The 56,331-nt window shown below is 57.3% G+C and carries 58 protein-coding genes (1 of these 58 only partly in view); 29 read left to right on the forward strand and 29 right to left on the reverse strand.

All coding sequences use genetic code 11. The annotated features are described in order from the left end of the window. Positions 1-417: 417 nt before the first annotated feature. A complete protein-coding gene (locus AC2FI9_RS12810; RefSeq protein ID WP_496768115.1) occupies positions 418-1,002 on the forward strand; it encodes a LytTR family DNA-binding domain-containing protein in 585 nt (194 codons plus the stop codon). 2 nt (positions 1,003-1,004) lie between these two features. Here AC2FI9_RS12810 and pdeM read toward each other — a convergent pair whose 3' ends face one another. From pdeM to AC2FI9_RS12885, 15 genes are all read right to left on the reverse strand, one after another. Next, complete coding sequence (pdeM, locus tag AC2FI9_RS12815; RefSeq protein ID WP_496768116.1) at positions 1,005-1,667, reverse strand: ligase-associated DNA damage response endonuclease PdeM; 663 nt, start codon at positions 1,665-1,667, stop codon at positions 1,005-1,007. A 41-nt stretch (positions 1,668-1,708) separates the two neighbouring features. Further along, positions 1,709-4,120 (reverse strand): ligase-associated DNA damage response DEXH box helicase, encoded by a 2,412-nt coding sequence (locus AC2FI9_RS12820; RefSeq protein WP_496768118.1) that lies wholly within the window; start codon positions 4,118-4,120, stop codon positions 1,709-1,711. A 40-nt stretch (positions 4,121-4,160) separates the two neighbouring features. Continuing rightward, positions 4,161-5,468 carry a DUF8689 domain-containing protein gene (locus AC2FI9_RS12825; RefSeq protein ID WP_496725974.1) on the reverse strand — a complete coding sequence of 436 codons (1,308 nt, stop codon included), beginning with the start codon at positions 5,466-5,468 and terminating at the stop codon, positions 4,161-4,163. A gap of 116 nt (positions 5,469-5,584) precedes the next feature. Continuing rightward, positions 5,585-6,130 (reverse strand): prepilin peptidase, encoded by a 546-nt coding sequence (locus AC2FI9_RS12830; protein ID WP_496740614.1) that lies wholly within the window; start codon positions 6,128-6,130, stop codon positions 5,585-5,587. Between the two features lie 3 nt (positions 6,131-6,133). Next, the gene (locus AC2FI9_RS12835; protein WP_496725976.1) at positions 6,134-6,985 is read right to left on the reverse strand and encodes a tetratricopeptide repeat protein; all 852 of its coding nucleotides are present in this window, start codon (positions 6,983-6,985) and stop codon (positions 6,134-6,136) included. Between the two features lie 30 nt (positions 6,986-7,015). Next, positions 7,016-7,597, reverse strand: a complete 582-nt coding sequence (locus tag AC2FI9_RS12840) for a tetratricopeptide repeat protein (RefSeq protein ID WP_496740612.1) — start codon at positions 7,595-7,597, stop codon at positions 7,016-7,018. Between the two features lie 7 nt (positions 7,598-7,604). Continuing rightward, on the reverse strand, positions 7,605-8,594 hold the full coding sequence (locus AC2FI9_RS12845) for a type II secretion system F family protein (RefSeq protein ID WP_496725978.1): 990 nt from the start codon (positions 8,592-8,594) through the stop codon (positions 7,605-7,607). A gap of 10 nt (positions 8,595-8,604) precedes the next feature. Continuing rightward, complete coding sequence (locus tag AC2FI9_RS12850; RefSeq protein WP_496725979.1) at positions 8,605-9,573, reverse strand: type II secretion system F family protein; 969 nt, start codon at positions 9,571-9,573, stop codon at positions 8,605-8,607. Positions 9,574-9,585: 12 nt separating this feature from the next. Further along, positions 9,586-11,031: a TadA family conjugal transfer-associated ATPase gene (locus tag AC2FI9_RS12855; protein WP_496725980.1), complete on the reverse strand. Its 1,446-nt coding sequence runs from the start codon at positions 11,029-11,031 to the stop codon at positions 9,586-9,588. A 24-nt stretch (positions 11,032-11,055) separates the two neighbouring features. After that, the gene (locus AC2FI9_RS12860; protein WP_496725981.1) at positions 11,056-12,291 is read right to left on the reverse strand and encodes a CpaE/TadZ family protein; all 1,236 of its coding nucleotides are present in this window, start codon (positions 12,289-12,291) and stop codon (positions 11,056-11,058) included. Positions 12,292-12,490: 199 nt separating this feature from the next. Then, positions 12,491-13,114 carry an OmpA family protein gene (locus tag AC2FI9_RS12865; protein WP_496725982.1) on the reverse strand — a complete coding sequence of 208 codons (624 nt, stop codon included), beginning with the start codon at positions 13,112-13,114 and terminating at the stop codon, positions 12,491-12,493. A gap of 17 nt (positions 13,115-13,131) precedes the next feature. Further along, positions 13,132-14,538, reverse strand: a complete 1,407-nt coding sequence (locus AC2FI9_RS12870; protein WP_496725983.1) for a type II and III secretion system protein family protein — start codon at positions 14,536-14,538, stop codon at positions 13,132-13,134. Between the two features lie 191 nt (positions 14,539-14,729). After that, positions 14,730-15,605: a Flp pilus assembly protein CpaB gene (gene cpaB / locus AC2FI9_RS12875; RefSeq protein WP_496725984.1), complete on the reverse strand. Its 876-nt coding sequence runs from the start codon at positions 15,603-15,605 to the stop codon at positions 14,730-14,732. A gap of 155 nt (positions 15,606-15,760) precedes the next feature. Further along, positions 15,761-15,976 (reverse strand): hypothetical protein, encoded by a 216-nt coding sequence (locus tag AC2FI9_RS12880; protein ID WP_496725985.1) that lies wholly within the window; start codon positions 15,974-15,976, stop codon positions 15,761-15,763. Between the two features lie 91 nt (positions 15,977-16,067). Beyond that, on the reverse strand, positions 16,068-16,286 hold the full coding sequence (locus tag AC2FI9_RS12885; RefSeq protein WP_496725986.1) for a Flp family type IVb pilin: 219 nt from the start codon (positions 16,284-16,286) through the stop codon (positions 16,068-16,070). A 353-nt stretch (positions 16,287-16,639) separates the two neighbouring features. Here AC2FI9_RS12885 and AC2FI9_RS12890 point away from each other — a divergent pair, with 353 nt between their 5' ends. Then, positions 16,640-17,500 (forward strand): lytic transglycosylase domain-containing protein, encoded by an 861-nt coding sequence (locus AC2FI9_RS12890; protein WP_496736731.1) that lies wholly within the window; start codon positions 16,640-16,642, stop codon positions 17,498-17,500. A gap of 43 nt (positions 17,501-17,543) precedes the next feature. Here the strand turns inward: AC2FI9_RS12890 and AC2FI9_RS12895 are convergent, their stop codons facing one another. The 5 genes from AC2FI9_RS12895 to tldD form a co-directional block, all read right to left on the reverse strand. After that, positions 17,544-18,170, reverse strand: coding sequence for a CoA transferase subunit B (locus AC2FI9_RS12895; protein ID WP_058276937.1), 627 nt, complete (start codon positions 18,168-18,170; stop codon positions 17,544-17,546). After that, a complete protein-coding gene (locus AC2FI9_RS12900; RefSeq protein WP_496768122.1) occupies positions 18,170-18,874 on the reverse strand; it encodes a CoA transferase subunit A in 705 nt (234 codons plus the stop codon). Before AC2FI9_RS12900 ends, AC2FI9_RS12895 begins: the two co-directional genes overlap by 1 nt. Positions 18,875-18,977: 103 nt before the next feature. Then, complete coding sequence (topA, locus tag AC2FI9_RS12905) at positions 18,978-21,617, reverse strand: type I DNA topoisomerase (RefSeq protein WP_496768124.1); 2,640 nt, start codon at positions 21,615-21,617, stop codon at positions 18,978-18,980. A gap of 174 nt (positions 21,618-21,791) precedes the next feature. Beyond that, positions 21,792-22,925: a DNA-processing protein DprA gene (gene dprA, locus AC2FI9_RS12910; RefSeq protein WP_496768125.1), complete on the reverse strand. Its 1,134-nt coding sequence runs from the start codon at positions 22,923-22,925 to the stop codon at positions 21,792-21,794. Between the two features lie 240 nt (positions 22,926-23,165). Beyond that, a complete protein-coding gene (gene tldD, locus AC2FI9_RS12915) occupies positions 23,166-24,587 on the reverse strand; it encodes a metalloprotease TldD (protein ID WP_496768127.1) in 1,422 nt (473 codons plus the stop codon). Positions 24,588-24,763: 176 nt separating this feature from the next. Between tldD and coxB the strand changes: the two genes are divergently transcribed. The 13 genes from coxB (at position 24,764) to AC2FI9_RS12980 (ending at position 35,332) form a co-directional block, all read left to right on the forward strand. After that, on the forward strand, positions 24,764-25,675 hold the full coding sequence (coxB, locus tag AC2FI9_RS12920; RefSeq protein ID WP_496768129.1) for a cytochrome c oxidase subunit II: 912 nt from the start codon (positions 24,764-24,766) through the stop codon (positions 25,673-25,675). Between the two features lie 84 nt (positions 25,676-25,759). After that, a complete protein-coding gene (gene cyoE / locus AC2FI9_RS12925) occupies positions 25,760-26,716 on the forward strand; it encodes a heme o synthase (RefSeq protein ID WP_058272269.1) in 957 nt (318 codons plus the stop codon). Further along, the gene (locus AC2FI9_RS12930; protein ID WP_239336011.1) at positions 26,713-26,874 is read left to right on the forward strand and encodes a cytochrome c oxidase system small membrane protein; all 162 of its coding nucleotides are present in this window, start codon (positions 26,713-26,715) and stop codon (positions 26,872-26,874) included. Before cyoE ends, AC2FI9_RS12930 begins: the two co-directional genes overlap by 4 nt. After that, positions 26,874-27,449, forward strand: coding sequence for a cytochrome c oxidase assembly protein (locus tag AC2FI9_RS12935; protein ID WP_496707186.1), 576 nt, complete (start codon positions 26,874-26,876; stop codon positions 27,447-27,449). Before AC2FI9_RS12930 ends, AC2FI9_RS12935 begins: the two co-directional genes overlap by 1 nt. Before the next feature lie 22 nt (positions 27,450-27,471). Continuing rightward, entirely contained in the window at positions 27,472-28,287 is an 816-nt protein-coding gene (locus AC2FI9_RS12940) for a cytochrome c oxidase subunit 3 (RefSeq protein ID WP_058272267.1), read from the forward strand. 158 nt (positions 28,288-28,445) lie between these two features. Continuing rightward, positions 28,446-29,123 carry an SURF1 family protein gene (locus AC2FI9_RS12945; RefSeq protein ID WP_496725992.1) on the forward strand — a complete coding sequence of 226 codons (678 nt, stop codon included), beginning with the start codon at positions 28,446-28,448 and terminating at the stop codon, positions 29,121-29,123. Beyond that, positions 29,120-30,508: a threonine synthase gene (gene thrC / locus AC2FI9_RS12950; protein ID WP_496699808.1), complete on the forward strand. Its 1,389-nt coding sequence runs from the start codon at positions 29,120-29,122 to the stop codon at positions 30,506-30,508. Before AC2FI9_RS12945 ends, thrC begins: the two co-directional genes overlap by 4 nt. Further along, positions 30,505-31,767 carry a M16 family metallopeptidase gene (locus AC2FI9_RS12955; protein WP_113790541.1) on the forward strand — a complete coding sequence of 421 codons (1,263 nt, stop codon included), beginning with the start codon at positions 30,505-30,507 and terminating at the stop codon, positions 31,765-31,767. Before thrC ends, AC2FI9_RS12955 begins: the two co-directional genes overlap by 4 nt. Beyond that, entirely contained in the window at positions 31,767-32,351 is a 585-nt protein-coding gene (locus tag AC2FI9_RS12960; RefSeq protein ID WP_496768133.1) for a GNAT family N-acetyltransferase, read from the forward strand. The genes AC2FI9_RS12955 and AC2FI9_RS12960 overlap by 1 nt, the downstream gene beginning before the upstream one ends. A 4-nt stretch (positions 32,352-32,355) precedes the next feature. Beyond that, on the forward strand, positions 32,356-32,625 hold the full coding sequence (locus AC2FI9_RS12965) for a hypothetical protein (RefSeq protein WP_496768134.1): 270 nt from the start codon (positions 32,356-32,358) through the stop codon (positions 32,623-32,625). Then, positions 32,612-32,971, forward strand: a complete 360-nt coding sequence (locus AC2FI9_RS12970) for a hypothetical protein (RefSeq protein WP_496768138.1) — start codon at positions 32,612-32,614, stop codon at positions 32,969-32,971. Before AC2FI9_RS12965 ends, AC2FI9_RS12970 begins: the two co-directional genes overlap by 14 nt. Positions 32,972-33,059: 88 nt before the next feature. Continuing rightward, on the forward strand, positions 33,060-33,878 hold the full coding sequence (locus tag AC2FI9_RS12975) for an MBL fold metallo-hydrolase (protein WP_496768140.1): 819 nt from the start codon (positions 33,060-33,062) through the stop codon (positions 33,876-33,878). A 38-nt stretch (positions 33,879-33,916) separates the two neighbouring features. Continuing rightward, positions 33,917-35,332, forward strand: coding sequence for an FAD-binding oxidoreductase (locus tag AC2FI9_RS12980; RefSeq protein WP_496768142.1), 1,416 nt, complete (start codon positions 33,917-33,919; stop codon positions 35,330-35,332). 34 nt (positions 35,333-35,366) lie between these two features. On the opposite strand, the gene AC2FI9_RS12985 is transcribed toward AC2FI9_RS12980, so the two are convergent. After that, a complete protein-coding gene (locus AC2FI9_RS12985; protein ID WP_496768144.1) occupies positions 35,367-35,849 on the reverse strand; it encodes a fasciclin domain-containing protein in 483 nt (160 codons plus the stop codon). 170 nt (positions 35,850-36,019) lie between these two features. Beyond that, on the reverse strand, positions 36,020-36,559 hold the full coding sequence (locus tag AC2FI9_RS12990; RefSeq protein ID WP_109313474.1) for an adenine phosphoribosyltransferase: 540 nt from the start codon (positions 36,557-36,559) through the stop codon (positions 36,020-36,022). A gap of 276 nt (positions 36,560-36,835) precedes the next feature. On the opposite strand from AC2FI9_RS12990, the gene AC2FI9_RS12995 reads away from it, so the two are divergent. After that, positions 36,836-37,039 carry a hypothetical protein gene (locus AC2FI9_RS12995; RefSeq protein WP_496726000.1) on the forward strand — a complete coding sequence of 68 codons (204 nt, stop codon included), beginning with the start codon at positions 36,836-36,838 and terminating at the stop codon, positions 37,037-37,039. Positions 37,040-37,043: 4 nt separating this feature from the next. On the opposite strand, the gene AC2FI9_RS13000 is transcribed toward AC2FI9_RS12995, so the two are convergent. Both AC2FI9_RS13000 and AC2FI9_RS13005 read right to left on the reverse strand, forming a co-directional pair. Continuing rightward, positions 37,044-37,673 carry a LysE family translocator gene (locus AC2FI9_RS13000; protein WP_496768147.1) on the reverse strand — a complete coding sequence of 210 codons (630 nt, stop codon included), beginning with the start codon at positions 37,671-37,673 and terminating at the stop codon, positions 37,044-37,046. A gap of 52 nt (positions 37,674-37,725) precedes the next feature. Further along, positions 37,726-38,742, reverse strand: coding sequence for a DUF418 domain-containing protein (locus AC2FI9_RS13005; RefSeq protein ID WP_496768150.1), 1,017 nt, complete (start codon positions 38,740-38,742; stop codon positions 37,726-37,728). Positions 38,743-38,954: 212 nt separating this feature from the next. On the opposite strand from AC2FI9_RS13005, the gene AC2FI9_RS13010 reads away from it, so the two are divergent. Beyond that, complete coding sequence (locus AC2FI9_RS13010; protein ID WP_496768153.1) at positions 38,955-39,821, forward strand: alpha/beta hydrolase; 867 nt, start codon at positions 38,955-38,957, stop codon at positions 39,819-39,821. 9 nt (positions 39,822-39,830) lie between these two features. On the opposite strand, the gene AC2FI9_RS13015 is transcribed toward AC2FI9_RS13010, so the two are convergent. Beyond that, positions 39,831-40,703 carry an S-methyl-5'-thioadenosine phosphorylase gene (locus tag AC2FI9_RS13015; RefSeq protein ID WP_496768155.1) on the reverse strand — a complete coding sequence of 291 codons (873 nt, stop codon included), beginning with the start codon at positions 40,701-40,703 and terminating at the stop codon, positions 39,831-39,833. A 200-nt stretch (positions 40,704-40,903) separates the two neighbouring features. On the opposite strand from AC2FI9_RS13015, the gene AC2FI9_RS13020 reads away from it, so the two are divergent. Next, entirely contained in the window at positions 40,904-42,538 is a 1,635-nt protein-coding gene (locus AC2FI9_RS13020; protein WP_496768158.1) for a SulP family inorganic anion transporter, read from the forward strand. 29 nt (positions 42,539-42,567) lie between these two features. Here AC2FI9_RS13020 and AC2FI9_RS13025 read toward each other — a convergent pair whose 3' ends face one another. Together AC2FI9_RS13025 and AC2FI9_RS13030 are read right to left on the reverse strand one after the other, a co-directional pair. After that, positions 42,568-43,209: a CatB-related O-acetyltransferase gene (locus AC2FI9_RS13025; protein ID WP_496768160.1), complete on the reverse strand. Its 642-nt coding sequence runs from the start codon at positions 43,207-43,209 to the stop codon at positions 42,568-42,570. Then, positions 43,209-43,814, reverse strand: coding sequence for a flavin reductase family protein (locus tag AC2FI9_RS13030; protein ID WP_058272253.1), 606 nt, complete (start codon positions 43,812-43,814; stop codon positions 43,209-43,211). Before AC2FI9_RS13030 ends, AC2FI9_RS13025 begins: the two co-directional genes overlap by 1 nt. Positions 43,815-43,885: 71 nt before the next feature. Here AC2FI9_RS13030 and AC2FI9_RS13035 point away from each other — a divergent pair, with 71 nt between their 5' ends. The 5 genes from AC2FI9_RS13035 (at position 43,886) to AC2FI9_RS13055 (ending at position 46,922) form a co-directional block, all read left to right on the forward strand. Continuing rightward, a complete protein-coding gene (locus AC2FI9_RS13035; RefSeq protein WP_109313430.1) occupies positions 43,886-44,380 on the forward strand; it encodes a GNAT family N-acetyltransferase in 495 nt (164 codons plus the stop codon). 52 nt (positions 44,381-44,432) lie between these two features. Next, a complete protein-coding gene (locus AC2FI9_RS13040; RefSeq protein WP_496768163.1) occupies positions 44,433-45,176 on the forward strand; it encodes an EcsC family protein in 744 nt (247 codons plus the stop codon). A 124-nt stretch (positions 45,177-45,300) separates the two neighbouring features. Further along, positions 45,301-45,765 (forward strand): NUDIX hydrolase, encoded by a 465-nt coding sequence (locus AC2FI9_RS13045; protein ID WP_496768165.1) that lies wholly within the window; start codon positions 45,301-45,303, stop codon positions 45,763-45,765. A 71-nt stretch (positions 45,766-45,836) separates the two neighbouring features. After that, positions 45,837-46,280, forward strand: a complete 444-nt coding sequence (locus AC2FI9_RS13050; RefSeq protein ID WP_496768167.1) for a DUF1178 family protein — start codon at positions 45,837-45,839, stop codon at positions 46,278-46,280. 3 nt (positions 46,281-46,283) lie between these two features. Next, a complete protein-coding gene (locus tag AC2FI9_RS13055) occupies positions 46,284-46,922 on the forward strand; it encodes an SDR family NAD(P)-dependent oxidoreductase (protein ID WP_496768169.1) in 639 nt (212 codons plus the stop codon). On the opposite strand, the gene AC2FI9_RS13060 is transcribed toward AC2FI9_RS13055, so the two are convergent. Further along, on the reverse strand, positions 46,916-47,269 hold the full coding sequence (locus tag AC2FI9_RS13060) for a hypothetical protein (protein ID WP_496768171.1): 354 nt from the start codon (positions 47,267-47,269) through the stop codon (positions 46,916-46,918). The two genes, AC2FI9_RS13055 and AC2FI9_RS13060, sit on opposite strands and share 7 nt — an antisense overlap. A 165-nt stretch (positions 47,270-47,434) precedes the next feature. On the opposite strand from AC2FI9_RS13060, the gene AC2FI9_RS13065 reads away from it, so the two are divergent. From AC2FI9_RS13065 to AC2FI9_RS13090, 6 genes are all read left to right on the forward strand, one after another. After that, a complete protein-coding gene (locus AC2FI9_RS13065) occupies positions 47,435-48,673 on the forward strand; it encodes an aspartate kinase (RefSeq protein ID WP_058272246.1) in 1,239 nt (412 codons plus the stop codon). Between the two features lie 46 nt (positions 48,674-48,719). Continuing rightward, positions 48,720-50,963, forward strand: coding sequence for a phosphoenolpyruvate--protein phosphotransferase (ptsP, locus tag AC2FI9_RS13070; RefSeq protein WP_109313424.1), 2,244 nt, complete (start codon positions 48,720-48,722; stop codon positions 50,961-50,963). A 117-nt stretch (positions 50,964-51,080) separates the two neighbouring features. Further along, positions 51,081-52,526, forward strand: a complete 1,446-nt coding sequence (gene zwf / locus AC2FI9_RS13075) for a glucose-6-phosphate dehydrogenase (protein ID WP_496726016.1) — start codon at positions 51,081-51,083, stop codon at positions 52,524-52,526. Positions 52,527-52,528: 2 nt separating this feature from the next. Further along, a complete protein-coding gene (gene edd, locus AC2FI9_RS13080) occupies positions 52,529-54,334 on the forward strand; it encodes a phosphogluconate dehydratase (RefSeq protein WP_496768173.1) in 1,806 nt (601 codons plus the stop codon). Positions 54,335-54,337: 3 nt separating this feature from the next. After that, positions 54,338-54,970 carry a bifunctional 4-hydroxy-2-oxoglutarate aldolase/2-dehydro-3-deoxy-phosphogluconate aldolase gene (locus AC2FI9_RS13085; RefSeq protein WP_113790523.1) on the forward strand — a complete coding sequence of 211 codons (633 nt, stop codon included), beginning with the start codon at positions 54,338-54,340 and terminating at the stop codon, positions 54,968-54,970. A 51-nt stretch (positions 54,971-55,021) separates the two neighbouring features. Then, positions 55,022-56,218 (forward strand): pyridoxal-phosphate-dependent aminotransferase family protein, encoded by a 1,197-nt coding sequence (locus AC2FI9_RS13090; RefSeq protein WP_496768175.1) that lies wholly within the window; start codon positions 55,022-55,024, stop codon positions 56,216-56,218. Here AC2FI9_RS13090 and AC2FI9_RS13095 read toward each other — a convergent pair. After that, positions 56,215-56,331, reverse strand: the 3' end of a protein-coding gene (locus AC2FI9_RS13095) for a pyridoxal phosphate-dependent aminotransferase (RefSeq protein ID WP_496768410.1). It continues 984 nt past the right edge of the window; the window shows 117 of its 1,101 coding nt (coding positions 985-1,101); its start codon lies beyond the right edge, outside the window; the stop codon is at positions 56,215-56,217. The two genes, AC2FI9_RS13090 and AC2FI9_RS13095, sit on opposite strands and share 4 nt — an antisense overlap.

Here is a 56,331-nt window from a genome sequence, read left to right on the forward strand (position 1 = left end):
CCTGCCGCGCAAACAAACTGCCAGAACCAGAAGGCCTCACAGCCTGACCTGTTTCGTTAGGGCGCAAAAAATGCGCCTTAACGCACCGGTAAATTGTCCAAGCGCCAAATTTTACCATGATGTCAACGGGCTAAATTTCCCCCCTTTAAGGTTTGAATGTCTGAATGGCGCGTGGTAGCCGGGATATCCCAGCCGTTTACAGTGTGTGAATGTTAGCTTTCCGGGGCTTTTGGCTGGGCCCCTGAAAGTGGTTTTTGATATGGTATGACTTCAAAGCTAAGACCCATCTTAAGCCTGTGCAGCCCACAACGTGTGGTGGCCGGAGCGTTCTTCCTTCCTATGCTGGCTTACGCTTTTCCGCCATTCCAGATGTCTGATTTGCCATTTGTCATATGCTTCTTATTTTGGTTCGGGGTGATGGGCATCGCTGTGACGTCGACCTGGATGGCCCGAAAACTGATCCGCGAAACCGGGACTGTTCTGAACCTGCCGGTGCGTGACCTGGCAATCGCCCTGTTTGTTCTGCTGTTGTTTATCCCGTCCCTTTGGTTGCTGGGCGTGGTTCTGTTTTCCATTGGGGGCCACTCTGCACCCGGCATCCCGCAGGTTATAGGATACAGCGCCTTGTTTACTGCTGGCCTAATACTGACCAGCCGAGCGGAACCCAAAAGCGCACCACTATCATCCCCGGCACCGCGGCTTGCGCGACGGTTGCCTGCGTCTTTTCAGGGGCAGATTTATCGCCTGAGCTCGCGCAATCACTATGTGGATGTGGTCACATCTGAGGGCATCTTTGCGATCCGGTTACGGCTCTCTGATGCGGTTGGGGAAATGGAGCCCTTGCGCGGGCACTGTGCGCACCGCTCTCACTGGGTCGTGGATGAAGCAGTTGCAGCCACTGAGAAAGTAGCCGACAGAATTTACTTGAAGCTGGTGAATGGTGACCTGATACCAGTCAGCCGGAAGTACAAGCCGAAGCTCGAGGATGATGGGCTGATATGATCTTAGCGCGGCATTGGGATGATTTGCGGATGAGGGCCGGTCAGGATGGCCATTGCCCGGTCGCTCATCAAGTCACTTAGAACCTTCTCGGAACTTCGCAGCCCGCCTGTATAGGTGCCATAGGCCGGTAGGATAAGCCGTGCATTGTCCAGCAAAAACGCCGGGCGTGTGATCGTCCGACCGCGTGCCCTGATGCGGGTTTTGGGATGGTAGTGACCCGAGACTTCACCTTGCGCACCAAGTAGGGCGATATGTCGGAAAACCAGCGGACCCACCGTGTATTCAGCCAGATGTGTTCCGCACAGATCTATTGGGCCCGGGTCGTGGTTTCCTTCGATCCAAATCCATTGTCGGCCTGCCTGAAGGGCCGTCAACGAAAGCTTCTCGGTGGTGCCCAATGCAGTCAACGCATCCAGATCGTCAAAGCTATCGCCCAGACAGATGACAGTTTGCGCGCCGGTTCTGTCGATGTCTACGGCCAGCCTGGTCAGGGTGTCCTGACTGTCATAAGGCGGAAGTGAGGGACCACCGCGTCGCGCCATACGTTCGGATTTGCCAAGATGCAGATCGCTGACGCATAGCAGGTTCCGGCTTGGCCACCACAACGCACCAGTTCCCAGAGCGCGCAGGTCTTGATCAACAAAGGAAAACGCCAAATCGTTCATGGTACGTTCTTTGCCTGTTTTGACCTCTGGCGCAACCTGATTTACTTCGTGTCCAGTCCCGCAGCCTGTAGCAACCGGGCGCTTTCCTCGGCCAACAGGCGTTCTTCGGCGGCACCTTTGACTGGTACCTTGCCAACCTCCAGAAACAACGGAGCAGCAAGCGGAGAGACCCGATCAAGCCGAACCAGATCGATCCGGTCGCCAATGCGTTCGATCATCGCCTCGATACGCCCAAAATCGACCAGGCCGCGCATTGCTTCCTCGCGGGTGATCTGCATCAGCAGGTGGTCGGGGTCATATTTAAGCAACGTGTCGTAAAGGATGTCCGACGAAAACGTAGCCTGACGCCCGCTCTTGCGTTGCCCGCCTGTATTGCGTTCGATCAGGCCTGCGATTGTGGCAGAGGCGCGAAAAGTGCGTTTCATGACAGCGTTGCCCGCCAGCCATGTCTCAAGCCCGTCACGCAATTCGTCCAGTTGGAACAGAGGGCGCGGGTCGGTCACTGCGTCCAAGCCCCAAATCAGCGTCGCATAGTCGGTGGAAACGAAACCAAGCGGGGCAAGCCCGGTTTCCTCCATCCGTTTGGTCAACAAAAGGCCAAGGGTTTGCTGGGCATTGCGACCGGCAAAGCCGTAAACACAAAGATGTTCACGGCCATCATTGGGGAAACTCTCGATCAGCAAGCGATCACGCTGCGGCAATCGGGACATATCTCGCTGCAGGGCAAGCCACTCGGCTGTGTGTGCAGGCAATTGCGGCCAGTCGGTTTGAGCGAACATGCGCAGGATACGATCGCTGAGTTGGGTCGAGGTCGCGAACTTTGTACCCGAGAACGTGGCGATCTTGGGTTTCTTGTCGGCCCGACGGCTGACCTCGACCACCATTTCTCGCAGCCCCTCATAGCGGACGATCTGCCCGCCTATCAGGAAGGTATCTCCGGGCGTCAGAGAGGCTGCAAATGCCTCCTCGACCTCACCCAGCGGTTTGCCCCCACGATTGCGCTTTAGGCGGACTTTCAGCGTGTCAGTGTCCTGTATCGTGCCCAGATTCATGCGAATACGCTGTGCAGCCCGCGGGTCTCTTAGCTGCCATTGGCCGTCGGGGCGCTGCAACAGCCGCTGCCAGCGATCATAGGCGCGCAGCGCATAGCCACCGGTTGCACAGAAATCCAAACAGGCGTCGAACTCAGCGCGGCTGAGGTCAGAAAATGGCCCTGCTGTTGTCATTTCGGTGAACAGGGCGTCTGCATCGAACGGGCCCGCCGCAGCGGCGATGAGCATATGCTGGCACAACACGTCCCTTGGGCCCCGTCCGCGCGGTTCGCCATCCAGATCATGCGCCTTTGCAGCCTCCAATGCGGCGACGCACTCGACCACTTCGAACCGGTTCGCTGGCACCAAAAGGGCTTTGGACGGGGCGTTGTAGCGGTGGTTGGCACGACCAATCCGCTGCACCAGACGCTTGACGTTCTTGGGCGCGCCAATCTGGATCACCAGATCCACATCGCCCCAGTCGATGCCCAGATCCAGACTGCCGGTGCAAACAATGGCGCGTAGGTCACCGCGGACCATCGCAGCCTCGACCCGTTCGCGCTGTTGCCGATCTAGGCTGCCGTGGTGAATGCCAATGGGCAGCCCGTCATCATTGGCAAGCCAAATGTTGTGAAAGAATATTTCGGCCTGCGCGCGGGTGTTGTGAAAGATAAGCGTGGTTTTGTGTTGTTTGATCTGATCCAGCACCGCAGGGATCGAATAGGCCGCCCCTCCACCGGACCAGGGCGGCATCTCTTGCGTCTCAAGCATTCGGATGTCGGGATCGGGGCCGGGGTCTGCCTGAATGATCTGACATGGATCAGGGTTACGGGCCAGAAACTGTGCGATGGCTTTTGGGTCTTCGACTGTGGCCGACAGGCCGACGCGTCGCAGGTCAAGGCACAAGCTTTGCAAACGGGCCAGCGCCAACATCAACTGATCGCCACGTTTGCTTTCTGCCAGGGCGTGAATCTCGTCCACGATCACGCGCTGTACCCCTGCAAACATCCTTGGCGCATCCTCGTAAGAGGTCAGCAAAGCCAGGCTTTCAGGCGTGGTCAGCAGGATATGTGGAGGGTCCACGCGCTGCCGTTTCTTTTGCGTGGCCGTGGTATCGCCTGTTCGGTCTTCAATGCGAATGGGCAGACCGATTTCATCCGCCGGGCCGCGCAGGTTGCGGCGAATGTCGGCGGCCAACGCTTTGAGCGGCGAAACATAGAGCGTATGCAGGCCGGGGTGATCATTTTCCGCCAGTTCGGCCAGCGTCGGCAGGAAACCGGCCATCGTCTTGCCACCGCCGGTTGGCGCAATGAGCAAAGTGGCCGGGTCCGCAGCCCGGTCAAACATCTCTTGCTGATGTGGGTGGATGGACCAGCCTTTGGTGTCAAACCAAGCCGTGATCCGGGCGGGAATCTGCGTCATGAACGCAGACTACCCGGCCTGTCCCGGAAATGGCACGGCGTTATTTTACGATAGTCTCGTCTTTAACGAACATGTTGGCCCAGGCCCTGTCAATCAGGTCGGGGCTCATCTGATAGGGGATGCCCTCGAACTCGCAGATCGAGATCATCTGGTCGATCAGGAAGATCGGCTGATAGTTGGCGTAGACGTTGTTGATGGTCGGGTATTTGACCTTCAGCAAATGCACCAGAGCGGATTCATCCAGCGGCATGCCGCGTTTTCGCGCCACCATTGCGAAAATTTTCAGGAAGTCTTCTTGAACCGGACCACCGATCTTGATCTTGAAGAAGATCCGGCGCAGGGCCGCTTGGTCGAAGATCTCGTTCGGGTGGAAGTTGGTCGAGAAGATGACCAATGTGTCAAAGGGAACCTCGAATTTTTCGCCTGATTGGAGGCCAAGAATATCCTTGTTCTCTTCCAGAGGAACAATCCAACGGTTGACCAGCGCTTGTGGCGGTTCCTGCTGACGACCAAGGTCGTCCACGATAAAGATGCCGCCGGTTGATTTCAGTTGAAGCGGCGCCTGATAGGTGCGTGCAGTCGGGTTGTAGACCAAATCCAGCATGGAAAGCGACAGTTCACCGCCCGTTACAACGGTCGGGCGTTCGCATTGAACATAGCGTGTGTCGAACCGTTTGCGGCGGCGGAGACTGTTGGGGTCATCTGCTTCCTGCTCGATCGCAGTGTGGACGATCGGGTCATAAACGGTGATGACCTGACCGGCATACTCGATGGCACGAGGTACATAGACGTTGTCCCCTAACGCGTCGCGAATACCGTTCGAGATTGAGGACTTACCGTTTCCCGGAGGGCCATACATCAGAATGGATCTGCCAGCGCTGACCGCGGGGCCCAGATGGTCCAGCAGGCTGTTGGGCAGAACCAGATGCCCCATGGCGCCCGTTAGCTGATCGCGGGTCACTTGAATATTTCGGATAGACTGACGCTTGACCTGTTCCCGGTAGACGTCCAGCGGAACCGGCATGGCGCCGAAGTACTCAGATTGGCTCAGCGCGTCCAGAGCGCGGGCTTTGCCGGCATCGGTAAGCTGATAGCCCATCTCGTTGCCACTGTTGGCGTTCAGTGTGCCGGTCGCTTCGAGCAGCTTTTGTTCGCGGGCAATGTCCACAAGTTCTTGCGTGACCGCACCTGGCAAACAGACCGCTTCCGCGATTTCCGTGACCGTATCCACGTTCTTTCGGAATATCGTCTTAAGCAGAATGTCCCGCATCATCACGATGGGCAGTTTCATTTCGGCCATACCCTTAGGGGCAGGGGGGGCCATAACCGAGGTCGTCTGCATATTCATGAGCGTTGCCCGTCTATCCACTAATCACGCCAAAAGCCCCACACGGGCCACTTGCCTAAAATCTTAACCTGGTTTGTGTCAGCACCAAGGCACTGAAAAGGCGGACTGATGATAGTTTATGAGCCGGAAACAGTACCGAGAATCAGATAGATCGCCAGGCTGGCCCCCAACGGAAAACCCATCGGGAATTTCTTGCCCCGATCCCAGCTTTCCCAGTCCGGGGCAATTGCCCTAAGGCGCGTGTGTTTGGCCAGCCGATGTGTCACATATGCACCAAGCATGGCACAAGTGGCGATCAGCGTCATAAGCAGATAGTCACCGGCCCAGACAAAGGCCGAGGCGGCCGCTAGAAACTTGGCATCACCTGCGCCCATAACCCCAGCCGCGTTGAGGAGGATGCCAAAAAACAGAACGACAAAGATGTGCAGCAATTGCCATAGATAGGGCGGCAGCGTCAGGGCAATCGGACCAACGCCGCCGGTCGTCCACTCGGTGGACCAAGGTGGCAGCACAATCAATCCGACAACAGCAAAAATCGCGACCAAAGCGATCACGGCGTGATTTTTGATCAACATGCTACGCAGATCAGTGAAGGCTACGTACAAGCAGATCGGCAACACAAATGGCAAAAACCATGCGGCTGCCGTCGCAGGGATATTCATGAATCAGGCCTCTTCAAGCGCGCGAAGCGATCGAACGGCTTCCTCATAGTGCTGCGGGTGGGTTGCAATGGCTTCGCGGAACAGGTTCTTGGCCGTTGTGATGTCGCCTTGCTTGATTGCAGAAATGCCCATTGTATTCAGTAACATGGCCCGCTCAACCTGTGTCAGAGGAACAACCGGCATGTTATAGTTGCCCTGCGCGGCCCGGGCCAGCACAAGGTTGTTCTTGGCTGTGAACAGCGATTTGTCCTGACGGATAGCTTCAGAAAACAGCCTTTCCGCATCCGCGTAGTCACCGCGTGACAGCTTGGAGTAGCCCCAGTTGTTCATAACGCTGCCAGGGCGCGTGGTCAGACCGACGGCTGTTTCGTAAAAGTGATCTGCGCGTTTCCAGTCTTTGCGAGAGTCTGCAACGACCGCCTCAAGGCGGTAACGTTGGAATGTCTCATAGGTTGGAGGAACAGAATCCAGCGTCGACTTGGCGGTCGACCAGTCACCTGCGCGGACCGATGCCGCGGCGTATTCGACCCGGTCGACGTTGCTCGCGCCCTTCATGGTTGTCACTTTTTTCCACGCCGAAGCGGCCTCGGTCGTGCGTTTGGCGCGCGTAAGAGAAATCGCGAGGCCCCGTTGCAGGTCGATCCGGCCGGGGTTTTTTGCAGCAGCACCTTTGAAATAGGTCACAGCCTCGTTCGGGTCAGCCGCGGTCAGAAGAACCTCGCTCAGGTTGGTTTCGTCAATGACGTCCACCTCCTGATAGGTGCGTTCGACCTTTTCTTCCTCGGTTTCTTTTTCGCAGGCGGACAGGACCATCCCGCAGATTACCATCGTTGGAATCAAGAATTGCTGGCGCATTTTTTGCGTCCCTTACTGCTCTTGCCAATGTTACGGGAGCTTGCGCAGCTTGAATTGCCCGTCGCCTTGCTGCTCCAGTGTATATTCTTGTTTTTCCGGGGTAGTATTAACAGGATTTTCCATTTTTGCGAGTGCTAAGCGTAGATTGTCCAAGATTGCGTCACTTTCGCCATTGTCCAAAGCAAAGGCGCGCCGGAACATCTGTTCTGCCTCGGGGTATTCGGCCTTTTCCATCAGCACAACACCAAGATTGTTCCACGCGATAGGCCAGTCAGGCTCATCCTCAATTGCGCGGCGCAGCAGTTCCTCTGCCTGCCCTAAACGCCTGAGACCCAGGTTCGCAGTCCCCATTGAGGTCAGGAGTTCCGTTGTCATCCCCTGATCCAGCGCGGCACGAGAAAAGGATGTCAGCGCCAGCTCATATTCGCCCGATGCCATCAGCCGGTTTCCGACTGTAACCGGATCAACAGCTTCGGCCTTAGGGTCGATGCCAGGAGCATCCAGATCGTTCGAAAGGCCTGTTTCTGTACAAGAGGCCACCATGGCAAGAACCAAGGTGGCCTGAAACGTGCGGCGTAGCCTAAACCGGATACACCTGAAATTTGAATTCATCGGGACGTTATCCACCGGATCCACTGTTTGCAAAGTCCGCGATGCCTTTTGCCGAGGGGCCGACCAGAATGACCAGCAACGGCGGCACCGTCAGTATCATTGTGGCAAGTGTCATTTTGGTTGGCAACTTATTCGCTGCCTCTTCGGCGCGCATCACTCGTTTGTCACGCATTTCACCGGCATAAACCCGCAGGGCTTCGGCTATTGATGTACCAAATGTGGCCGACTGGATCATAACAGTCACGAACGAGCTGACGTCCTGAACACCGCAACGTGTGCCAAAGTCTCTGAGAACGCTGTCCCTGTCCTTACCTGCCTTCAGTTCGTGCGCGACGACTTCGAACTCTAGGGCGATATCCGGGTAAGAGACTTTCATCTCAGCCGCGACCCGAACGATTGCCTGATCCAGCGACTGACCGGCTTCCACGCAGACCAGCATCAGGTCCAGAGTATCGGGAAACCCTGCGACGATGGCTTCTTCTCGCTCGGCAACGCGTCGCGTGATCCAATAGCGGGGGAGGAAGTAGAACGCACATGCCGGGATCAAGACGCGGGTGGCCGTTTGAGTCGGTGTGAATTCTTGGCCACCGGAGAAAACCGTGACCAACAGAACACCAATCGCGACCCCGACCAAACCAAGGGCAAATTGGGCAAAGTGGAAAAAGCGCACCGCGTCCTTGGATTGATACCCCGCCTGGCGCAGCTTGAGTTCCATCGCGGACAGCTCTTCCTGATTCTGTGGTTCCAGGAAGTTCGCAAATTTCTGAAGCTGCTCGTTGCGACTGGCTTGTCGCAGTTTGTCCTTGTTGCCTTTCTTGCCTTCCTTGGGCGCTGCATTTGAACGTTGCAGTTTCTTGAGAGGGTCCTCTGGTTGGTTCAACATCAGTGGCACGGCCACCAGAATCATAAACAACCCCAGAACACCAACCACAATAAGTGGTCCGAACGGCCCCAAATGCTCGGTCAGGACTTCATTGATTTGGGTCAGAAATTCCATACTCAAGCCCTCAGACTTTGATGTTCGTAAGAATGCGCATTACGATCAGGTTCAGTGTCAGCATGATGCCTACAAAGAAGCACATCGGAATGAACCACTCGTGGTCAACAACCTCGTCATAGTAGCCCGGATCTTTCACCAGAATGAACAACAGGCAGAAAAGGGGGAAGCCAGACAGAAACTTGCCGGACCATTTAGCTTCGGCAGTGATCGCCTTAACGCGCCGGAACAGGCGAAATCGAGCACGGATAACTTGGGCCAAGCCCGCCAAAATTTCCGCCAGGTTACCGCCTGCCTGTTGTTGGATTCCGACAGCAACAGACAAAAAGCGCAAATCTTGCATCCCCAGACGTTCTGCCATGTCCTTTAGGGCTTCACCCACGTCACGGCCATAGGCGCATTCGTCAGCGATGATACCAAATTCCGTTCCAAGCGGATCCTGTACTTCGCTCGCAACAATCTGAATTGTTGAGACAAATGGGTTACCAACGCGAAGAGAACGAACCATCAGTTCAACGGCGTCGGGTAGTTGTTCCTCCATCAGGCCCATACGTTTCGAGGCTTTGTGGTTCACCCAAGCATAGACACCCCCGACACCGATCCCAATCGAAAGCGCAATCCGCAATACGGTATCCGTGGCCGTCCCGATACTTAACCCAACATAAGCAAAGCCTGAAACCAGCACCATGATCATAACCAACTGGCGTGGCGAAAAGGCGATTGCGGCCTTTTGCGCCTTGTCGGCCAACAGCGAATAGAGCGGGATGCTCTGGGTTTTCATATGCTGCTGCATTTCCTTGCGCAGCTGTTCCAGGACCTGCTCGCGTCCGACGCCTTTCTCAAGCATATCCAGACGCCGGTTCACGCGGCTGTTCAGGCTGATGGACTTGCCAAATGCCACAAGATAGATGCCCTCGACCAGGAGAAGAACTCCGACGAAGATCACAACATAGATAAGAGCCTCTACGGGCAGTTGCATATCCGGATCTCCTTAGACGGTCGTAGGTTCGTAGATGGATGGAGGCAGATCAAAGCCCCACAAGCGGAAGCGTTCGGAATAGTGGCTGCGCACACCGGTCGCGGTGAAATGGCCAATGATTTTGTTGTCCGGCGTTAGACCAACGCGTTGAAACTTGAAAATTTCCTGCATCGAAATCACGTCACCTTCCATCCCTGTAATCTCGGTGATCGAGGTCATCCGACGCGAGCCGTCCTGCAAGCGGCTGGCCTGAACGATCAGGTTCACAGCTGATGAGATTTGGCTGCGGACCGCTTTGAGAGGCATCTCGATTCCGGCCATTGCGATCATGTTTTCGAGACGCGAAATCCCGTCACGGGCCGAGTTGGCGTGGATCGTGGTCATCGAACCGTCGTGGCCGGTGTTCATAGCCTGCAGCATGTCGATCACCTCGGCGCCACGCGTCTCGCCAACGATGATGCGGTCAGGACGCATACGAAGAGCGTTTTTAAGACAGTCGCGCGGGCTGACTTCGCCTTTGCCTTCGACGTTAGGGGGGCGGCTTTCCATCCGTCCCACATGGGTCTGTTGCAGCTGAAGTTCCGCCGTATCCTCGATGGTCAGGATGCGTTCGGCGTCATCAATAAAGCTGGACAAGGCATTCAGCGTCGTCGTTTTGCCCGAGCCTGTACCGCCCGAGACGATGATATTCAGACGCGTTGAAACAGCTGCCTGCAAATAGGCGGCCATTTCTTCGGTAAATGCGCCGAAATTGACCAGATCGTCGATGGCCAGCTTGTCTTTTTTGAACTTACGAATGGAAACAAGCGACCCGTCAACGGCGATAGGTGGCACCATTGCGTTGAAACGCGACCCGTCAGCTAGGCGGGCGTCGACATAAGGGTTGGATTCATCGACCCGACGACCCACGGCGGATACGATCTTGTCGATGATCCGCATCAGGTGCTTTTCGTCCTTGAACGTGACGTCGCTGATTTCTAGCTTGCCGTGCCGCTCGACAAAAATCTGCTGAGGGCCGTTTACCAAGATGTCGTTGACGCTGTCGTCTTGAAGCAGCGTCTCAAGGGGCCCCAGACCAGTGACTTCGTCATACAGTTCCTTGTTTAACTGCGACCGGTCTTCGCGGTTCAGAACGATATCACGAGATTCAAGGATTTCGCTCGAGATTGCGCTGATTTCTGCACGAAGTTCAGATTCTCCGGCCTTTTCAAGTGCCGCAAGATTCAGGTTTTCCAGCAGTTCCCGGTGCATCTCGATCTTGATTTCACCCAGGCGCTCTTTGCGCTTGCGATCCCGGTCCGAAGCGACCGGTTCAGCGGCCTTTTTTTGGATTGGGCGACGGGCGACGGCGTTTTCAGTGGATGCTTTTTTCGGAGCAGGCGTTTGTGCCGCAGCCTCAGGCGTAGGAGCAGCCTCGACCGGCTGCGCTGCTGGCTGCTTCTTGTATCTTGAAAACACGGCGACTACCCCTCTGAAATACGGTTACGCGGCCTCGGCGCTGCTGCTGCCCAAACTGTGAAGCGATTTTGCAAGTTTTGCGATTTCCCGACGCAGCGGGTTTTTGGCGGCGGATTTGGCCAGCGGCAATCCGTGATCACCGCTTTGCATGACGGGTTTGCCACCATCTGGCAATTGCAGGTCAATTGAAATGCCCAGGCTTTCGCCCATTCGCTTGACCCGGCCTTTGCCATTCAAGTCAGTGAATTTCGGGGCTCGGTTCAGAGCGAACCGGAGCTTGTTGAACGGCAGTTCCTCGGCCTGAAGGGCGCGTTTCAACCGCAGCGCGTTCTGAGCGGATCGCATATCCAGCTCGATCATGGCAAAGTACACATGTGCAGCCTGAAGAACCGTTTCCGACCAATGAACAAGGGTTGTCGGCATATCGACAACCACGTAGTCGAATTTCCTGCGGGCTATTTCGATGACGCGCTCGATGTCTTCGGGTGTGATCAGGTCCAACGGAACCATATCGGACGGTGCAGTCAGGACCTCAAGCTTTTCCTCATAGGTTTGTAGGGCCTGCGAGAAGACATCGTCGTCCATCGAGTTTGTGTCCGACAGCATCTCAAATATGGTTTCGCGTCGGGGAAGGTCCAGATAGGTCGACACGCTGCCGTATTGCAGATCCAGATCGATGACGCACACAGAAGGTGCCTCTTTGTCTGACGCAGTTGCCAGCTCCCAGGCGAGATTGACCGCCATAGTCGTTGATCCCACACCGCCTGCCAGCCCATGGACCACAAACAGCGCGCCTTCCTTCGAATCACCGTGAGCGGCAGGAGCTGTCGCAACCGCAGTCGCTGCTACCGGCTCAGGTTTGTTCATGCGCTCGATGGCTTCCTGCAGCTCTCCCTCGGGAAGAGGGTAGGGGACAAACTCGTCCGCGCCCTTGCGAAGTAGTTGGTGCAGAGATGCAGGTGTGACGTCTTCGGCGATCAGTACGATCTTGATCTTTTTCTCTTTGGCCTGCGAGATGATCTCGCCCATCAGAGAAAGGTTGTCCTCATCTTCTCCGTCAATGGCAAGCGCAACGAATTCAAGGCTTTCCGCCTCAGGTTGGCTGAAAAAAGCCAGGGCTTCGGCGAAGCCAAGGTCGCCCCAGCGTTCGCCCAAAATGGTTTCCATGTCCTCGATCAGAAGATCAAAATTTTGGACGTCACGGCTGATCGTGCAGGCCAGAATGGCAGTTCCGTCATCATGCGTTTTGGCGCTTGTCATTCACACAATCCTCGTCGTCTGGGCCTGCTCACTGCCCGAACATGTCTGGTTCGGTTCAGTTCGCTGTTGCCCGGTCGCGGCCAATTCGGGCCGCACTTCACCTAATTGTTGAAAAGATGGCTTGGAACTTAGGCAAGATTTTGGCGCAAAAGAACCAATTGTAGGGAAATGGGCGACGATGCCGCCCATTTCTTATGGATTATTCATCACTGCCGCCAGCATCGTCGCGCTGGATGTAGCTTTCCCTCGTGGCGCTTTCGACGTATTCGCGGTACACGATTTCGGCGTATTTGCCATCCAGAACCAGCGGATTGCGATCCAAAAAGCCCGACACTTCGGTGACCGTGCGCCTGTTGCGGCGATCTCGGTTCGGAGTGTCGATCAGAGGCCGCGTTTTCCCGAAGGAAACTACAGCTTCCAAACGCGACCGCGAGATCCCTTGCTGCGTCAGGAATGCAACGGCTGCGTTTGCACGACGTTGCCCAAGCGACTGGTTATACCCGGTTGAGCCAACGGCATCGGTATGGCCGTAAACGCGGAACCGTGCTTCGGGGAACTGCTTGATCCATGCCGCTTGCCGCAACAAGACCCGCTGCGCCTGAGCGTCCAGCTGAGAACTGTTAAACGCAAAATTGATCTGCGTTGGCACTTCTGCGGCAAACCGCTGGCCCAGGATTTGTGCGTATGTCAGCTCACCGTTCATGACCTGAACGTTGTTTAGAGTTGCGTTGCCAAAGGCGCCTTGGTCAGCTTCGTACCCCGCTTCACGTGTACACGCGGCAACGGCGACCGACAGACCCAGTGTTATGATCCACTTTTGCATTGGTCCTATCCTCTCAATCATTCCAGGATGTAGCCGTATGAGCTGCCAAAGTCCTGTTTGGCGACTTCAGACGCAGCACCCGAACCAACGCGTGTGGTTCGCGCCGTTCTTCCGTTCAAGAACAGGTCAAACTCGCTAGGCGGTTTGACGCGGTCTGTCGGCAGGGCCAGGGCTTCACCACGGGTGGGTGATACCAGATGGGCTGTGACGATGATAACCAGTTCAGATTGCTGACGCTGGTATTCCGCGCTGCGGAACAAAGAACCCAGTACAGGAATGTCGCCGACCCATGGGATTTGGCTGTTCAGGTCTGCGAAGTTGTCCTGAATCAACCCTGCAATCGCAAAGCTCTCTCCGTCTCGCAATTCAACTGTCGTCTTTGTTTGACGTGAGATAAAGGTAGGCACGTTGTTGCCTGCAATTGAGAAGTTGGAGTTCGGGTCAATAGTTGAGACCGATGTTCCTAACTCAAGGTTAATCAGATCACCATCCACCACGCGAGGGGTAAAGAGAACCTGCACACCGAAGTTCCGATATTCGATTGCAATGTTGCCGTCATCCGCAGGAACAGGAATCGGGACTTGGCCACCCGCCAGGAATTCAGCTTCCTGACCTGACAGGGCTGACAGGTTGGGCTCTGCAAGAGTACGGGCGAGCCCTTTGGTTTCGAGCGCCTCCAACAACAAGCGTACCTGCGTTGAACCGGCACCAAAGCCAAACAGGATGGCACCTGTATTTGTCTGCTGGAAGGGAATTCTGTCGGCGAGGGCGTTCGCCAAAGCGCCTGCACTGTTCAGGGTGTTGAAGCCGCCCGTAGCGTCACCGCCGCCAAAGCCCAACGATGCAGTCAGACTTTTCGCAACCGACCGATTCATTTCGGCAAAGCGAACTTTCAGCATAACCTGTTGAACGCCGCCAACGGACATCAGGTTCGAAACCCGCTCGGGCGCGTAACGTTCTGCAAGCTCCAGAGCACGGGCCAATTTGGCCGAGCTGGAAATCGTGCCAGAAAGAACGATGCCGTCGTTGGCAGTGCGCACTTCGATTGGCTCACCCGGTAGAATCTGCCGCAATCTCTCTTTGAATTCAGACACATCCGGCGAAACACGGACCCGAACATTGGCCAGCAGGTTGCCAGCCCCATCGAACAAAGTCAGCGTGGTCAGGCCAGGTGCCTTACCCAAAACATAGATGGTACGATCAGAAAGCGACGAAATGTCAGCGATGCCTGCGTTGGCAATGCTGAGTTCCGCAAAAGGTGTTTCGCTTTCAACGACGATTGCGCGGTTCATCGGAACGTCCAGCGTTTCCGCCGTACCGTTCTTAACCACGCGAAGTGTTTCAGCCTGGACAGCAGTGCTGGCCGAACTGATAACTAACGCCAACCCCAGAAGGGTTGCGTTGAACCAAGATTTTATTTTCATGTGACCTGCCTCTCCGATCACGCCTCGTTTTAGGTCTAATGCCTTATGTGCGGTAACACTGCGCGAATTACGATTTTATTGCAATAATCAATGGTTTCTGGAATTTTCCTTATGTGGGTAATGCGCAACATTCGAAACGAAACAAGCCGCGCTGATGGCGCGGCTTGTGGCTTTAACGTTTTGATTTCGCGCTAGTTTGTGCAGGGCGTTATTATTCCGGTATCGACGATTTCGCCGCCACGACGCGCCTTAACCGTGCAAATCTGTTTCTCGACTTTGACGGGTGCGGGCGCTGCTTCTTCGATTCCCAGGAGTTTTCTTTGGTCCACTTCAATCGCAGTCGCAATAGTCTCATCTTGTGCACCGACCAGCGCCAGTGACAACCGCCCGGTGTTCTGTGCCTGGGCGAGAGCGGCGACCTGTTCCGGGGTAATAGCGACAGTAACCGTCCTGGCAATAGTTGTGCCGGTCACGTCCGATCCTGCGGTCTGATCAATTGCGATAAGTTCGATGTTGGTCTGGATTAGACGTGTGATCTCTCCCTCGCCGCCAGTACCTCTTAGGGATCCGGTCCAGTAAACGTCGACGTTATCGCCTGGGCGCAAAAAGCCAGATACACCAGATGCAACATCTACACTGATTGCGAAGGCGCGCATGCCTTTCTCAAGACGAGACGTAAGGCCGGCCGACTCACCGGGTTGGGTAACTTTGACTTCCAAAAGGGCTTCGTCTTTTTCGATTGTACGAAGGATAAACCGCTCGCCCCTCCCATCCGTGGGAAACAAAACGGCCATATCCGAAAAAGTCCCTTCGGGAATCGCGTCCTCAGGCCACTGCACGATGCGTACATCTTCCGGCGCAAGACGCTCCCCATACTTCATGGCCCGGTTAACGACCGTGACAGGGACTGTTGGAATGGTCTTAACATTTGCGAGCGCGTTTTGAGTCGCCAATCTTTCCCGTTCAAGTTCCGCTTGGGTTTGACTGATGTAGTCCCTTGCCAAGTAGACGGCCCCACCGGCCAAAGCGACCCCAACAATCAGGACAAGTCCAAATACTAGCCGCATTCGCGTCCCCTCTTAGTTATTCGATTTGGTTAGTTCGTCAAAGATTTACGACGAAGATCAACACTGATCTAAAGGGAGATTGTGTCGAAAAGGGGGACAATATTTGAAAATTTTCGCGTCCAATAATTTTTTTGGACATTTAAGCAATTGCGAGTTCACGAATCCGGTGCGTCGAAACGCACGGAAATTTCGTCAGCGACATCGATCCCACTCAGGGCTGCACCTGATCTGGCATCCAGGTCTCGGACTGGTTGATGAAAAACAACGAAAACACCGGCGGCAATTCCCACGATTGCGGCTGTCAAAACCACCCAGTCAACCGTCACGGCCCCGTCTTCACGTTTGCAGAATAGGATCGTTCTTTTGAACATATCGTTTCCAATGCTGGGCCATGAAAAATTACGGGGCCGAGTCAAACAACCCAGCCCCGAGAAAAATAGTCACAAAGACTAAGCGCTTAGATTAAGGCGTGGTCGGCGGAGTGACAGGGATCGATGAAGCGGTTTTGGTCGCCGCGTCGGACAGAGTCGCACCTACTTTGTTCGAAACAGCCTGAGTGCCGGTACCGATTTGGGTATAGGCGACCGATGCCAGGCCAACGATTGCTGCGGTCAGAACGACCCAGTCTACTGTTACGGCGCCGTCTTCGTCTTTGCGGAAGTTCTTGATGAACTTGATCATGTTACGTCCCTCCTAAAGGATCTAAAAAAGTCTATTAAACCTCGGCGTCTATCAGAGCTTCCTCTCTCAGTCCGCTCCCGATCGTCTCGGTATGGCACTATGATTGACCGCTATGCGTGGCAGGAATTGGGCCAAACACCATTTTTTTTTGATGAAGTTTAACTTTTTGGTAGTTATTTTGGTAAGTAATTGAAAAAAAACAAAAAAAAACTTCACTACGCAAAGGTTGTCTAGACGGCCAGATGCAAATTTGCGGCAAATGAGGCGAATTTGCCCCATTTCACGTTGTTTTTCTGGCTTTACGGGCAGATTCGAGGTTCAAATCAACCAAAAGAAAAACATGAGGCAGGCAAATGAATCTCCGGCTCGCAATGACTTGCGCCGGTTTGGCGGCGTTGATGCTGTCTGGCCCAGTGCCAGTCGTGGCGAACGAGGTTGAGCCAAGAGGCGTTTACAAACGGGTCAAGGCCCCAAAGCCCGGCACACGACCGCGCGTCACGGTCCAGATCACGCCCGATGAGCATGCGAAGACCCCGTCTGCCCCTAGTACGGGCGTAGAATTGGTCGAACCTGAAATCATCGCGCGCACGCGTGTCGTACCGCCAACTCTTCCCGGTGCGGGCAAAAAACCGGTTGGTTCGTACAAGGCTTTCTGGGAAAGGGTGTCGCCGTCCTTGGCCGAGGCCGGGTCCGGACGATTGCACGATGCCATGAATGCGCTGGCTGCGATCAATGTCGCGGCACCCCGTTTACAGACCCTGCAAAACATCGCCCAACAGCGCCGCGTGGATATTCTGCGCTCGACCGTTGGAACAAATGTCTCACCGGCATTGGTTCTGGCGGTCATTTCCGTTGAGTCCGCTGGGCGCACTGACGCTGTAAGCTCGGCCGGGGCACAAGGATTGATGCAGCTGATGCCCGCAACCGCCAAACGGTTTGGGGTTCAGGACAGTACCCAGCCATCGCAAAACATTGCGGGCGGTGTGAAGTACCTGAACTGGCTGATGGAAGAATTCGGTAACGACCCGATCCTCGTCCTTGCGGGGTATAACGCAGGGGAAGGGGCCGTACGTAAGCACGAGGGCGTCCCGCCTTACGCAGAGACCCGTGATTACGTACCCAAGGTTCTTGCAGCGTTTCAGGTGGCGCGGGCGTTGTGTTCGACACCGCCCCAGCTGATTACGGATGGGTGTGTATTCCAATCGCTGAACTGAAAACGGCCCACCTGAATTTGGTGGGCCTTTTCATTGGTGTGAATCAGTTGACGATGTTGGCCTCGGTCGCGGCGCGGATTTCATCTTCGGTCACGCCTTCGGCGATCTCGATGATCTTCAAGCCGCCATCAACCACGTCCAGAACGCCAAGGTTGGTGATAATGCGGTTTACCACCTTCTTGCCGGTCAATGGCAGGGTGCACTTCTTCAGCAGCTTGGACTTGCCGTGCTTGTTGGTGTGATCCATCACGACGATCACGCGACGAACACCTGCAACCAGGTCCATCGCGCCGCCCATGCCTTTAACCAGCACGCCCGGAATCATCCAGTTGGCCAGATCGCCTTCTTCATCGACCTCCATCGCGCCCAGAACGGCGGCCGCAATCTTACCGCCGCGGATCATAGCAAACGATGTGGCACTGTCGAAATAGGCGGTGCGGGACAGTTCCGTGATCGTCTGCTTGCCAGCGTTGATCAGATCCGGGTCTTCTTCGCCTTCAAAGGGGAAGGGGCCCATACCCAGCATTCCGTTCTCGGATTGGAGGGTGATGTCCTTGTCACCAACATAGTTTGCCACCAGCGTCGGAATACCGATGCCAAGGTTTACATACATGCCGTCTTCCAGCTCTTGCGCCGCACGTGCGGCCATCTGATTGCGATCCCAGGGCATTATGCTTCCTCCTTCTTACGGGTGGTGCGTTGTTCGATGCGCTTTTCGTGCTGACCCTGAATGATGCGATGCACGTAGATGCCGGGCAGGTGGATCATATCGGGGTCCAGCGAACCACGCGGCACGACTTCCTCGACCTCGGCGATGCAGATCTTACCACAGGTCGCAGCAGGTACGTTAAAGTTGCGCGCGGTCTTGCGGAAGATCAGGTTGCCGGTGTCATCGGCCTTCCAGGCTTTGACAATGGCCAGATCGGCAAAGATGCCTTCTTCCAAGATGTAAGTCTCGCCATTGAAGTCTTTGTGCTCTTTACCATCGGCAATCACGGTGCCCACACCGGTCTTGGTATAGAACCCCGGGATGCCTGCGCCACCGGCGCGCATGCGCTCGGCCAGGGTTCCTTGCGGGTTGAATTCCAGCTCCAGCTCTCCGGCCAGGTATTGGCGCATGAACTCGGCGTTTTCACCGACGTAAGAGCTGATCATCTTTTTGACCTGCTTGGTCTGCAACAGGATGCCGATGCCGAAATCGTCAACGCCGGCGTTGTTCGAAGCAAACGTCAGATCTTGAGCGCCCGAGTTCTTGATCGCCTCAAGCAGCAATTCGGGAATACCGCACAGGCCGAAACCGCCCGCCGCGATCATCATGCCGTCCGAAATCACTCCATCGAGTGCTTCGGTGGCATTGGCATAGACTTTCTTCATGGAAAACTCCCCCAATGACATGGTGATGGCGCAGGTTGTGCCGCCACGTCACGGGGAAGTCAATGAAACCAAGGGGTGGGTGGTATTTCTACCTAACCCCCTGTCAGGTGGCGGCCTTTTTGGTTGTTTTTTTGGCCGCAGCTTTCTTCTTGGGGGCCGCTTTTTTCTTGGTGCCCTTTTTGGCTGCGCGTTCGTTGACCAGTTCGATGGCCATTTCCTGTGTCACGTCCTCGGGCTTGATGTCTTTGGGAATGGTCGCGTTGACCTTTTCCCATTTCACGTATGGCCCATAGCGCCCATCCAGCACCTGCATCGCGCCGCCATCGGGATGCTCGCCTAATTCCTTCAACGCTTTTGCCGCTGCGCGACGGCCCCGCCCGGGGTTGGCGCGCTTTTCAGCCAGCAACTCGACAGCGCGGTTCATGCCGATTTCAAACACGTCGTTGGGGTCTTTGAGGTTTGCGTAGACCGGCTTGGCCTCATCCGCCAACTGATGCATCAGATAGGGACCAAACCGCCCAAAGTTCGAGCTGATCATGCCACCCTCTGGGTGTTCGCCAATCTGGCGGGGCAGGGACAACAGCGTCAGCGCCTTGTCCAGATCCATGTCATCCTTGCTCCAGCCACGCGGCAGTGAGGCGCGCGGTGGTTTCTTGTTCTCGGGCGTCGGTTCGCCGCGCTGAACATAGGGGCCAAAGCGGCCGGATTTCAGCCAGATTTCATCCCCTGCATCTTCGCCCAGAAGACGTTCCTCGCCTTCAGCGCCTTCGCCGGCGATGGGGCGGGTATAGGTGCATTCAGGATAGTTTCCACACCCAACGAACCCGCCGGTGCGCGACGTCTTCAGGTGCAACTGACCCATTCCACATTTCGGACAGACACGAGGGTCCGAGCCGTCTTCACGCGGCGGATAAAGCTGCGGCGCCAGGGCTTCGTCGAGTTTGTCCAGAACCTCGGAGATCCGCAATTCGGACGTCTCGCCGATAGCAGCCGAGAAATCGCGCCAGAACTTGCTCAGCAACTCCTTGTAGTCACGCCCACCGGCGCTGACGTCGTCCAATTGTTCTTCCAGATTGGCGGTGAACTCATACCCCACGTACTGCCGGAAGAAGTTCAGCAGGAAGATCGTAACGATCCGGCCTTTTTCCTCGGGGATCAGCCGGTTCTTGTCCTTGCGCACATATTCCCGGTCCTGAATCGTAGTCACGATCGAGGCATAGGTCGACGGTCGCCCGATCCCAAGCTCTTCCATCCGCTTGACCAGCGTAGCTTCGGTGTAGCGCGGCGGCGGTTGAGTGTGGTGCTGCAGGGCCAGTACAGATTCGTTCTCGGATAGAATGGCCTCTTTCGCGGCCTTTTCAGTGCCCTCGCTGGTTGCTTTGGTGAACTGATCGCGCAGGGATGTTTTGGCAAACCGAGCTGGATCGCCCTGCATGATTTGCGGCAGGCGCTTTTCATCATCATCGGCCACGTCGTCGCGGCCTTCTTCATAAACGCGCATGAACCCGTCGAACAGAACAACCTGACCGGTGGCGCGCAGGCCGATCTGGCCGTCATCGCTGCCAATCTCGACCGTAGTGCGCTCCAGTCGCGCAGCAGCCATCTGGCAGGCAATGGTACGCTTCCAGATCAGGTCATACAGCTTGCGCTGATCTTCATCTGTGACCTTCAGGGCCTTGGTATCGCGGGACATATCCGTCGGGCGGATACATTCGTGCGCTTCCTGGGCGTTTTTGGCCTTGTTTTTATAGATACGCGGGCTGTCCGGCACGTATTCTGCACCGTAACGGTCTGCGATGGTATCGCGGGTGGCCGCCACGGCCTCGGGGGCCATGTCGATGCCGTCGGTCCGCATATATGTGATGTAGCCCGCCTCGTAGAGGCGCTGCGCCACTTGCATCGCGTGGCGGGCACCCATTCCGAACTTGCGGCTGGCCTCTTGTTGCAGGGTCGAGGTCATGAAGGGCGCGCTAGGGTTGCGCGCCGCAGGCTTGGCCTCGACCGAAGTAACGCTCAGCGCGCGGCTTGTGATGGCTTGCACCGCCAGTTCAGCCTGTGTGGCGTTGGCCAGATCATGTTTGTCCAGTTTCTTACCAGCCAGCGTGACCAGGCGTGCCTCGTAAGTCTGGCCGCGCGGTGTTTCGAACACTGCCTTCACAGACCAATATTCGACTGGCTTGAACGCCTCGATCTCCATCTCGCGTTCAACGATCAGGCGTAGACAAACTGACTGAACGCGACCGGCAGACTTGGCGCCGGGCAGTTTGCGCCATAGGACCGGCGACAAGTTGAAACCCACCAGATAATCCAGCGCGCGGCGGGCCAGATAGGCCTCGACCAACGGCATGTCGACCTGGCGCGGGTTCTGCATCGCCTCTGTCACGGCATCCTTGGTGATCGCGTTGAAGGTCACGCGGCTGACGGGCGTGTCTTTCTTGATCGAGCGGCGCTTGGTCAGGGCTTCTTGCAGGTGCCAGCTGATGGCCTCACCCTCACGATCAGGGTCAGTTGCGAGAATCAGAGCGTTGTCTTCTTTCAGCGCATCGGCGATGGCTTTGACATGTTTGCGGCTGTCGTTGCCGACCTCCCATTTCATCTCAAATTCATGCTCGGTATCGACGGATCCGTCCTTGGGCGGCAGGTCCCGGACATGGCCATATGAGGCCAGCACCGTGTAGTCGGGGCCAAGATATTTGTTGATTGTTTTGGCCTTGGCAGGGGATTCTACAACAACTACAGGCATTTAAGGGAAAACCTCGCTCGACGGAATTGGCGCCTTCTATGATCGTGCAAGATGTGGAGGGCAAGGGCGAATTGTCAATGCGTTCCTTTGAACACAGAAGTTATGTTGTTATTTCAATCACGTAGCCTGTGCACAAAAAGGGCTTGGGCAGGAACCGCTCGTCAGAGTTGGTATTTATGCAGACAATGACAGAAGTCCGCCGGGCTGCCGCTGGATCTGTCCTTCGAGTTCCAGATCAATCAGAGCCGGTCCTATTTCTCCGGCTGTTGCAGCAATGTCGCGGATCAACTGATCTTCGGCAATCGGGGAGGGGCCTAACAGTGACAAGATCGCACTATGCAACGCGGCACCTGTGATTGCTGGTTCATCAACTGCGATGGGTGGGGCGGGGGCCTCAACCTGAGGCGCTGTTACCTGTTTCGGAAGCGCTTCAATGATGTCTTCCGCGGTTCGCACCAATATCGCGCCGTCCCGGATCAACATGTTGCACCCCGCGGCCCGCGCATCGAAGGGGTGGCCGGGCACGGCCAGAACCTCGCGCCCTTGGTCCAAGGCATCCCGCGCCGTAATCAGGCTGCCGGACTTTGCTGCCGCTTCAACGACGACAACCGCTTGTGCCAGACCTGAGATAATTCTGTTTCTGCGCGGGAAGTGTCGGGCCTGCGGTGTGACGCCCATGGGCTGTTCGGAGACACGCAATCCGGTTTGGCCAATCTTTTCCGCCAAAACAGTGTTTTCGGTGGGATAGACGACATCCACGCCGCCTGCCATCACAGCGACAGTGCCCGTTTCAAGCGCGGCCATATGGGCCGCTGTATCAATACCGCGTGCCAGGCCGGACACAACGACATAGCCTTGCTTGCCGAGATCCGTGGCAAGCGCCCGCGCCATCCGCGCACCTAAGGACGAACAATTCCGCGCGCCGACCATCCCAATCGACCAACGCTGAAGCAGGGAGGTATCTCCAATCGCCCAAAGCAATGGCGGGGCGTCGGATAAATCATTCAACGCATCAGGAAAATCGGCGGAGCCAAGGCACAAAAGGCGCGCGTTCGCAGCTTTTGCGGCCTTGAGTTCCGCCTCAATCACGCCGGGCGGGCAGGTTTCATACCCTTCAATTCCGGCAGCGCGTGCCATTTCCGGCAGCGCGGCCAGCGCGTTCTGCGCCGAGCCATGTTCCCGCAACAGCCGACGAAACGTCGCCGGACCAACCTTGCGAGAGCGCAACAGGCGAAGCCAGGAAAACTGATCCTCTTCCGTGGTGGGTGGGAGTGTGGGGTGATAGGAAGAATGCTGCTCTTCGGTCATCCGATGCTCCGCCTGATTGCAGAACTGGTTTACGATTGCCGGGGTTAACAGCTTGTGAATCTCTTCAAATTATCCGGATAATTTTCGGCTTTTATTATTGAGAGCTTTCTAGCGCGTTGAAATATAATAAATAAAAATCACTTTCCTCGACGCGGTCGCCTGACAGGATGTTAATGCGCAGACGGACAGAAAGCACAGTGTTAACTCTGCGCTCTCGATTGCCCGCCAAGCGATTCCCGGTTACGCAGCCGATCCGCCGACCGTCAGGCCATCCATCAGAACGGTTGGCTGGCCCACGCCGACCGGCACCCACTGGCCGTCTTTGCCACAGGTCCCCATGCCCGGATCCAACGCCATGTCGTTGCCCAGTCCCCGAATGCGTTTAAGGGCCGATGGGCCGTCGCCGATCAGGGTCGCGCCTTTGACCGGTGCCCCGATCCTGCCGTTTTCAACGCGGTACGCCTCGGTGCAGGAGAACACGAATTTGCCGTTGGTGATATCCACCTGACCGCCGCCGAAACCAACCGCCCAGATTCCGTCTTTGATATCTGCCACCAAAGAGGCCGGATCAGCGTCGCCACCCAGCATCACCGTGTTCGTCATCCGCGGCATGGGTTTGTGTGCATAGCTTTGCCGCCGCCCGTTTCCGGTGGGGGCCACGCCCATCAGGCGCGCGTTCTGGCGATCCTGCATATAGCCGGTCAGGACGCCATCTTCGATCAGAACCGTGCGCGAACTGGGTGTGCCTTCGTCATCCAAGGAGATCGACCCGCGACGATCCGGGATCGTGCCATCATCGACGACGGTCACGCCTTTGGATGCGATCTGCTGTCCCATCAAACCGGCAAAGGCCGAGCTTCCCTTGCGGTTAAAGTCCCCCTCCAAACCGTGTCCGATTGCCTCGTGCAAGAGGATGCCCGGCCAACCGGGGCCAAGCGCGACCTCCATCACGCCGGCAGGGGCCGGGATCGCGTCGAGATTGACCAAGGCGATCCTCAATGCCTCGCGTGCTTTGTCCTGCCAGTCTGCCGGGTCGATCAAACCGTCAAGCCCGACGCGCCCGCCACCCCCGGCCGAGCCGCTTTCGCGACGGCCGTTCTGTTCGACGATGACAGAGATATTGAGGCGGGTCATTGGCCGCACGTCTCGCATCAGTACGCCGTCCGGGCGCAAAATCTCGACCTCTTGCACGGCTGCGGCGATTGTCGCACTGACCTGCACGACGCGGGGATCCATGTCACGGGCATAGGCGTCGATCTCGCGCAGCGTTTCGATCTTGACCGGGAAATCAGCGGATTCAATCGGGTCTTCGTCCGTATAAAGGCGGGTATTGGTGGGACGGGGACCGTCGGCGAGCGTGCCGCCGCCGTCGCCAACCGCCAGGCGCGCGGTCTCGGCTGCCCGCTTCAGCGCCGGAATTGAGACGTCGGTGGAATGCGCATACCCGGCAACCTCGCCCTGTACGGCCCGCAGGCCAAACCCCTCGGATGCGTCATAAGATGCTGTCTTCAAGCGCCCGTCATCAAAGACCAAAGCCTCGGATTTCCGCCGCTCGACAAACAGCTCTCCGTCTTCCGCCCCAGCGGTGGCAGATTGCAAAACCGCAAGCGCCTCGTCCTGCGGAACAGCGCTGTCAAATGGGCGAAACGGGTCGTTGGACATCTGTTGGGACCTTCCGAGTTTGATCCAGATCAAAAATAGCGTCTGTTTGACGCAAGCATTTTGCTTTATCTACCCGACGGAATATGGTTTTTAACGCGGCCAAAGACAACGGGAGAGGTGCGACTGATTCACACCTTTTCGCCAGAGAAGCAAAGATCAGACGATCAGGACAGAAAATGAAGAATGCTTTGATGCTTTCGGGGTTGATGACAGCCCTCTCCAGCCTTCCCGCAATGGCTCAGGAGCTTGAGATTATTGGTAAGCCGGTTGATGGCGGCCTTGGGTTCCAGCCCGCGGCGACCAGCCTGGCCTCGGGGATTCAGCGGCTGGATGATATGATTCTGGTGATCATCACCGCGATCTGCCTGTTTGTTGCGGGTCTGCTGATCTACTGCATCATTCGCTACAATTCGCGCAACAACCCTGAACCGGCGCGATTCTCGCACTACACCCCGGTTGAGATTGCCTGGACCCTTGGCCCGATCCTGATTCTGGTCTTCATCGGTGCCTTCTCGCTGCCAGTTCTGTTCAATCAGCAGGAAATCCCCGAAGGCGACATCACCATCAAAGTCGTTGGGAACCAGTGGTACTGGACCTACGAATACGTTGATCACGATTTCGCCTTTGACAGCTATCTGCTGGGCCACCCGGCCACATTGGACGAAGGCGCACGCCCGGCCGATGCGGACGTGACCCCGTTTGTTCTGAACGACGCGATGCGTGCCAAGCTGGCGGATGCGGGCTACAGCGATGACGAATGGCTGCTGGCTACCGATACCGCCGTTGTGGTCCCGGTTGGCAAGATCATTGTGATGCAGGTTACCGCATCAGACGTGATCCATTCGTGGACCATCCCGTCCTTCGGCGTAAAACAGGACGGTGTTCCTGGACGTCTGGCCGAATTGTGGTTTGAGGCCGAAAAGGAAGGCATCTATTTCGGTCAGTGTTCCGAACTGTGCGGCAAGGACCACGCTTACATGCCGATCACCGTCAAAGTGGTCAGCGAAGAGGCGTATGAGCAGTGGCTGCAAGGCGCACTGGAAGAGTATGCAGGTCAGCCCGCAGCCTATCAGGTTGCATTCAAGTGATGACCCGCGCGGGCTGAAAACTCGCGCCAAAGGTAATGCAGGCTGCGCGGTATCCGCGCGGCTTTCGCCCCAGAAGGACCTGAAATGAGCGACGCAAGCATCAATGCCAGCACAGTAAGCGCCCAATCCCACGCGGATGAGGCCAGCTTTGGCGATTTCTTTGCCTTGCTGAAGCCGCGCGTGATGTCGCTGGTCGTGTTCACCGCTTTGGTCGGCCTTCTTGCGGCACCGGTCCCTGTTCATCCATTCGTGGGCTTCTGCGCCATCCTGTTCATTGCCATTGGCGGCGGCGCATCCGGTGCTTTGAACATGTGGTGGGACGCCGATATCGACCGCGTTATGAAGCGGACCAAAGGCCGCCCGATCCCGTCTGGCAAGGTCCAGGAGGGTGAGGCGATGGCAATCGGGCTGGCCCTGTCGGGGCTGTCCGTTATTATGCTGGGTCTGGCAACCAACTGGTTTGCTGGCGCTTTCCTAGCTTTCACGATCTTTTTCTACGTTGTCGTCTATACGATGTGGCTGAAACGCTCGACGCCGCAGAACATCGTGATCGGCGGCGCGGCAGGGGCATTTCCGCCGGTCATCGGCTGGGTTGCCGCAACGGGGTCTATGTCCATCGAGCCGTGGCTGATGTTTGCCCTGACCTTCATGTGGACCCCACCGCATTTCTGGGCGCTGGCGCTGTTCATGCGCTCGGATTACGACGATGCGGGTGTTCCGATGCTGACCGTCACACATGGTCGTCGCGCGACGCGCTGGCACATTCTGGTATATACCGGGCTGCTGGCCATGCTGGCTGTTGGAACCGCATTCTCGGGCATTGGAGGTCCGATCTACCTGACTGTCGCGGTGGTGTTGAACGCGCTGTTCCTGCGCGGAGCGTGGCAGATTTCGCGCCGCAACGAAGATGATTCCGAGGCCGACAATTTCAAGGTTGAACGCGCGTTCTTCAAGTTGTCGCTGCTGTACCTGTTCCTACATTTTGGTGCTATCCTGGTCGAAGCACTGCTGAAACCCTATGGGTTAGGAGGTTGGTCATGAGCCTGCGCAAGAGCCACGAACTACACCAGCGCCGGTTCAGTCGTAACCTAGGGGTAGGTCTGACGCTGGCTGCCTTCATCGTGATCATCTTTGGCCTGACGATCGTTAAGGTTTCGGGCACGGACTTCAGCTTGGCGACGCAAGAGGTACAGAACTGATGGCGCTGACAGGTCCTCAGAAAACTGTTGCGCAGACAGTCGGCGTGGTTGTCCTGATGGGCAGCTTGGCGTGGGCCTCTGTTCCGTTTTACGACTGGTTCTGCCGTGTAACCGGATTTGGTGGAACCACTGGTGTGGCCGCGACTGCACCCGAAGACATTCTGGATCGCAAGGTGACCATCCGCTTTGACGCCTCGAAGGCGAAAGGCATGGCATGGGAATTCAAGCCGGTCGCGCGCGAGATGGAAGTGCGTATCGGCGAAACCGGACTGGCCTTCTATGAAGCTTACAACCCGACCGACCGCCCCATCGCGGGACAGGCGTCCTATAACGTGACTCCGTATTCAGCCGGCGGGTATTTCCAGAAAATCGCCTGTTTCTGCTTTGAAGAGCAGGTGTTGCAACCCGGTGAACGTGTTGAGATGCCGGTCACCTTTTTCGTCGACCCTGAAATGGTCGAGGATCTTGAAGCTAAGTATGTTCATACGATCACACTGTCGTATACATTCTACGAAATTGACCTGCCCGAGGGCGTTGCCGCCCTTGAGACGCAGGCTGATATAACAACGAACTAACGCCTGTAGGTGAGGGACGCTGATGGCACACGCAAAAAACCATGATTATCACATTCTGGCCCCGTCGATCTGGCCTCTGATCGGCGCGATCGGCGGCTTTGTGATGCTGTTCGGAGCCGTCCTGTGGATGCACGGGGTTACCTCGTGGATGTTCTGGGCCGGTCTGGTGGCCGTTCTTTACACCATGTTCGCATGGTGGTCCGAGGTTGTGGTCGAAAGCCGCCAGGGCGATCACACACCGGTTGTCCGCATCGGCCTGCGCTATGGCTTCATCCTGTTCGTTATGTCCGAGGTGATGTTCTTCTTTGCCTGGTTCTGGTCGTTCTTCAAACATCGCATGTACCCAATGTACGACTATGCCGGCACCGAGTACATCCAGCCGGACATTCACGCGGTTGACCCGTTCCACCTGCCGCTGATCAATACTCTGGTCCTGCTGCTGTCGGGCTGCGCAATCACCTGGGCGCACCACGCGCTGGTGCACGGCAATGATCGAAAGGCGCTGGTGCAGGGGTTGGCCATCGGTATCGCTCTGGGCGTCGCATTCACAGGTCTGCAGGCCTTTGAATACTATGAGCTGCTGGCGCATGAAGGCTGGAAATTCGGCGGTGATCAGTTCTATTCGAACTTCTTCATGGCAACCGGCTTTCACGGTTTCCACGTTCTTATCGGTACCATCTTCCTGTCAGTGTGCTTAATCCGGGCGCTCAAGGGTGACTTCACGCCTGAGAAACACGTCGGGTTTGAGGCGGCTGCCTGGTACTGGCACTTCGTCGACGTTGTCTGGCTGTTCCTGTTCTTCGCAGTATACATCTGGGGCCAAGCGCCGCTGATGTAACGCCAGACGGGCGAACAAATTGCAAAAGCCGCCCTTTCGGGGCGGCTTTTTCTCTGTTCCGGGCGCAAAAATTGCGCCCCATACAATTGGGCGGTTGCAAATCGCACGGCTCGCCCCTTAACAAGACGCCGGTTCCTGCAATGAGGTTTTGCTCCACCATGCGCCGCACTCTGTTCCTTCTGATCTTCGGCCTCGCCGGTCTGGGCGTGCTGCTGTCGCTGGGTGTGTGGCAGGTTCAGCGTTTGGTTTGGAAAGAAACTCTTCTGGCGGAGATCGGAGCCATGATTGATGGCGACATCACATCGCTCCCTGCAAACCCAACGCGAGGAGAAGACCTGTATCTGACGGTCGCTGTGACTGGTGAAATGCTCCTGGACGAAGTTCACGTTCTAGTCTCGGTCAAGCAAGTCGGGGCTGGGTACCGGATCATACAGCCTTTTGTCACCGAAGGTCGAACGATTATGGTGGATCGTGGCTTTGTTCCGACGACTGCCAAGGAAGCCGAACGTCTGAACGGCCCGATGGAGATAACCGGAAACCTGCATTGGCCGGATGAGATCGACAGTTACACGCCTGAACCTGACCTCAATGCAAACATCTGGTTTGCCCGTGATGTGCCCCATCTGGCAGCGGCTCTGGGTGCGGAACCCGTTCTGCTGATCGCCCGCTCGCAAACCGATCCCGGAATAACGCCTTTGCCCGTCAGCACGACGGGCATCCCGAACGATCACTTGCAATATGCAATAACATGGTTTGGCCTGGCTTTGGTCTGGGCCGCGATGACCGGATATTTTCTGTGGCGCAGCCGCGCCCCTTCTGAGAGTGACGTGACATGAAATACATCTCGACCCGCGGGCAGGCGCCCGAACTGACGTTTGAAGAGGCGATGCTGACCGGGCTGGCCCGTGATGGTGGCCTGTACCTGCCTGCTGAAATCCCGGTGATGACGCAGGATGAGATCGCAGCACTGGCCGGACTGCCCTTTGAGGAAATCGCGTTCCGGGTGATGTGGCCCTATGTCAGCGGATCTTTCGGTGAGAGTGAGTTCAAAGAGATCATCGGCCGCGCCTACGAAGGCTTTGGCCATGATGCCCGCGCGCCATTGAAGCAGTTGAACGAGAACCACTTCCTGTTGGAGCTGTTCCACGGGCCGACATTGGCCTTCAAAGACTTCGCCATGCAGCTGATCGGTCAGCTGTTCCAGGTGGCGCTGAAACGCCGTGGTGACCGTGTAACCATCGTTGGCGCGACCAGTGGCGACACCGGTTCGGCTGCGATTGAAGCGTTCCGGGGGCTCGACGCCGTGGACGTGTTCATCCTGTTCCCGCATGGCCGAGTTTCGGAAGTGCAGCGTCGGCAGATGACGACACCTGCGGACCGCAACGTGCATGCGTTGGCCGTGGACGGCGATTTTGACGATTGTCAGGCCGCGCTAAAGGACATGTTCAACGATTTCGACTTCCGCGACGGCGTGAAGCTGGCTGGCGTGAATTCGATCAACTTTGCCCGTGTTCTGGCGCAAATCGTCTACTACTTCTCCGCTGCTGTCAGCCTCGGCGCGCCACATCGCAAAGTCAGTTTTACGGTGCCGACCGGCAATTTCGGTGACATCTTCGCGGGCTACCTTGCAAAGCGTATGGGCCTGCCAATTGACCGTCTGGTTGTCGCCACCAACCAAAACGACATCCTGCATCGTTGCCTGTCGGGCGAGGGGTACTTCAAGGGCGACACCATCCCCTCGATCAGCCCGTCGATGGATATTCAGGTCAGCTCAAATTTTGAACGCGCGCTGTACTATGCGTATGGCGAAGATGGCGGCGCTGTCGCGCAGTTGATGGATGAATTGAAGACCGGCGGCTTTAACGTCAGCCAGGGCGCAATGGAAGCGCTGCGCGAAAGCTTTGACTCGGGCCGTGTATCTGAGGATGAGACGCTGGCGACAATCAAGTCCACTCTGACCCACAGTGCAGAACTGGTTTGCCCGCATACCGCCGTGGGCATCAAGGTTGCAGAAGAGCATCGCTCGACCGACGTTCCGATGATCACACTGGCCACCGCACATCCCGCAAAATTCCCGGCAGCGGTCGAGAAGGCAAGCGGCGAACATCCGCCTCTTCCATCCCGCATGTCTGATCTGTATGAACGTCCGGAACGGGTGACCCGCATCGCCAACGATCTGGGCACCCTCGAGGATCATATCAGAAGGCATATCGCTGAGTGACTGTCAGACAAGACCAACTGAAGAACGGATTTCGTATCGTCAGTGAACATATGCCGGGGTTGCAATCGGCGGCCATCGGCATTTGGGTGACCGCCGGTGGGCGGCACGAGCGGATTGAACAGAACGGTATCGCGCATTTCTTGGAGCATATGGCTTTTAAGGGAACCAAGCGCCGTTCAGCTTTGCAAATCGCCGAGGCGATTGAGGACGTGGGCGGGTATATCAACGCCTACACGTCGCGCGAGGTGACGGCTTATTACGCGCGTGTTCTCAAAGACGATGTGGCGCTGGCGATGGATGTCATCGGTGACATCGTTCTGAACCCGATCTTCGACCCGCGTGAGATTGAAGTTGAACGCGGTGTGATCCTACAGGAAATAGGTCAGGCCTATGACACGCCCGACGATGTGATCTTTGACTGGTTGCAAGAGCAGAGCTATCACGATCAACCGCTGGGTCGAACCATTCTGGGTCCGACCGAACGTGTCAGCGCGTTTTCCCGAGAGGATCTCTCCGGTTTCGTCGCCGAGCACTACGGGCCTGAGCAGATGATCCTGTCTGCTGCAGGTGCCGTTGATCATGATGCGCTGATGAAAACCGCTGAGGCGTTGTTTGGCCATCTTAAACCCTGCAAGGGGCTGATCCCGGAAACCGCCCGTTTCACTGGCGGCGAAGCGCGGCAGGAGAAAGAGCTGGAGCAGGCGCATTTCGCACTGGCGCTGGAAAGCCCGGGCTATCGCGACGATGCGATCTATACCGCACAGATTTATTCGACTGCGCTGGGCGGAGGCATGTCCTCTCGCCTGTTCCAGGAAGTGCGCGAAACACGCGGGTTGTGCTACACGATCTTTGCGCAGACCGGAGCTTATGCCGATACCGGCACGACGACGATTTACGCCGGAACGTCAGCAGATCAGGTGGCAGAGCTGGCCAGCATAACGATTGATGAGATGAAGCGCGCCGCCGAAGACATGAGCGCCGAAGAGGTTGCCCGCGCCCGCGCGCAGATGAAAGCCGGTATGCTGATGGGGCTGGAAAGCCCGTCGAACCGGGCGGAACGTCTGGCGCGTCTGGTGCAGATCTGGGACCGGGTTCCCTCGCTTGAGGATGCAGTGGCCAAGATCGACGCCGTCAGCACAGAAGATGTGCGTGCCTTCGCCGAACAGATGGCAGTGCAGGCCCCTGCTGCGCTGGCGCTATACGGCCCTGTCTCGGGCGCACCCACGCTGGCGCAATTGCAGGAGAGGCGTGCGGCGTGATGCTGTTGGGCAGACGCAAGCTGAAACTTGAAACCGAGCGCCTGAGCTTGCGCCCGCCCGCGCATTCCGACTTTAACGACTGGGCGGCGCTACGGCGCGCGTCACAGGAATACCTAACCCCGTGGGAGCCGGTCTGGGCCAAGGATCACCTAAGCCGCAAGTCCTTTACCAACAGGGTTTATTGGGCGCAGCGCTCCGTGGCCGGTGGGACGGCGATCCCACTGTTTTTGTTCCGTCGCACGGATGATGTGCTTTTGGGGGCCATCACGCTGGACAATGTCCGTCGCGGCCCGGCGCAGGCAGGAACCTTGGGATATTGGACGGGCCAGTCTTTTGCCCGTCAGGGTTACATGCGCGAGGCCATTGGTGCGATCGTTCATCACGCCTTTACCCGACTGGACCTGAGTAGGATAGAGGCTGCCTGCCTGCCCGAGAACAAACCATCACGTGGGTTGCTGGAAAGTTCGGGGTTCAAATACGAGGGCGTGGCGCAGTCGTACCTACAGATCAACGGGCGTTGGCGGACGCATGTGCTGTATGCCAGCTTGCGCTCGGACCGGCGCGGGAAGACGGACGCGGGGTAGGTCTATGGCGCGGGCAAAACAGCCAGTGATCTGGATCAGCGATGCAATGGTGGGCACTGCGGCGTTGAAAGGATTTCATTCTGATCGTTGGGATAATGATCTGAAGTTCACAGCGGACGCAAACACCCGAAAGGTCCGAGGAGAGCCGCTTACAGCGGATTTCTTCCCTTCGGAGGTATTTGCCGATTACAAAGACAAAAAAGAGAAGAAGCAACCAGACTTCTTTATGGCTGCGGGTGCATGGACCGTGTCCGCCGCGTGTGCGACAGTTTGATCTTGGCGACGGGAATCTCTATCCAGTCAAACTGTTTCAACATGACCGTGCCACTCCGGTTGAAGGAGAATATTATTGTCTGAACTTCGGCAATCAAAAAGCTGCAGTGCTGACAGATCAATCTCCGAACATTGATAGACCCTACGAAAATCAAGAAGTTTATCAGCCACCGTTGGTCATGAAAGACAAAGACATCGCCGTGAGCGCGATAGCATTGGATGGCCCGGATATCTGGATTGACACAAAAATGCGCCGCGCATTTTTTGTGAGTGATCCGTTGGCTCAAGCGTTACGTGTGGCGAAAGTTTCACGGCCCTTCAAGCTGCGGAAGTGCATCGTTCTCTGAACTGCTCCTAGAAAATGCCAATTCCGTGATTTCACTCACGCGATATCTGCAGGCGTGACTTACCTGTGTTCTGCGCTACACTCCGGACATGCGCTGGGTTGTTGCGGTATTGATGGTGATCTCGGGTGGGGCTTCGGCACAGGAACGGCGGCCGAGCCATTGCATTGCCATCGCGGATGCCGCACCGGGGATTGAGTATATTCATAAAGCAGCCTGGCAGGATCCTGTGCCAGAGTTCTCGGTTCGGATCAGCTATATCGCTCATGCGTCGTTTATGATCCAGACGCAGGGCGGGTTGAACGCGGTAACGGACTTCACCGGTTTCATCGGTAGCGCGGATCTAATCCCGGACGTGGTGACGATGAATCACGCCCACGGCACCCATTGGACCGCCCATCCAGATCCTGCCATCCCGAATGTGTTGCCGGGGTGGGGCGAGTTCGGGCAGGGGATCGAACACTATCTTGATTTGGGAGAGATGCTGATTCGCAATGTCTCGACCGATATCCGATCCTCTTATGGCGGTGTGGAAGAGCGCGGAAACTCTATCTTTGTGTTTGAGGTTGAAGGGTTGTGCATTGGTCATCTGGGTCACCTGCACCACGTGCCGTCAGATGAACAATTTGCCGCATTGGGCCGTTTGGATGTTGTGATGGCTGCTGTGGATGGCGGTACGACGATGCCGTTGCCGGAAATGATCACGGTTTTGAAGCGACTGAAAAGTTCGATCATCATTCCGATGCATTGGTTTTCCAGCTTTTCACTGGACCGGTTTCTGGTCGATATCCGCGAAGATTTTCCGGTTCAACGCAAAGGGGAGTCTGAGATCACAGTGTCCCTGCGCACGTTGCCCGACCGCCCGACAGTTGTGGTGCTTGAGCCGCAATACCTCATTGAACTGGAATAGGGCTTGTGGGCGCACGGCTGCTTGGGCAAGGAAAGGGTATGAAACTGAACCCTGCCGATGATACTTTTGCCCAGTCGATCCGCGCGGCGATCGGTGACGATGTTCTGCATCCCGTCGAGGCCCGATATCTGGAAGAGCCGCGCCGCAGGTTTGCTGGCCATGTGGGCGTTCTGGCCCTGCCGAGGTCGGTAGAACAGGTTTCGACGCTCGTTCAGTTGGCCTCGGACGCGTCGGTTCCCATCGTGCCTTATGGCGGCGGGACCGGGCTGGTCGGCGGGCAGGTGATGGCAGATGGCCCGGCCCCGTTGCTTGTTTCACTGGAGCGGATGTCAGCCATTCGGGCGGTTTATCCGACGGAGAACATTCTTATCGCCGAGGCCGGTGCCATTCTGGCCGATGTTCAGGCCGCTGCGGAAGAGGCGGATCGGCTGTTTCCCCTTGCGCTGGCTGCACAGGGATCGTGCCGGATCGGCGGCAATCTTGCGACGAATGCGGGCGGGGTTAATGTTTTGCGTTACGGCAATGCGCGTGATTTGTGCTTGGGGCTTGAGGCCGTCTTGCCGAACGGTGAGATCTGGCACGGTCTGAGCCGTTTGCGTAAGGATAATACCGGGTACGATCTGCGCAACCTCCTGATCGGAGCGGAAGGTACGCTGGGGATCATCACAGCCGCGTCGTTGAAGCTGTCCCCACGGCCGGCTGAAACTGGCACTGCGATGTTCCGCGTGGCCTCGCCTGAGGCTGCCATTGATTTGCTGGCGCTGGCACGCGATCAGGTGGGCGAGGGGGTCAGCACCTTTGAGCTGATCCATAAGCAAGGCCTGCAGTTCCTGTCCGAGGTTTTGCCCGATATCCGTCAGCCCTTTGACGACCAGCCCGAATGGATGGTGCTGGTAGAGTTGGGACTTTCCGGCGGCGTGTCAGCGTCAGAAGCGCTGATGGCGGTGTTCGAAGCTGCAGAAGCGCGCGGGCTAGTAGATGATGCGGTCATAGCTCAAAGCGAAGCGCAACGAATGGAACTTTGGGCGGTGCGTGAGCAGATCCCTGAGGCCAACCGATTGATCGGTTCGGTCTCAAGCCATGATATCTCGGTCCCGATTTCGGATATCCCCGCGTTTATCCGGCGTGGGTCCGAGGTGGTCAATGCGTTGGGGACATTCCGTATCAATTGCTTTGGACATTTGGGCGACGGCAATCTGCACTATAACGTGTTTCCGCCGCAGGGGCACAACCGCGCGGAATATGATACCCAGCGGTATAGTGTAAAGCGCGCGGTGCATGATCTGGTGCATGAATTCGGTGGGTCGGTTAGCGCTGAGCACGGCATAGGCCGTTTGAAAACGGATGATTTGGAGAATTATGGCGATCCGGTAAAACTGTCGGCAATGCGTGCGATCAAAGCTGCCCTTGACCCAAAGGGGATCATGAATCCAGGCGCCGTACTAAAGGTGTAGGCGCGACTCACTTCGCGTGGGCCGCGCGCTGATATTACGATTCAGGCAGAATAACCTTATCAATCACGTGGATGACGCCGTTCGACGTTTCGATATCGGCCTGCACAACGTTGGCGTCGTTGACCATTACGCCGTTGTCCAGATCAATCTTGACTTCTCCGCCCTGTACGGTTGCAGCTGTCATGTTATCGGACAGATCGCCTGACATCACTTTTCCCGGCACCACGTGATAGGTCAGGATGGCGACCAGCTGATCCTTGTTCTCGGGTTGCAGAAGGGTCTCGACTGTGCCCTCGGGCAAGGCTGCAAAGGCGTCATCGGTCGGAGCAAACACGGTGAAAGGGCCTTCACCTTTCAGGGTATCTACAAGTTCTGCGGCCTGAACGGCGGCGACGAGAGTTTCAAAGCTGCCTGCGCCGACTGCGGTGTCGACAATATCCTTGGAGTGACCATCAGCATAAGCGGCCGTTCCTACGAAAAAGCTTGCGACACCGGCAATTGCGAGTTGGCGAAACATGGTATGATATCCCTTATTGGAATGCCCTTGGTGGCATCAACCGGGATACGGTGCGGCATCGAAGGAAGATCACTTAATATGTCGATAAGTTCGGGTTGGTCCAATGAAAAACCGCGCTAAGCCAGCGCGGTTTCAGGTTTCAACTCACGATTTTGTGAATGTGCGGGCTGTCAAAGGCCTTCGAATTCGCACAAGACTTGGACATCCATTCCCATGTCTTCCAATGCCTTGCGCCCGCCTAACTCTGGCAGGTCGATAATGAACGAGCATGAGACGATCTCGCCCCCCAACCGTTCGATCAGTTTGATGCCCGCGGCAGCGGTGCCACCTGTTGCCAGCAGATCATCGACGACGAGGATTTTTTCACCCGGCTGGATGGCGTCGTCATGGATTTCGACAATCGCCTCACCGTATTCAAGCTTGTAGTCTTGGCTGATCGTGGTTCCCGGCAGCTTGCCCTTTTTGCGGATCGGTACGAAACCGACGCTAAGCTGGTGCGCGATCGCGCCGCCAAGGATAAAGCCGCGTGCCTCAAGTCCAACAACCTTGTCGATGCGTTCGCCGGCATAGGGGTGTAGCATCTGATCAATCGCCATGCGGAAACCGCGCGGATCCGCGAACAGGGTCGTTACGTCCCGGAACATGATCCCCTCATGTGGAAAATCCACGATGGTCCGTATGTAATCTTTGACCGACTTGTTTCTGGACATGGCCCACCTCTCTGGCGTCAAAACACGCTGGGCTGTTTGGCCCATTGGTGTGAGTCATGCAAGGAAAGATTGCCGCCCCTCACTTGGGACGTTTCGACTGGCCGTTGTCGCGGTTCAGTGTATCGGGCATCCACGTCAGGTAAGGAATGCGCCACTTGCCGTGATCTTTCAAAAATCGCCTGAGCGACATGAAGGTTCATTGCCACAACCTTCTTTTGTTGTTAGGTGCTTGTGAATTACAAATTCTATGCGAAGTATATACAAAGACTATCTTGTATGTCTGGGGTTTTGATGGAAATGGGACGCGTGGGAACGAAAGACGGCAAGGTTTCAACCAAGAAAAACAGTCAGTTGGTCCTGCGGCTGGACAAGGATGAACGGGACGAGTTTGTTCAGCTATGCAAAGAGCTGGACACGTCGGCCGCGCGAGAAATCCGGCGGTTCATTCGCGGGTTCATGAAGGAACACGCTGAGGGCTGAGCCCTCAGGCCGGGCGGCGCAGGACAGCCGTGGCCACTCCCATCCCGATTAATGCCAGCCCTCCGAACCGGGTCATTGCGGTGATGACGCCAGAACGGCCGATCATCTGGCGCAGACGGTCCGCCAACAGGGCGTATGCCAGCGAATTCAGCCATGCCAATCCCACGAAAGTTGCGATCAGTATAGCAAATTGCGGTCCGAGTGGGTCAGCCGGGCGCAGAAACTGAGGAACGAAGGCGATAAAAAACGCGATGGATTTCGGGTTCAGCGCGGTGACGGCGGCAGCATGGCCAAAAACGCTGTGGGCGGTGACATTGCGCCCGGTGTCCACAGTCTCAAGCCCGCCCGATGCCGCGCTGCGCAACAGTTTGATCCCCAGCCAGACTAAATAGGCGGCACCGACCCATTTAAGGGCCGTGAATAGGGTAGCCGAGGCCAGGACCAGCGCGCCAAGCCCCAAAAGAGAGGCCGTCATAGCCACCAGATCCCCAACAGCTACACCTGTCGCCGAGGCGACAGCCACGCTGCGCCCTTTGGATAGGGCATAGCTGAGCACCAGCAAGACCGTCGGGCCTGGGATCAATAGTAGGGCGGTAGATGCAGCGACAAAGGCGAGCCAAAGGTCAAGGGACATCGGAAATCCTGTGAATACGTTTCTGGCAACAAGCCCGGACCAGCGCGTAAGGTCAAGCCCTGCGTGGTTGTGTGGTCAAACGCATCAAAGCCTCTAGCGGGCCGCTTTTGAACTTTCGAGACCACAAAATCGCAAAGCCCGCGGATGCCGCGCAAAACGCAAACGCGCAGCCCACGATTTGAGGGGCGTTCAGTGATCCGTTCAGCAAACCCGCCTCTTCTAATATGCCCATGCCGATCAGGATGTGCGCCATATAGAGCGTCAGGCTTTGCCGACCGGGCGCAGTCAGGGCAGGGCCGATGCGCAGCTTTTCGATCTTCGGCCACAGCTTCAAAAGTAATCCGATCACCACGCAAGCTGACCCGGTACCGGCAAGGATGTAGAATGGCCCAGGAGGAATGGACTCTGTTCCCAAATAGGTCGCCAAATCAGGGTCCGCGATCAGCATCTGCGGGAAAAGCGCAAATACTGCGGCTCCAAACCCCCACATGATCAACCGGTGTTGGATGCAGATTGTGTGAAGATCCGACCGACCAATGGCCATTCCAATCAAAAGGAACGCCGCCCAGGGAAAGATCGGGTGCCATCCGTTGAAGAGCAGGTTGCGCAAGGAACCAGGCAGGGTCCAAAGGTCAGTGTATGTCAGTGTGTCCCAATCCCAGCCAAGGTCATAGTTAAAGATCATGACGGCGAAGATGGACAGTGCCATCACCCCAGCCGAACCCAGCCACAACGCGCCTGCGGGGGCCGTCAGGAAAGCTACACCAACAACGAAGTACGCGGCGTAGAAATGCAGGATATCGGCGTCAAAAACAGTCATGTTGACCAGGCCTAGCACGAACAGAAACGCCGCCCGGCGCAGCAGTACCGAAGCTGACACAGAGGACAATCCTATTCCGATACCGGCCAGAATGACGAATAATGCGGCGGCGCGACCTTCCAGCGAGTCGATTAGAATCGAGGCCCAGGCACTACCAGGGGCGACCTCAGCAGCGATGCGGAAATTCACCAGAACCATTCCGCAAAACGCCAGAAATCGCGCTGCGTCCAATGCCTCAAGTCGCTTCATGCTATCCCTCTGTTTCGCCGGCGTTTTGACGGTGCCGTGCGAACCACAGATCGGTGCAGTACAGGCGATTTTTCAAGATGACGGGCAAAAAAGAGCCGGGGCCGTGCAATGCGGCAACAAGTTTTAAGATTGGATTAAGTGTGCTTCGTGCGGCTTGAAACGGTTCCTCGGGCCACCAACCTTGGACCGGACGCAACGCTTCGGAGAGGCCGATGGTTCAAACAGATCAAACACGCGCGAACGCGACACCTGAACCCAATCCCTCGCGGCTTGCCCACGTAAAGGGCGCGCTGATCCTTTTGGTTCCGGTCCTTGCGGTGATCTACGCGGGCATCGTGGGGTATATGTATGTGAACCAGCAATCGCTGTTGTTCAAACCAGATGGCGAGTTGTCTGCGCCCAATTCGATCGGCCTGGCCGATGTTGAGACCGTTTCCCTCACTATGTCCGATGGTGTCACGCTGACCGCGTGGACTGCCCCACCCGCAATAGAAGGCGCGCCGACGGTTTTGTTTTTTCATGGCCAATCTGGCAATCTGGGCGACCGGGCCGACCGGATGAGAGAGATCCTCAACAGCGGCTTCGGCCTGCTGGCCCCCAGCTACCGTGGCTATCCGGGCAGCGAGGGCGAACCGTCCGAGATGGCGCTGATTTCCGACGGCATCCAGATGTATGACCAGTTGGATCGCCAAGGTGCGGACGTTGTGTTGCACGGCCAAAGTCTTGGAACAGCCGTTGCGACGGCCGTAGCTGAACAGCGCCCAAATGCAAAGCTGCTGGTGCTTGAGGCACCCTTTACGGCTACGGTGGACGTCGCGGCGGAAAGATACCCCTGGCTACCGGTGCATGCCCTGATGCGAGATCAGTTCGCCACCCGTGATCTGATCGAGAACGTCACCGTTCCGACTTTGATCTTCCACGGGGCCGAAGATGAAACGGTTCCCCTGCATCACGGCGAAGCTTTGGCCGCGATGGCCGGGGGGACGGCGCAGATCTATGTCATCCCGGACGGCACCCACAACGACCTCTGGTCGCACGGGTTGTGGGATAAGGTTCAACAGTCCTTGCAAGCCAATTAAAGCTGCCGGTCAGAGAACCCGACCAGCAACAGCATCCAGTTTCGCCAGCAAAATGGGATCACGTTTCTCAGGTGCGGTCAGGATGGCAAATTCCAGTGCCCGGTCGCAGCCATGAGGGCAGGGCGCGCGGTCAGCGCCCAGCAGATCGGGCAGACCTTTGACAAGCGCACGGCCTTTCTCGGCATTGCCGGTCAGCGTGGCGATGATGGAGGTGACGTCCACCTCGCCGTGATCCGGGTGCCAGCTGTCGTAATCGGTAACCATGGCGATCGAGGCATAACAAAGCTCGGCCTCGCGGGCGAGTTTGGCCTCGGGCATGTTGGTCATGCCTATCACGTCGCAGCCCCAGTGTTCCCGGTACATCTTGGATTCCGCCAGTGTCGAGAACTGCGGCCCTTCCATCGCCAGATAGGTGCCGCCGCGATGAATGGTGATGCCTGCTGCTCGACCGGCAGTCTCACACGCGTCCGACAGGCGCGGGCAGGTGGGGTGCGCAACACTGACGTGGGCGACGCAGCCGGTGCCAAAAAAGCTCTTCTCGCGCGCAAACGTCCGGTCGATGAACTGATCGACGATGACGAAATCGCCCGGCGCCATGTGCTCGCGAAACGATCCGCAGGCCGAAACCGAGATCACGTCCGTCACGCCCAGTCGCTTCAGCGCGTCGATATTCGCACGATAAGGCACTTCAGTAGGGGAATGCACGTGGCCGCGCCCGTGACGAGGCAGAAAGGCCATCTCAACGCCATTCAGCGATCCGGTCAGGATCTGATCTGATGGATCACCCCATGGGGTTTCGACGGTAACCCATTCCGCTTTTTCCAAACCGTCGATGTCGTAAATGCCTGATCCGCCGATGATCGCGATTTTGGTCTGGGTCATGGCTGCTCTCCGTGAAAAACTGTTGAAAGAGTTCTGCGTGGCAACCGCGGGTTTGGCAAGTGGCTTCAAGGGTTTGTGTAACTTGCTTGTTAGCTATGCGGTTTACGCATATCAGGGTCCCGCTGGGTGCAGTATCTAATGTCAGGTATGACAGGTAAAAGGCCCCTTTCGCGCGAACAAACAACCCCACAGGACGTCTCATGCCCCGAGCCATGCTGGCAAGCTTTGCCAATCGTATAGCCAAACCCGATCTCCGCTGGATGCCGGATGAGGGGCTGACCGTCTCGCGCCTGCGGATTGAGCTGTTGTCGGGCCTGACCGTTGCGCTGGCGCTGGTCCCCGAGGCGGTGGCGTTTGCCTTTGTCGCCGGTGTGCACCCGTTGGTCGGACTGTATGCCGCGTTCATGGTGGGCTTGATTACAGCGCTGATCGGTGGTCGGCCGGGCATGATCTCCGGCGCAACCGGCGCTCTGGCTGTTGTGATGGTGGCGTTGGTGGCTGAACACGGGGTGGAATACCTGTTCGCCACGGTGGTTCTGATGGGTGTCTTGCAGGTCATTGCAGGCGCGATGCATTGGGGACGCTTTATCCGGCTGGTGCCGCATCCGGTGATGCTGGGGTTTGTAAATGGTCTGGCCATCGTGATTTTTCTGGCCCAGATGGGGCAGTTCAAGGTTCCAGGCACCATGGAAAACACCGGCCACGGTGTGGGCGGTGGCGAATGGCTTTCGGGCCTACAGCTTTATACGATGCTGGGACTGGTCGCGCTGACCATGGCGGTGATCTGGGTCATGCCGCGCATCACACGCATTATCCCTGCGCCTTTGGCTGGGATCGTTGTCGTGGCCGCGCTGGTAATTGGCTTTGGTCTTGATGTGCCGCGCGTTGGTGATCTGGCCTCAATTGAGGGCGGCCTGCCGGCGTTTCACATCCCGATGGTGCCGCTGAACTGGGAAACCTTTGAGATCATCTTGCCCTACGCTGTCATTCTGGCCGCCATCGGCTTGATTGAATCCCTGCTGACCCTGAACCTCGTTGGTGAAATCACCGGCAAGCGCGGAGGGGCCTCGCAAGAATGCATTGCGCAGGGTGTGTCCAATGTAGCGACTGGATTCTTCGGCGGCATGGGCGGTTGTGCGATGATCGGTCAGTCGATGATCAACGTAAAATCCGGCGGCCGTACCCGCATCGCCGGGATTGCTGCGGCCCTGTTCCTGCTGGTGTTCATCTTGTTCGCCTCACCGCTGATTGAGCAGATTCCGCTGGCTGCGTTGGTTGGTGTAATGTTCATGGTGGTGATCGGGACCTTTGCCTGGAACTCGTTCAAGATCATGCGCAAGGTGCCCCTGATGGATGCGTTCGTCATCGTTCTGGTGACTGTTGTGACCGTGATGGAAGACCTTGCGGTTGCCGTAGTTGTAGGTGTGATCGTCTCAGCTCTTGCCTATGCCTGGAACAATGCGAAACGCATCCATGCGGTCACACGGGACTCGGAGACGGAAGAAGGCGCAAAGGTCTATGAGATTCAGGGGCCTTTGTTCTTTGGTTCGTCCGACGGATTCATTGAACTGTTTGATATTCAGAACGACCCTGACACTGTAATCGTGGACTTTGCCGAAAGCCGCGTCGTGGATCAATCCGCGCTGCAAGCCATCGAGAACATCGCTGGAAAATACGAGGCTGCGGGCAAACGCGTCATGCTGCGCCACCTCAGCCGGGATTGCCATAAACTGCTGAACAAGGCCGGCCACCTTATGGTCGATAGCGACGATGACCCGGACTACGAATTGGCCGTCGATTACTCGGTCCGCACGGGTGTGCTGGGCGGGCATTGATTGCAAAAGGCGGCCACTTCGGCCGCCTTTTACTTTGGAGCAATCCGTTCCAATTCTTCAATATTACCAGACAGAAGCGCCTCTTCGGCTTCGGCGATCTTCTCGGCGGGCCAATCCCACCAGTTCAATGCTAAAAGCCGGTCGATGGTGTCCTTTTCGAACCGGAACCGCCGCACTTCGGCAGGGTTCCCGGTAATGATCGCATAGGGCGGTACGTTTCCGCGAACAACAGACCCGGCACCAATAATTGCCCCCGAACCGATCTGCGCACCGGGCAGGATCATCGCGCCATAGCCAATCCAGACATCGTGGCCGATGAGAGTGTCGCGCGTGTCCGGCTGAAACCCGGTCATTCCGTCCGGGTCGAACACTGGAAACGGAAAGCACGTCAATCCATCCATTGAATGATTGGCCGATGACGTGATGAAACGTACGCCATGGGCGATCTGACAGAACTTCCCCAGCCCTAGCTTTTCTTGCGAAAACGGAAACAGGTAGGGGGCAAGTCGTTGCGCCCAATCCTCGGGCGCATCAAAATCCGATGCGTAGCTGTATTCTCCGGCCTGAAACTTGGGATGGTCAATCGCTTCAGACAGGAAAACCGTGCCCTTGTGATCAGAGCCGTCAGGGAGCGTTATCGGGTATCTGCGTAAGTGGTCAGGAATTGGCATCAGTCATCCGGTCGTGAAAGGCTGAACAGCTCGGTGACCACCGAATAGTCCCGGTACCCAAGCCTTGCCAGCGGTTGGAATGTTGTGACGTCGAACATTCCATCTTTCAAGCAATCGTCGCGCAGATGTACGCCGGTTACTTCTCCGAACACCACCCGATTGGCCTCGCCCGGAAGGGACACGATCTGGGTTAGCTTGCATTCCAGCGCTGCCGGAGCCCCATCGATCCGGGCGCATGGGATGGTTTCGCATTCCAAGGGTGTCAGGCCTGCATGGCCAAATTCGTCGACATGTTTCGGCAAGCCTGCTGAGCTGGCATTCATCGCGTCGCGATGTGCGTGGGCGACGACGTTTACACAAAACACCCCCGTTGCCTTGATATTGGCAAGACTGTCTTTCGTGCCGTCTTGATCGTGTTTGGTTCCGGTTGAAGCAAACATCACCTGCGGCGGGGTGTAAGCAACGCCGTTGAAAAACGAATACGGAGCCAGATTGTTGATCCCATCTGTGTCACGCGTCGAGATCCAGCCAATCGGCCGCGGCGTGATAATGGCGTTGAACGGATTGTGTGGCAGGCCGTGGCCGTCTTCGGGGCGATAGAACATAAGATCTCCAAGCGTTTGCCCAAGGCGTACCGAAGTGCTAGGGCGATTGCCAGCTAGGAAAAGAGGGCAGGGTGCAGCAGTTCGTGATCAGGCCGGAGGAGCCGGATGATTGGTGGGAGGTCGAGGCACTTTACGACCTGTGCTTTGCGCCGGGGCGTGAAGCGCTGTCCTCGTATCGTCTGCGCGATGATGTTCCACCCGTGTCGGGCCTTTCGCTTGTTGCGCGCGACGGGCAGGGCATTCTGGCCGGGGCGATCCGTTTCTGGCCCGTGCATGTGGGCGATCACGACGCTTTGTTGCTGGGTCCCGTGGCGGTGCACCCGACCCACCAGGGCGAAGGTCTGGGGGGATTCCTGATCCATCAGGGGCTTGAGGCTGGTCGCGAAATTGGCTGGCAAAGGGCAATGCTGGTGGGCGATGCGCCTTATTATGCGCGTTTCGGGTTCACCCGGCTTTCCGGTGTGGAAATGCCGCCCCCAACAAACCCTGACCGGGTCTTAGGCGTGGAATTGAGCCCCGGTGAATGGTTGAATGTGCGTGGCGAGGTGACCCGCTGGACGCGCTGAGCTATTGAAACCCTGCCGTTCAGCCCCGATGTTTAACGTCAGGAGGGCTTATATGCAGGACGTGCTTCTAGTCGAAAAGCTGGATACCGATGCCGAATTGGATCGGTTGGCCAAGTATTACAGAACCGCCGGAGGTCCCGGCGTTAAACTGTTGAACAGTTTGGGGGGGTCGGCGGAATCGCTACTGGAACAACTTCCTGTATCTGTGCGGGAGGGGCTGACAGGGGCCTCCGAACAGGCGCTTTGGCTAGCGATGCACGCAGCCGAGGGTTCGCGTCGTGCCGTTCCGGATCAAAAGCCATGGGTGAACACGGCTGTCGCAACGGCGATGGGGGCGGCCGGTGGCATGGGTGGCGTGTCGACTGCCCTGATGGAATTGCCTGCAACAACGGCCATGCTATTGCGTGCCATTCAGGGTGCGGCGTTCCGCGAAGGGTTCGATCCGTCCGAGGAAGGCGTCAAATTTGATTGCGTTCGGGTCCTGTCCGCAGCCGGACCACTGTCTTTTGACGATGGCGCCGATCTGGGTTTCTTTTCGGTCCGCCTGACGTTGACTGGCCCAGCGATGCAAAAGCTAATTTCAGCGGTAGCGCCGCGACTGTCCATTGTACTGGGCCAGAAGCTGGCAGCGCAATCGATACCGGTTCTGGGTGCGATCGCAGGTGGTGGTACGAACTATGTCTACACCCGATATTATCAACAGGTGGCGCGCGTTCACTTCGGGTTGCGGCGACTGGCAATCGATGCCGATATCCCGCATGAAGATCTGGTTCGGAAGCTGGCTGCCCGCGTTTGAAACCGACCTAAATGCTTGGAAGAAACCGCACTATATGGTATTCTGACCCCAGCCGGCCGCTAAATGTATAAAAACCTCAAAGGTCGGCGATTGAGGGTGAAAGCAGTTTGAAAGGTGGTGCGGCGTGATCGGTGCGAGGCAACCGACGTGTCTGCGGGGAAGCGAACAGCACCTGCGGCTTAAGCATCAATCGGCAGCGCTCTGCTATCGCATCAAACACGGAAAGCTCAGGGTTTTGCTGATCACAACGCGCAAATCCAAGCGCTGGATCATACCGAAGGGCTGGCTAATCGAGGATATGACACCGTCGCAAACCGCCGGACGAGAAGCTTGGGAAGAGGCTGGGGTTAAAGGCAACTGCGCAAACAATCCCATGGGCCGTTTCTCATATTTGAAACCCCACTCCAGTACGAACCCCGTATTGTGTCTGGTGGATGTCTTTCCCCTCTGTGTTACGTCGATAGCGCCTGAATTTCCTGAACGGGCCCAACGAAAGCGAAAGTGGGTTTCGCCTAAAAAAGCGGCCTCTCTGGTGAAATCGCGGGAACTGTCCCTTTTGTTACGCCGTCTTGGCCCGATTCTACACTGACTCGCCTTGCGAAGGGCTTGATCTTGCCATGTCTGTCGGTATCTATTTGCCTACCGGAAAATGGACGGACCATGATTCAATATTCGCTGAAATGCAGCCGCGACCATACATTTGACAGTTGGTTTCAATCGGCCGCCGCTTACGACAAACTCGCCTCCGCAGGTATGGTGACCTGCGTTGTGTGTGGTGACGCGCAAGTAGATAAGGCTATCATGACCCCTCGCGTTCGTCCGGCCCGCAATGCTCAGACAACTGAACCACAAGGCAAACAGGTGGATGTCGCGACCCCGTCGCCAGACATCGAGAAGGTGCTGGCCGATCTGCGCCGCAAGGTCGAGGAAAACTCGGACTATGTCGGTAAGGACTTTGCCAAAGAGGCGCGTAAGATCCATTTGGGCGATGCGCCCGAACGCGCGATTTATGGCGAAGCCAAGCCCGATGAGGCGAAAGCGCTGATTGAAGATGGCGTGCCGGTTTCGCCGCTTCCTTTCCTACCCACCCGTAAAACGAACTGACCCATGCATATCGTTATCACCGGCGCTAATCGCGGAATTGGCCAAGCTCTGGCAGATCGTTACCGCGCGCAGGGGCATGACGTTACCGGAACCGCCCGGGATTCCAGTGCGCAGCTTGTACTGGATGTGACTGATCCGAAACAGCAGGCCGCGATGGCACAAGGGCTTGCGGGTCGTCCGGTTGATCTGTTGATCTGCAACGCCGGGGTCTATCTGGACAAAGGCCACGGCATAGACGGCTATCCTGCCGACATGTGGGCGCAGAGTTTTGCGACCAACGTGACGGGCGTGTTTCTGACCGTGCAGGCGCTTTTGCCCAATCTTCAGGTCGCGAAAGGCAAGGTTGCGATCCTGTCGTCCCAGATGGCGTCGCATACGCGCGCGCCCGGTGGCAGCTATATCTATCGTGCGTCCAAAGCGGCGGCCCTGAATCTGGGGCGCAATCTGGCGACGGATTTGCGCGCGGATGGTGTCGCCGTTGGCATCTACCATCCGGGTTGGGTGCAGACGGATATGGGGGGCACTCAGGCTGCGATCACTGTTGATCAGGCTGCCGACGGGCTGCTTGACCGCTTTGGGGCATTGTCACTTGCCACAACCGGGTGTTTTGAAACCTGGGACGGTCAGCCGCACGCTTATTGACGTTTCAAAGCCGCCGTTGGGATTTCGTAAACTTCATCCGGATCGATGAAGACCACCGTTAAATCACCCCGTGTTTCGTGACTGATCCGGGCAGGTGAGCTGCTAGAGGTCGGTACACCATCCGTGAAATAGATGCTGCGTACTTCGGCTCCGCCCAGCCCCACTGCCAAGGTCGTAGTACCGTCGTCATGGTGGCGCAGCTCGGCGTGGCAGCTGCTTAGCGCTGCACCGGCTTTGGCACAGGGCACCGTGCCCAAAGCATTCTTGCCGTCGGTTGCTGCCAGCGTAGAGACCTGCGCAAAGGCGGATGAAGACAAAAGGGCGAGGGCTGCGGCAACGCGGAACATGGAAAACCTCTGGGAATAATTGCGGGGTGCAGGCTGACAGCCTCTGTGGCCGTTGTAAAGCGGTCAGATGCGGCCATCCGACCGGTTTTGAACTCTTGCCCTTGCGGCCCCCCTCGCATAAGACGCACGAGACCAGAAATCCAAGGCGCGGAGACACTTGCCCCCATGCCCTTACTCGTGATGAAATTTGGCGGCACTTCGGTTGCCAACCTTGACCGTATCCGCCGCGCAGCCAAGCGCATCGGCGTCGAAGTGGCGAAGGGCTATGACGTGATCGTCATCGTCTCGGCCATGTCCGGCAAGACAAACGAGCTTGTGGGCTGGGTCGATGAAACATCACCGTTGTACGATGCGCGGGAATATGATGCCGTCGTGTCCTCGGGTGAGAATATCACCGCTGGCCTGATGGCGTTGACGTTGCAGGAAATGGATGTCCCGGCCCGCAGCTGGCAGGGCTGGCAGGTTCCGCTGATGACCACCAGCGCCCACAGCCAGGCCCGGATCGAAGAAATTCCGACCGATAACCTGAACCAGAAGTTTGGCGAGGGCATGAAGGTTGCCGTGGTCGCCGGGTTCCAGGGCATCAGCCCGGAAGGCCGTATCACGACCCTGGGCCGAGGTGGGTCGGACACCACCGCCGTGGCATTTGCCGCCGCCTTCGGTGCCGAGCGGTGCGACATCTACACGGATGTTGACGGTGTTTATACCACCGACCCGCGCATCTGCGAAAAAGCACGCAAGCTGGACCGAATTTCGTTCGAGGAAATGCTGGAATTGGCCTCGTTGGGGGCAAAGGTTCTGCAAACCCGCTCTGTCGAACTGGCGATGCGTTACAAGGTAAAACTGCGCGTTCTTTCAAGCTTTGAGGAACAATCCGACGAGGCCGGTACCCTGGTCTGCGATGAGGAGGATATCATGGAATCCAATGTTGTGGCCGGTGTGGCCTATTCCCGCGACGAAGCCAAGATGACCGTTGTCTCGGTGGCTGACCGCCCGGGCATCGCGTCGATTATCTTTACCGCGCTCAGCGATGCGGGCGTGAATGTCGATATGATCGTGCAGAACATTTCGGACGAGGGGCGCACGGACATGACCTTTTCCTGCCCCACCGATCAGGTGGCGCGCGCCGAACAGGCATTGCTGGCAATCAAGGATGCGGGTGAGCTGAACTATGCCGAACTGGTCGCGGACCAGGATGTCTGCAAGGTCTCGGTCGTGGGTATCGGTATGCGCTCGCAGTCGGGCGTGGCGGCCAAGATGTTCAAGATACTCTCGGATGAGGGGATCAACATCAAGGTCATTACAACCTCTGAGATTAAAATTTCCGTCCTTGTCGACAGGAAATACATGGAACTTGCTGTTCAGGCACTGCATGATGCCTTTGAATTGGACAAGGCGGCCTAAGCATTTCAGCCAAAGGTCTCGCCTGATTCCGTAATTTGGGTGGGATATGGCGGAAGGCACCGAAACAGAATCCCGCAAGCTGCTGGGGCGGCTGCGCGAAGAGATGGCGAGCGAAGCCGCCGGTCAGGAACGTCTTGACCGGATCACGCATCTGATCGCGGATAGTATCCGGGCCGAGGTGTGCTCGATCTATCTGTTCCGGGATGCCGATACACTTGAGCTTTGCGCGACCGAAGGGTTGTCGCCAGAGGCGGTTCACAAAACGCGTATGCGGTTGGGTGAAGGCCTCGTGGGTCATGTCGCGCAATCCGGCAAGGTCGTGAACACCGCCGACGCGCCTTCGACCAAAGGGTTTCGGTATATGCCGGAAACTGGTGAGGAAAGATTCTCGTCTTTTATTGGGGTGCCGATCCAGCGTTTGGGTGAAAAGCTGGGCGTATTGGTCGTTCAATCTCGTGACGCGCGTTTGTATTCCGCTGACGAGGTCTACGCGCTGGAAGTGGTCGCCATGGTCTTGGCCGAAATGACCGAGCTTGGCGCCTTTGTAGGCGAGGGCGCTGCCCTTTCACCTCGGCACCAGCAATCAGTGCAATTTGAAGGAGGCCCGGCACAGGAAGGAGCTGCCGAAGGGCATGTCTGGTTGCATGAACCCCGTGTTGTCGTCACCAACCCGATTGCCGACGATCCCCACCGCGAACGCGAACGTCTGAACGAGGCCGTGGATGAACTGCGCGTGGGCGTCGACAAGATGCTTGAGATTTCGCAGGGCGGTGACAAGGAGCAATTGCAGGTACTGGAAGCATACCGGATGTTTGCCAATTCCAAGGGCTGGATGCGCCGCATGGAAGAGGACATTGCCCTGGGCCTTAGCGCCGAAGCGGCGGTTGAGAAAGAACAATCGCAAGCCCGCGCCCGGATGGGGCAGGTCACCGACCCCTATCTGCGTGAACGGCTGGCAGATCTGGATGATCTCAGCAACCGGCTGCTGCGCATCTTGACCGGGCAGGGGGGTACCAACGGGGCCGACCTGCCACCCGATCCGATCCTGGTTGCCCGAAACATCGGACCTGGGGATCTGTTGGAATATGGCCGCTCGTTGAAAGGGATCGTTCTTGAAGAAGGCTCAGTCGGTAGCCACGCAACGATTGTGGCCCGTGCCCTGGCAATTCCACTGGTGGTTCACGTTGGGCACATCACAACCGAGGCATTGAACGGAGATCATATTCTGGTCGATGGCGATCAGGGCATGGTCCAACTGCGCCCGGAAGATACGGTTGTCTCCGCGTTTCGCGATAAAATCGCCATGCAGGCCAAAGCGCAGGAACGCTATGCCTCGATCCGCGATACTCCGACAGTGACGCGCGATGGTGAGCGGATCAATCTGGTTATGAACGCGGGCCTGATGGCCGATCTGCCGTCGCTGGGAAATTCCGGGGCCGAGGGTGTGGGCCTGTTCCGCACCGAGCTTCAGTTCCTGATCCGCAATCAGATGCCCAAGCGGTCCGAGCTTGTGACACAGTATCAACGCGTAATGGATGCTGCTGGCGACATGCGCGTTGTGTTCCGCACACTGGATATCGGGTCGGATAAAGTGCTTCCCTATATGAAGCACGTCGAAGAGCCGAACCCGGCTTTGGGCTGGCGCGCTATTCGCGTTGGTCTGGACAAACGCGGCGTGATGCGGATGCAGCTGCAGGCCCTGATGCGCGCAGCCAATGGGCGGCCTTTAACAATCATGTTCCCGTTTGTGGCGCAGGCCGAAGAATACCGCGAAGCACGTTGGGAAGTGAACAAGACCATCGAACGCGAAAAGCGTCTTGGTCATGTGCTGCCAGAATCGATCGAAGTTGGCGCAATGCTGGAAACGCCATCTCTCGCCTTTGCCCCGCAGAAGTTCTTTGACGAGGTGGATTTCGTCTCGATCGGGGGCAACGACCTGAAACAGTTCTTTTTTGCCGCTGACCGCGAAAACGAGCTGGTGCGCCGACGTTATGACACGCTGAACGTCAGCTTCCTGACCTTCATCGAACGGATTGTCGAGCGCTGCAATATCTCGAACACGCCGTTGTCTTTCTGTGGCGAGGATGCCGGGCGACCGGTTGAGGCACTGTGTCTGGCAGCCATGGGTATTCGGACCTTGTCAATGCGCCCGGCGTCGATTGGCCCGGTCAAAAGCGTGTTGTTGCGTGCCGACCTGCAGTCACTGCGTAAGATCATTGCCGACGCCCGTCATCGCGGAGACCAATCGGTTCGATCCTCGGTAATGGAGTGGTTGCGGAATCAGGGTTGATTTTCCAGTTGTGCTTCCCTATTCAGTGCCTGAATGTTAGCGGTAACAATGCTTGCATCACAAGGACCAGTGATAACTGCGCCTAAGTGATGCCAGCAGATTTGAAGGAGCCCATAGATGGTTTCACGCGTAATCCCGGTAGACCCGTTCGATCTGGTGCTATTCGGCGCGACCGGTGATCTGGCGCAGCGCAAGATCTTACCCGGGCTCTATCATCGGTTCGAAGTCGGTCAGATGCCCGAAGACGCAAAGATTATCGGCACAGCGCGGTCCGACATGGACAGCGACGGGTTCCGGGACCAAATACGCGCCTCGATGAAAGAATTTGCGCCTGCATTCAAAAAGGACGTTCTGGATCAGTTTCTAAGCCATGTTGAATATGTTCCCGTTGACGCAATGGGAGATTCTGGCTGGAAAGATCTTGCCAACACCTTGCGTCCTGACGTGGTACGCGCCTTCTACCTGTCAGTTGGTCCCAGCCTTTTCTCGGGCATCGCAAAACGGCTGAGCGATCATGGTTTGGCGACCCCTGACAGCCGTATCGTGGTCGAAAAACCCTTTGGCCACGACCTCGCGTCAGCCCGGGCGCTGAACTCCGGGCTGCGAGCCTGCTTTGAAGAGCACCAGATATATCGGATCGACCACTATTTGGGAAAGGAAACGGTGCAGAACCTGATGGCGCTGCGCTTTGCAAATTCCCTGTTCGAACCTCTCTGGAACGCGACACATGTCGATCACGTTCAAATTACCGTGGCCGAGACTGTTGGCGTCGAAGGGCGCGGGGCCTATTACGATCAGTCCGGTGCGATGCGGGATATGGTGCAGAACCACCTTGTTCAGCTTCTGTGTCTGACTGCGATGGAACCTCCGTCCAAATTTTCGCCCAACGCCGTGCGGGACGAGAAGGTCAAGGTGATCGAGGCGCTGGAGCCTGTTGCGCCGTCTGACATCGCACGCGGTCAATATCGTTCGAGCAAGGGCGGCGACGGTTACTTGGATCATGTTGGTAACCCCGCAAGCCGCACCGAAAGCTACATCGCTCTTAAGGCCCATATCGGCAACTGGCGCTGGGCGGGCGTACCATTCTATCTGCGAACCGGAAAACGCCTGCGTGCCCGCGAATCCGAAATCGCGGTGTTTTTCCGGGATCCGCCGCATACGATCTTTCCCAATGTCGGCCCGCTGCACGGCAATGTGCTGGTGATCCGCCTGCAACCGGACGAGGGCATCACACTGCGCACCACGATCAAAGAACCGGGGCAAGGCGGCTTCCGCTTGTCCGACGTGGCGCTGGACATGAGCTTTGCCGATGCACTGGGTGATGAGGCCCAGTCGCCGGACGCTTATGAACGACTGATCATGGATGTCATTCGTGGCGACCAAACACTGTTCATGCGCGGGGACGAGGCAGAGGCCGCCTGGGCCTGGGTTGATCCCATTATTCACAGTTGGGAAGAGCGTGGAGATCGCCCCGCGAAATATGATCAGGGCAGTTCCGGCCCAGAAGAAGCGCTGATGCTGATGCATCGCGATGGGCGCCGCTGGCGTCAGATCGGAGGGTAATCATGGTATATTCAGTCATCACCGACGTCACTCAACGCATCATCGACCGCAGCGCCGAACTGCGCGGCCCGCATATTGAACGTATGGAACATGCCCGGTCTAAGGGACCGGCGCGCGCGCATTTGTCTTGCAGCGGCCAAGCCCACGCCTATGCCGGTGCGGGTAAGGATCAGCAAGCTATGGCCACTGATACGGCCGGTAATCTGGGCATCGTCACCGCCTATAACGACATGCTTTCCGCCCACCAGCCGTTCGAGCGTTATCCCGGCCTGATCCGCGATGCGATCCGAGCCGCAGGTGGCACCGCACAAGTTGCGGGTGGCGTGCCAGCCATGTGTGACGGGGTCACCCAAGGCGAGGCGGGGATGGAGTTGTCTCTGTTTTCCCGCGACGTGATTGCCCTGGCGACCGGAGTGGCGCTGAGCCACAACACCTACGACGCGGCCGTTTTCCTGGGCGTCTGTGATAAAATCGTGCCCGGTCTGGTCATTGGTGCACAGGCGTTCGGACATCTGCCCGCTGTTTTCCTGCCAGCAGGACCGATGACCAGCGGTCTGCCCAACGATGAAAAAGCCAAGATTCGCCAGAAATTTGCCGCAGGAGAGATCGGCCGCGACGAACTCATGGCCGCTGAAATGGCCGCGTATCACGGACCGGGCACTTGTACTTTTTATGGCACCGCGAACACCAATCAGATGCTGATGGAATTCATGGGCCTGCACCTGCCGGGCTCCAGCTTTGTGAATCCCAACACGCCTCTGCGGGACGCACTGACCGAAGAAGGCGCGCGCCGCGCCCTGTCGCTGAGTGCGCTGGGCAACCACTATACACCAGTCTATCAGGTTTTGGATGAGCGGGCGTTTGTGAACGGCATCGTGGGTCTGATGGCCACGGGTGGGTCGACCAACCTGCTGATCCATCTGATCGCAATGGCGCGCGCAGGTGGTATCGTGTTGGATTGGCAGGATTTTTCTGACATTTCCGCCGTGGTGCCTTTGGTTGCGCGGGTTTATCCGAACGGTCTGGCAGATGTGAACCACTTCCACGCAGCGGGTGGTCTTGGGTACTGCATTGGAACGCTACTGGAAGACGGGCTGCTGCACCCCGACACTCTAACCGTCGCGGGGCAGGGGCTGCAGAATTATACCAAAGAACCGAAGCTGAAGAACGGTGAGCTGGTTTGGGAAGACGGAGCTGGCCACAGCCTGAACGAAAAAATCGTCCGCCCGGCGAAAGACCCGTTCCAACCCACTGGTGGGTTGTCGCGCCTGACTGGCAATTTGGGCACCGGCGTGATGAAGGTTTCGGCCGTCGCCCCGGAACATCAGGTTGTCGAAGCACCTGTACGCATGTTCCATGATCAGGATGAGGCGAAAGCCGCGTTCAAGGCTGGAGAGTTCACAGGCGACGTCATCGTTGTTGTCCGGTTCCAGGGACCCAAAGCAAATGGCATGCCCGAGCTTCACTCGCTGACGCCGATCCTGTCGATCTTGCAGGGCCGTGGGCAAAAGGTGGCGCTTGTAACCGATGGTCGTATGTCCGGCGCGTCCGGCAAAGTCCCTGCGGCGATCCATGTCTGCCCCGAGGCGCTGGATCGCGGGCCGATCGCTTACCTGCAGGATGGCGACATCTTGCGCGTCGATGCGGTTAAGGGTGAGTTGGAGATTGTCACCCCCGGGGTTCTGGACCGTGTCCCTGCCACTGCTGATCTGTCGGCCAACCAACACGGCGTGGGGCGTGACCTGTTCGCTACTTTCCGCCAAAATGTCGGATCAGCAGACACCGGCGCCAGTATTTTCGGAGTTTGACCCATGTCCAAAACCCAACGCACGCGTGAAATCTGCGCACTTGCGCCCATTGTTCCTGTCCTTGTCGTCGATGACGCGGCTCAGGCGCGCCCATTGGCAGAGGCGCTTGTCGCAGGTGGTCTTCCCGCGCTTGAGGTTACACTGCGCACCCCTGCTGCACTAGACGCGATCCGCGCGATGGCGGATGTGCCGGGCGGCGTCGTCGGTGCAGGAACTTTGGTCACGCCAGAAGATGTGCGCGCCGCGAAAGAAGCAGGCGCGCAATTTGGCGTCTCGCCCGGTGCCACCGACGAGTTGATCGCGGCCTGCGAGGCCGAGGGTCTGCCCTTGTTGCCCGGCGCCGCCACAGCCAGTGAGGCGATGCGTCTGTTGGAAAAGGGCTACGACATGCTCAAGTTCTTCCCGGCCGAGGCGTCGGGTGGTGCACCTGCGTTGAAAGCGATTGGCGCACCGTTGCCGCAAATCAAGTTTTGCCCGACCGGTGGCGTGTCCCCCGAAAATGCAAAGGATTACCTGTCCTTATCCAATGTGGTCTGCGCGGGCGGAAGCTGGGTTGCGCCGAAAAAGATGGTCATTGATGGGGATTGGGCCGGTATCGAAAACCTTGCGCGCGCGGCCTCCAAGCTGATGGATTGACGCCGCTTAAAGCTGCGCTAGGGTGGGCGTCAATTCATACAGGTTGATCCCATGACAGACCCCATTTCCTTGGCGCAAGGGCGCGAGTATCTGGCGATTCCAGGACCTTCGGTCATCCCGGATGCGGTTTTGCAGGCCATGCACCGCCCGTCGCCGAATATCTACGAAGGCGAGCTGATCGAGATGATGCCGGCGCTGACCCGCGATCTGTGCCGCGTGGCGCGGACCGAGCATAGCGTTGCTATCTATATCTCTAACGGCCACGGGACGTGGGAGGCAGCGCTGTCCAACGTCATCGCTCCCGGTGAAACGGTTCTAGCCCCCGCATCTGGCCGATTTACCCATGGCTGGGCCGAGATGGCCGAGGGTATCGGCGCCAAGGTTCAATTGATCGACTTCGGCTCGTCCACAGCATGGGACTTCGACCGCATTGCCGAGGCGTTGCGTGGCGACAAGGCCCACAAGATCAAGGCGGTTCTGGCCGTTCATGTAGACACCTCAAGCTCAATCCGGAACGACATTCCAGCACTACGCGCCTTGATGGACGATCTGGGGCACCCGGCGCTTTTGATGGCGGATTGCATTGCCTCGATGGGGTGTGACCGGTTCGAAATGGATACCTGGGGCGTCGACGTCACAGTTACGGCCTGTCAGAAGGGGCTGATGACACCCGCTGGAACAGGGTTCGTGTTTTTCAATGACAAAGCACAAGCCAAGCGCGCCGCGATGCCACGTGTTTCGCGGTATTGGGACTGGCAGCCGCGGGCGAACCCTGAGCTGTTCTATCAGTATTTTAATGGCACCGCGCCAACCCATCACCTCTACGGTTTGCGCGCGGCCTTGGACATGATCCATGCCGAGGGGATGGAGCAGGTTTGGGCGCGGCACGAGAGGCTAGCCACGGCCATCTGGGAAGCATGTGAAACCTGGGCGCAAGGTGACGCGTTGCATCTAAATGTTGCCGATCGTCAACATCGCAGCCACGCTGTCACCGCCTTGCGACTGACCGAGGGACGCGGCACGCCATTGCGCAAGTTCACTGAAAGCCAACTGGGCTTGACCCTTGGCATTGGTCTGGGGATGGACGACTGGGACGGATGCTTCCGTCTTGGCCATATGGGTTACGTCAACGGCCAGATGGTTATGGCTACGTTGGGCGGTGTGGAAACAGCCATGGCCGCGCTGGATATCCCTCGCGGCAAAGGCGCCTTAGAAGCTGCAGCTGCGGTGCTTGCGTCGAAGACCTAACGCCGCGCCTCGGCAATCGCTTTTGGCAATGCTGTGGCAAAAGCATCCAGATCGGCTGCCTCGCCACAGCTGACGCGGATGCAGCGATTTTGCGGGGCGGCAAAGGGCATACG

The organism is Ruegeria sp. CDSA246 (assembly GCF_059611225.1).

Bases quoted from the DNA above. Each gene is read 5' to 3' on its own strand.
- AC2FI9_RS12810 (WP_496768115.1), top strand. From the start codon at position 418: ATGGGCATCGCTGTGACGTCGACCTGGATGGCCCGAAAACTGATCCGC.
- pdeM (WP_496768116.1), bottom strand. From the start codon at position 1,667: ATGAACGATTTGGCGTTTTCCTTTGTTGATCAAGACCTGCGCGCTCTG.
- AC2FI9_RS12820 (WP_496768118.1), bottom strand. From the start codon at position 4,120: ATGACGCAGATTCCCGCCCGGATCACGGCTTGGTTTGACACCAAAGGC.
- AC2FI9_RS12825 (WP_496725974.1), bottom strand. From the start codon at position 5,468: ATGAATATGCAGACGACCTCGGTTATGGCCCCCCCTGCCCCTAAGGGT.
- AC2FI9_RS12830 (WP_496740614.1), bottom strand. From the start codon at position 6,130: ATGAATATCCCTGCGACGGCAGCCGCATGGTTTTTGCCATTTGTGTTG.
- AC2FI9_RS12835 (WP_496725976.1), bottom strand. From the start codon at position 6,985: ATGCGCCAGCAATTCTTGATTCCAACGATGGTAATCTGCGGGATGGTC.
- AC2FI9_RS12840 (WP_496740612.1), bottom strand. From the start codon at position 7,597: ATGAATTCAAATTTCAGGTGTATCCGGTTTAGGCTACGCCGCACGTTT.
- AC2FI9_RS12845 (WP_496725978.1), bottom strand. From the start codon at position 8,594: ATGGAATTTCTGACCCAAATCAATGAAGTCCTGACCGAGCATTTGGGG.
- AC2FI9_RS12850 (WP_496725979.1), bottom strand. From the start codon at position 9,573: ATGCAACTGCCCGTAGAGGCTCTTATCTATGTTGTGATCTTCGTCGGA.
- AC2FI9_RS12860 (WP_496725981.1), bottom strand. From the start codon at position 12,291: ATGACAAGCGCCAAAACGCATGATGACGGAACTGCCATTCTGGCCTGC.
- AC2FI9_RS12865 (WP_496725982.1), bottom strand. From the start codon at position 13,114: ATGCAAAAGTGGATCATAACACTGGGTCTGTCGGTCGCCGTTGCCGCG.
- AC2FI9_RS12870 (WP_496725983.1), bottom strand. From the start codon at position 14,538: ATGAAAATAAAATCTTGGTTCAACGCAACCCTTCTGGGGTTGGCGTTA.
- cpaB (WP_496725984.1), bottom strand. From the start codon at position 15,605: ATGCGGCTAGTATTTGGACTTGTCCTGATTGTTGGGGTCGCTTTGGCC.
- AC2FI9_RS12880 (WP_496725985.1), bottom strand. From the start codon at position 15,976: ATGTTCAAAAGAACGATCCTATTCTGCAAACGTGAAGACGGGGCCGTG.
- AC2FI9_RS12885 (WP_496725986.1), bottom strand. From the start codon at position 16,286: ATGATCAAGTTCATCAAGAACTTCCGCAAAGACGAAGACGGCGCCGTA.
- AC2FI9_RS12890 (WP_496736731.1), top strand. From the start codon at position 16,640: ATGAATCTCCGGCTCGCAATGACTTGCGCCGGTTTGGCGGCGTTGATG.
- AC2FI9_RS12895 (WP_058276937.1), bottom strand. From the start codon at position 18,170: ATGCCCTGGGATCGCAATCAGATGGCCGCACGTGCGGCGCAAGAGCTG.
- AC2FI9_RS12900 (WP_496768122.1), bottom strand. From the start codon at position 18,874: ATGAAGAAAGTCTATGCCAATGCCACCGAAGCACTCGATGGAGTGATT.
- topA (WP_496768124.1), bottom strand. From the start codon at position 21,617: ATGCCTGTAGTTGTTGTAGAATCCCCTGCCAAGGCCAAAACAATCAAC.
- dprA (WP_496768125.1), bottom strand. From the start codon at position 22,925: ATGACCGAAGAGCAGCATTCTTCCTATCACCCCACACTCCCACCCACC.
- tldD (WP_496768127.1), bottom strand. From the start codon at position 24,587: ATGTCCAACGACCCGTTTCGCCCATTTGACAGCGCTGTTCCGCAGGAC.
- coxB (WP_496768129.1), top strand. From the start codon at position 24,764: ATGAAGAATGCTTTGATGCTTTCGGGGTTGATGACAGCCCTCTCCAGC.
- cyoE (WP_058272269.1), top strand. From the start codon at position 25,760: ATGAGCGACGCAAGCATCAATGCCAGCACAGTAAGCGCCCAATCCCAC.
- AC2FI9_RS12930 (WP_239336011.1), top strand. From the start codon at position 26,713: ATGAGCCTGCGCAAGAGCCACGAACTACACCAGCGCCGGTTCAGTCGT.
- AC2FI9_RS12935 (WP_496707186.1), top strand. From the start codon at position 26,874: ATGGCGCTGACAGGTCCTCAGAAAACTGTTGCGCAGACAGTCGGCGTG.
- AC2FI9_RS12940 (WP_058272267.1), top strand. From the start codon at position 27,472: ATGGCACACGCAAAAAACCATGATTATCACATTCTGGCCCCGTCGATC.
- AC2FI9_RS12945 (WP_496725992.1), top strand. From the start codon at position 28,446: ATGCGCCGCACTCTGTTCCTTCTGATCTTCGGCCTCGCCGGTCTGGGC.
- thrC (WP_496699808.1), top strand. From the start codon at position 29,120: ATGAAATACATCTCGACCCGCGGGCAGGCGCCCGAACTGACGTTTGAA.
- AC2FI9_RS12960 (WP_496768133.1), top strand. From the start codon at position 31,767: ATGCTGTTGGGCAGACGCAAGCTGAAACTTGAAACCGAGCGCCTGAGC.
- AC2FI9_RS12965 (WP_496768134.1), top strand. From the start codon at position 32,356: ATGGCGCGGGCAAAACAGCCAGTGATCTGGATCAGCGATGCAATGGTG.
- AC2FI9_RS12975 (WP_496768140.1), top strand. From the start codon at position 33,060: ATGCGCTGGGTTGTTGCGGTATTGATGGTGATCTCGGGTGGGGCTTCG.
- AC2FI9_RS12980 (WP_496768142.1), top strand. From the start codon at position 33,917: ATGAAACTGAACCCTGCCGATGATACTTTTGCCCAGTCGATCCGCGCG.
- AC2FI9_RS12985 (WP_496768144.1), bottom strand. From the start codon at position 35,849: ATGTTTCGCCAACTCGCAATTGCCGGTGTCGCAAGCTTTTTCGTAGGA.
- AC2FI9_RS12990 (WP_109313474.1), bottom strand. From the start codon at position 36,559: ATGTCCAGAAACAAGTCGGTCAAAGATTACATACGGACCATCGTGGAT.
- AC2FI9_RS12995 (WP_496726000.1), top strand. From the start codon at position 36,836: ATGTCTGGGGTTTTGATGGAAATGGGACGCGTGGGAACGAAAGACGGC.
- AC2FI9_RS13000 (WP_496768147.1), bottom strand. From the start codon at position 37,673: ATGTCCCTTGACCTTTGGCTCGCCTTTGTCGCTGCATCTACCGCCCTA.
- AC2FI9_RS13005 (WP_496768150.1), bottom strand. From the start codon at position 38,742: ATGAAGCGACTTGAGGCATTGGACGCAGCGCGATTTCTGGCGTTTTGC.
- AC2FI9_RS13010 (WP_496768153.1), top strand. From the start codon at position 38,955: ATGGTTCAAACAGATCAAACACGCGCGAACGCGACACCTGAACCCAAT.
- AC2FI9_RS13015 (WP_496768155.1), bottom strand. From the start codon at position 40,703: ATGACCCAGACCAAAATCGCGATCATCGGCGGATCAGGCATTTACGAC.
- AC2FI9_RS13020 (WP_496768158.1), top strand. From the start codon at position 40,904: ATGCCCCGAGCCATGCTGGCAAGCTTTGCCAATCGTATAGCCAAACCC.
- AC2FI9_RS13025 (WP_496768160.1), bottom strand. From the start codon at position 43,209: ATGCCAATTCCTGACCACTTACGCAGATACCCGATAACGCTCCCTGAC.
- AC2FI9_RS13030 (WP_058272253.1), bottom strand. From the start codon at position 43,814: ATGTTCTATCGCCCCGAAGACGGCCACGGCCTGCCACACAATCCGTTC.
- AC2FI9_RS13040 (WP_496768163.1), top strand. From the start codon at position 44,433: ATGCAGGACGTGCTTCTAGTCGAAAAGCTGGATACCGATGCCGAATTG.
- AC2FI9_RS13050 (WP_496768167.1), top strand. From the start codon at position 45,837: ATGATTCAATATTCGCTGAAATGCAGCCGCGACCATACATTTGACAGT.
- AC2FI9_RS13055 (WP_496768169.1), top strand. From the start codon at position 46,284: ATGCATATCGTTATCACCGGCGCTAATCGCGGAATTGGCCAAGCTCTG.
- AC2FI9_RS13060 (WP_496768171.1), bottom strand. From the start codon at position 47,269: ATGTTCCGCGTTGCCGCAGCCCTCGCCCTTTTGTCTTCATCCGCCTTT.
- AC2FI9_RS13065 (WP_058272246.1), top strand. From the start codon at position 47,435: ATGCCCTTACTCGTGATGAAATTTGGCGGCACTTCGGTTGCCAACCTT.
- ptsP (WP_109313424.1), top strand. From the start codon at position 48,720: ATGGCGGAAGGCACCGAAACAGAATCCCGCAAGCTGCTGGGGCGGCTG.
- zwf (WP_496726016.1), top strand. From the start codon at position 51,081: ATGGTTTCACGCGTAATCCCGGTAGACCCGTTCGATCTGGTGCTATTC.
- edd (WP_496768173.1), top strand. From the start codon at position 52,529: ATGGTATATTCAGTCATCACCGACGTCACTCAACGCATCATCGACCGC.
- AC2FI9_RS13085 (WP_113790523.1), top strand. From the start codon at position 54,338: ATGTCCAAAACCCAACGCACGCGTGAAATCTGCGCACTTGCGCCCATT.
- AC2FI9_RS13090 (WP_496768175.1), top strand. From the start codon at position 55,022: ATGACAGACCCCATTTCCTTGGCGCAAGGGCGCGAGTATCTGGCGATT.